32 protein-coding genes and 1 tRNA gene are annotated in these 47,029 nt (G+C 61.1%); 9 read left to right on the plus strand and 24 right to left on the minus strand.

What is annotated here, in order from left to right:
• Window positions 1-210: 210 nt before the first annotated feature.
• The gene (cimA, locus tag VFV96_18885; protein ID HEU5072473.1) at window positions 211-1,773 is read left to right on the plus strand and encodes a citramalate synthase; all 1,563 of its coding nucleotides are present in this window, start codon (window positions 211-213) and stop codon (window positions 1,771-1,773) included.
• A gap of 84 nt (window positions 1,774-1,857) precedes the next feature.
• On the plus strand, window positions 1,858-5,121 hold the full coding sequence (locus VFV96_18890) for a valine--tRNA ligase (GenBank protein ID HEU5072474.1): 3,264 nt from the start codon (window positions 1,858-1,860) through the stop codon (window positions 5,119-5,121).
• Window positions 5,122-5,153: 32 nt separating this feature from the next.
• Here VFV96_18890 and VFV96_18895 read toward each other — a convergent pair whose 3' ends face one another.
• A complete protein-coding gene (locus VFV96_18895; protein HEU5072475.1) occupies window positions 5,154-6,464 on the minus strand; it encodes an SUMF1/EgtB/PvdO family nonheme iron enzyme in 1,311 nt (436 codons plus the stop codon).
• A 286-nt stretch (window positions 6,465-6,750) separates the two neighbouring features.
• Here VFV96_18895 and VFV96_18900 point away from each other — a divergent pair, with 286 nt between their 5' ends.
• Window positions 6,751-7,569 (plus strand): inositol monophosphatase family protein, encoded by an 819-nt coding sequence (locus tag VFV96_18900; GenBank protein ID HEU5072476.1) that lies wholly within the window; start codon window positions 6,751-6,753, stop codon window positions 7,567-7,569.
• On the opposite strand, the gene VFV96_18905 is transcribed toward VFV96_18900, so the two are convergent.
• Genes VFV96_18905 through VFV96_18920 form a run of 4 tightly spaced genes read right to left on the minus strand, consistent with a single transcriptional unit; the run spans window position 7,566 to window position 12,453 of the window.
• The gene (locus tag VFV96_18905) at window positions 7,566-8,267 is read right to left on the minus strand and encodes a non-canonical purine NTP pyrophosphatase (protein HEU5072477.1); all 702 of its coding nucleotides are present in this window, start codon (window positions 8,265-8,267) and stop codon (window positions 7,566-7,568) included. The genes VFV96_18900 and VFV96_18905 overlap by 4 nt on opposite strands.
• 51 nt (window positions 8,268-8,318) lie before the next feature.
• Window positions 8,319-9,176, minus strand: a complete 858-nt coding sequence (locus tag VFV96_18910) for an Ig-like domain-containing protein (GenBank protein ID HEU5072478.1) — start codon at window positions 9,174-9,176, stop codon at window positions 8,319-8,321.
• 19 nt (window positions 9,177-9,195) lie between these two features.
• Window positions 9,196-11,637 carry a c-type cytochrome domain-containing protein gene (locus VFV96_18915; protein HEU5072479.1) on the minus strand — a complete coding sequence of 814 codons (2,442 nt, stop codon included), beginning with the start codon at window positions 11,635-11,637 and terminating at the stop codon, window positions 9,196-9,198.
• 18 nt (window positions 11,638-11,655) lie between these two features.
• Window positions 11,656-12,453 (minus strand): cytochrome c3 family protein, encoded by a 798-nt coding sequence (locus VFV96_18920; GenBank protein ID HEU5072480.1) that lies wholly within the window; start codon window positions 12,451-12,453, stop codon window positions 11,656-11,658.
• A 364-nt stretch (window positions 12,454-12,817) separates the two neighbouring features.
• Here VFV96_18920 and VFV96_18925 point away from each other — a divergent pair, with 364 nt between their 5' ends.
• Both VFV96_18925 and VFV96_18930 read left to right on the plus strand, forming a co-directional pair.
• Complete coding sequence (locus tag VFV96_18925) at window positions 12,818-13,345, plus strand: RNA polymerase sigma factor (protein ID HEU5072481.1); 528 nt, start codon at window positions 12,818-12,820, stop codon at window positions 13,343-13,345.
• Window positions 13,342-14,100: a hypothetical protein gene (locus VFV96_18930; GenBank protein ID HEU5072482.1), complete on the plus strand. Its 759-nt coding sequence runs from the start codon at window positions 13,342-13,344 to the stop codon at window positions 14,098-14,100. Before VFV96_18925 ends, VFV96_18930 begins: the two co-directional genes overlap by 4 nt.
• 17 nt (window positions 14,101-14,117) lie before the next feature.
• On the opposite strand, the gene VFV96_18935 is transcribed toward VFV96_18930, so the two are convergent.
• Window positions 14,118-15,002 (minus strand): type II secretion system protein, encoded by an 885-nt coding sequence (locus VFV96_18935; GenBank protein ID HEU5072483.1) that lies wholly within the window; start codon window positions 15,000-15,002, stop codon window positions 14,118-14,120.
• Between the two features lie 190 nt (window positions 15,003-15,192).
• Here VFV96_18935 and VFV96_18940 point away from each other — a divergent pair.
• Window positions 15,193-15,268 (plus strand) — tRNA-Ala (locus VFV96_18940).
• 155 nt (window positions 15,269-15,423) lie between these two features.
• On the opposite strand, the gene VFV96_18945 is transcribed toward VFV96_18940, so the two are convergent.
• The 7 genes from VFV96_18945 to VFV96_18975 form a co-directional block, all read right to left on the minus strand.
• Entirely contained in the window at window positions 15,424-17,847 is a 2,424-nt protein-coding gene (locus tag VFV96_18945) for a glycosyl hydrolase 115 family protein (GenBank protein HEU5072484.1), read from the minus strand.
• A gap of 538 nt (window positions 17,848-18,385) precedes the next feature.
• Window positions 18,386-20,842, minus strand: coding sequence for a beta-L-arabinofuranosidase domain-containing protein (locus VFV96_18950; protein ID HEU5072485.1), 2,457 nt, complete (start codon window positions 20,840-20,842; stop codon window positions 18,386-18,388).
• Window positions 20,843-20,878: 36 nt separating this feature from the next.
• Entirely contained in the window at window positions 20,879-23,701 is a 2,823-nt protein-coding gene (locus tag VFV96_18955; GenBank protein HEU5072486.1) for a beta-L-arabinofuranosidase domain-containing protein, read from the minus strand.
• A gap of 297 nt (window positions 23,702-23,998) precedes the next feature.
• Complete coding sequence (locus tag VFV96_18960; protein HEU5072487.1) at window positions 23,999-26,551, minus strand: hypothetical protein; 2,553 nt, start codon at window positions 26,549-26,551, stop codon at window positions 23,999-24,001.
• Between the two features lie 349 nt (window positions 26,552-26,900).
• Window positions 26,901-28,412 carry a peptide MFS transporter gene (locus VFV96_18965; protein HEU5072488.1) on the minus strand — a complete coding sequence of 504 codons (1,512 nt, stop codon included), beginning with the start codon at window positions 28,410-28,412 and terminating at the stop codon, window positions 26,901-26,903.
• Between the two features lie 109 nt (window positions 28,413-28,521).
• Window positions 28,522-31,083 (minus strand): DPP IV N-terminal domain-containing protein, encoded by a 2,562-nt coding sequence (locus VFV96_18970; protein ID HEU5072489.1) that lies wholly within the window; start codon window positions 31,081-31,083, stop codon window positions 28,522-28,524.
• A gap of 230 nt (window positions 31,084-31,313) precedes the next feature.
• Window positions 31,314-32,201: an AraC family transcriptional regulator gene (locus VFV96_18975; protein ID HEU5072490.1), complete on the minus strand. Its 888-nt coding sequence runs from the start codon at window positions 32,199-32,201 to the stop codon at window positions 31,314-31,316.
• A 267-nt stretch (window positions 32,202-32,468) separates the two neighbouring features.
• On the opposite strand from VFV96_18975, the gene VFV96_18980 reads away from it, so the two are divergent.
• The 3 genes from VFV96_18980 (at window position 32,469) to VFV96_18990 (ending at window position 36,964) form a co-directional block, all read left to right on the plus strand.
• Entirely contained in the window at window positions 32,469-33,836 is a 1,368-nt protein-coding gene (locus tag VFV96_18980) for an aminopeptidase P family protein (protein HEU5072491.1), read from the plus strand.
• A gap of 42 nt (window positions 33,837-33,878) precedes the next feature.
• Window positions 33,879-34,667: a hypothetical protein gene (locus tag VFV96_18985; GenBank protein ID HEU5072492.1), complete on the plus strand. Its 789-nt coding sequence runs from the start codon at window positions 33,879-33,881 to the stop codon at window positions 34,665-34,667.
• A gap of 245 nt (window positions 34,668-34,912) precedes the next feature.
• A complete protein-coding gene (locus VFV96_18990) occupies window positions 34,913-36,964 on the plus strand; it encodes an FAD-dependent oxidoreductase (protein ID HEU5072493.1) in 2,052 nt (683 codons plus the stop codon).
• Between the two features lie 45 nt (window positions 36,965-37,009).
• Here the strand turns inward: VFV96_18990 and VFV96_18995 are convergent, their stop codons facing one another.
• The 11 genes from VFV96_18995 to VFV96_19045 all read right to left on the minus strand — a co-directional run.
• Window positions 37,010-37,963: a DedA family protein/thiosulfate sulfurtransferase GlpE gene (locus VFV96_18995; protein ID HEU5072494.1), complete on the minus strand. Its 954-nt coding sequence runs from the start codon at window positions 37,961-37,963 to the stop codon at window positions 37,010-37,012.
• A gap of 18 nt (window positions 37,964-37,981) precedes the next feature.
• Complete coding sequence (locus VFV96_19000; protein HEU5072495.1) at window positions 37,982-38,440, minus strand: DoxX family protein; 459 nt, start codon at window positions 38,438-38,440, stop codon at window positions 37,982-37,984.
• A gap of 8 nt (window positions 38,441-38,448) precedes the next feature.
• The gene (locus tag VFV96_19005) at window positions 38,449-40,320 is read right to left on the minus strand and encodes an amidohydrolase (protein ID HEU5072496.1); all 1,872 of its coding nucleotides are present in this window, start codon (window positions 40,318-40,320) and stop codon (window positions 38,449-38,451) included.
• The gene (locus tag VFV96_19010; protein HEU5072497.1) at window positions 40,304-40,864 is read right to left on the minus strand and encodes an antibiotic biosynthesis monooxygenase; all 561 of its coding nucleotides are present in this window, start codon (window positions 40,862-40,864) and stop codon (window positions 40,304-40,306) included. The genes VFV96_19005 and VFV96_19010 overlap by 17 nt, the downstream gene beginning before the upstream one ends.
• 6 nt (window positions 40,865-40,870) lie before the next feature.
• A complete protein-coding gene (locus VFV96_19015) occupies window positions 40,871-42,268 on the minus strand; it encodes an alginate export family protein (protein HEU5072498.1) in 1,398 nt (465 codons plus the stop codon).
• Window positions 42,269-42,273: 5 nt separating this feature from the next.
• Window positions 42,274-43,023, minus strand: a complete 750-nt coding sequence (locus tag VFV96_19020; protein HEU5072499.1) for a M17 family peptidase N-terminal domain-containing protein — start codon at window positions 43,021-43,023, stop codon at window positions 42,274-42,276.
• Complete coding sequence (locus VFV96_19025; GenBank protein HEU5072500.1) at window positions 43,023-43,697, minus strand: hydrolase; 675 nt, start codon at window positions 43,695-43,697, stop codon at window positions 43,023-43,025. The genes VFV96_19020 and VFV96_19025 overlap by 1 nt, the downstream gene beginning before the upstream one ends.
• Before the next feature lie 30 nt (window positions 43,698-43,727).
• Window positions 43,728-44,423 (minus strand): pirin family protein, encoded by a 696-nt coding sequence (locus tag VFV96_19030; protein ID HEU5072501.1) that lies wholly within the window; start codon window positions 44,421-44,423, stop codon window positions 43,728-43,730.
• Between the two features lie 18 nt (window positions 44,424-44,441).
• A complete protein-coding gene (locus tag VFV96_19035) occupies window positions 44,442-45,266 on the minus strand; it encodes an alpha/beta hydrolase (protein HEU5072502.1) in 825 nt (274 codons plus the stop codon).
• A 118-nt stretch (window positions 45,267-45,384) separates the two neighbouring features.
• The gene (locus tag VFV96_19040) at window positions 45,385-46,026 is read right to left on the minus strand and encodes a response regulator transcription factor (GenBank protein ID HEU5072503.1); all 642 of its coding nucleotides are present in this window, start codon (window positions 46,024-46,026) and stop codon (window positions 45,385-45,387) included.
• Window positions 46,027-46,069: 43 nt separating this feature from the next.
• Window positions 46,070-47,029, minus strand: a 960-nt coding sequence (locus VFV96_19045; protein ID HEU5072504.1) for a sensor histidine kinase, incomplete at its 5' end; no start/stop codon positions are given.

Here is a 47,029-nt window from a genome sequence, read left to right on the forward strand (position 1 = left end):
GTTCCACGACAGAATGACGATGGCGACGCGGGGCAAGGAGTTGTCCATGGCTCAAGGGCCGCGCCGGGCGGGTGCGTCGAATGCAGTCATGCGTTGTGCCGCGCATCGTAGGGCGTCACCCCGGCGCGGGCAAGTTGAAGCGACCTGATTTGCCCTTTGCGTCAGGGGCGTTTTTTCGGTTTAATCCGGCTCCGCTTTGGCGGCATAACGATGAAACCCCAAGTCGAAATCTATGATACGACCCTGCGCGACGGTTCGCAGGGCGAAGGCGTCAATTTCTCGGTCGCGGACAAGCTCCGCATCGCCGAGAAACTCGACCAATTCGGGGTTCATTATATTGAAGGCGGCTGGCCAGGCTCCAATCCCAAGGACATCGAGTTCTTCGCACAGGCCAAGAAGCGGAAGTTCAAGCACGCGAAGCTCGCGGCGTTTGGTTCCACCCGGAAGAAGGGCGTCGCGGTCGAGCACGACGATCAAGTGCGTCTGCTCATCGAGGCGGGCACGCCCGTTGTGACGATTTACGGCAAGACTTCCATGCTGCACGTGAAGGAGGTCCTGCGCTGCACGCCCGAGGAAAACCTCGCGATGATCGCGGACACGGTGAAGTATCTGAAGGACCACGGAAAATTTGTCGTTTACGACTGCGAACATGCGTTCGACGGCTACAAGCTCGATCCCCAATACGCCCTCGCCACGTGGCACGCCGCGGAAAAGGCGGGCGCGGATTTCGTCGTGCTCTGCGACACGAACGGCGGCTGTCTGCCGGGCGAGGTGGCGGCCATCACCAAGTTCGCCGTCGGCCAGTTGAATTGCCGGGTCGGCATCCATACGCACGATGACATCGGCATGGGCGTCGCCAACGCGATTGCCGCGCTCGAAGCCGGCGCGTGTCACGTGCAAGGCACCGTGAACGGCTACGGCGAGCGCACGGGCAATTGCAACCTCACCAGCGTCATTCCGTGCGTGGCGTTGAAGATGAAGAAGACCTGCGTGCCCGCCAAGTCGCTGCCGAAGTTGAAGGAGCTTTCCATGTTCGTGGACGAGGTCGCGAACATCCGGCACAACCCGCGTCTGCCGTGGGTCGGCTCCGCCGCGTTCGCGCACAAGGGCGGCACCCACGTCAACGCCGTCCAGAAGCTCGCAGCCAGCTATGAGCACATCAACCCCGAGCTGGTCGGCAATGCGCGCAACATTTTGATCAGCGACCTCGCCGGGCGCAGCAACATCGTGATGAAGGCGCAGGATCTCGGCTTCAAACTCCGCAACGACACGCCAGAGTTGAAGCAAATCCTGAATGCCATCAAAGAGCGCGAGCACGCCGGTTACGAATACGAAGCCGCCGAGGCTTCGATGGCCCTGCTCATCCGCGGCATCCTGGAGCACAATCCCGATCTGCTGTTCACCATCGAGACCTATCACGTTTCGATGCGCCGCGACAAAAAGGAATCCATCTGCGAAGCCACGGTGCGCGTCCGCGTCGGCGACAAGATCGCCCACACGGTCGCCGAAGGTGACGGCCCGGTGAACGCCCTCGATGCCGCGTTGCGCCGCGCACTGGTCAGCTTCTTTCCGAAGTTGAAAGCGATCGAACTCACCGACTACAAGGTCCGCATCATCAACGCCGGCACCGGCACGGCGGCGAAGACCCGCGTGTTGATCACGTCCACTGACGGCAAGCGCGAATGGGGCACCGTCGGTGTCAGCGAAAACATCATCGAAGCCTCGTTGGAGGCGCTCGTGGACTCGTTGGAGTTCGCGTTGTTGAAGAAATGAATTCACCGCGGAAGCGCAGAGACGCGGAGGAACCGGAATTAATTCTTTCCTCTCCGCGCTTCCGCGTCTCCGCGGTTTAAAAATATGTCTGAAATTCCGAAAGCCTACGAACCTCAGTCTGTTGAGGACAAATGGTATGACTTCTGGGTGGAGCAAGGCTGCTTCACCGCCGACCCGTCGCGCGTCAGCGACAAGCGCCCGGCGTATTCCATCGTCATCCCGCCGCCGAACGTCACCGGCATGCTCCACATGGGGCATGTGCTCAACAACACCATCCAGGACATCCTTAGCCGCAAGGCACGCATGGACGGCAAGGAAGTCCTCTGGCTCCCCGGCACCGACCACGCCGGCATCGCCACCCAGGTGCAGGTCGAGAAGGCGTTGAAGAAGGAAGAGCACAAGACCAAATACGATCTTGGCCGCGAGGAATTCCTCAAGCGCGTCTGGAAGTGGAAGGAAGAAAAAGGCGGCATCATCATCAACCAGCTCAAGAAACTTGGCGCGAGCTGCGATTGGTCCCGCGAACGCTTCACGATGGACCCGGAGTATTCGCGCTGCGTCCAAAAGGTGTTCGTCGAGCTTTACAAGAAGGGCCTCATCTATCGCGGCAAACGCATGGTGAACTGGTGCCCGGCAACGCAAACGGCGCTCTCCGACGAGGAAGTGGAGATGAAACCGCAGAAGGGTTTCATGTATCACTTCTGCGTTGAAGTGGTGGAAAAGGGCGAAGCAATCACAAAGAACGCGCGGCCCCTCACCCCTTCCCTCTCCCCATCGGATGGGGAGAGGGTGGCCGATAGGCCGGGTGAGGGGAAACCCGGCGGCCCGCAAGTGGACTCCGAAGGCCGCGTTTGGCTCACCATTGCCACCACGCGTCCCGAGACGATTCCCGCCGACACCGCCGTGGCGGTGAATCCGAAGGACCCGCGTTACACGCATCTCATTGGCAAGCACGTGTATCGTGCGTTGCCGCTCGATGTGCCGAAGGAACAGCGCATCATCCCGATCATCGCGGATGAACACGTGGACTTCGAGTTCGGCACCGGCGTGCTCAAGGTGACGCCGGCACACGACAAGGCCGACTTCGAGATCGGCCAGCGTCACAAACTGCCCATCATCGAATCGCTGACCCCGGATGGAAAAATGACTGCCGTGGCCGGCGCTGACTTGGCGGGGCTGGACCGTTTTGTCGCGCGGAAGAAGGCGGCGGAAATCCTGGAAGGCGCGGGCGCACTCGACAAAGCCGAGCCTTACGAGAACAACGTGGGCTTCAGCCAGCGCGCGGATGTGCCCATCGAACCGCGCTTGAGCGAACAATGGTTTTTGAAGTATCCGTCCGTGGAGCAAGCGAGGGCGTGTGTGGAACAGGATGAAGATGGGAGCGCACGCGTCTCGCGTGCCGATTCCGGCGTCTCGCCGGAATCCTCGTCCATCGATTTGAAGTTGGAGGAACAAGCATCGGGCGCGACGCCCGATGCGGCACGCGGGACGCGTGCGCTCCCCAAAATGCGGTTCCATCCGCAGCGCTGGGCGAAAACCTACGACCACTGGCTGACGAACATCCAGGACTGGTGCATCAGCCGCCAGCTCTGGTGGGGGCATCAGATCCCGGTGTGGAGTCGGCGTTATTCAAAGCAAGAAATCGCAGACGATCCAAAGCTGGGACATTTGATGCGCTCCGTTGATGATGTCTCTTCCAAACTCGATGCGATTCGCAAAAAGTTTGGAACACAACTTGGAACAGACAAAAAGTCTGATTCACGTCGTTTGATCGAAGACACATTGGCTGAAAGCGCTGACGCGATTTATTGGTGGCACAATCTTTCAGAGGATGAAAATTGGATTGAAGTTGAAGCCGTTACTTATTCCGAAACAGCGGCAAAATATTTGGAAGGTCGCGGCTTCACCCAAGATCCCGACGTGCTCGACACATGGTTCAGTTCCTGGCTCTGGCCGTTTGCCACGATGGGCTGGCCGGAGAACACCGAGACGTTGAAGAAGTTTTATCCGACCACGGACCTCGTCACCGGGCCGGACATCATCTTCTTCTGGGTCGCCCGCATGATCATGGCGGGCTACGAATACATGGGCGACCTGCCGTTCAAGAACGTCTATTTCACCGGCATCATCCGCGACAAGCAGGGCCGCAAGATGTCGAAGACGCTTGGCAACTCTCCCGACCCGCTAGAACTCATCGCGAAATATGGCGCCGACGCCCTCCGCTTCGGCACGATGCGCAGCGCGCCGCTGGGCCAGGACGTGCTCTTCGACGAGAAGGACGTCGAGCTCGGCCGCAACTTCTGCAATAAGCTCTGGAACGCCTGCCGCTTCCGCCAGATGCAATCAAGTGCGGAGTGCGGAACGCGGAGTGCGGAATTTGAAGGCGAGATCAATCCGTCGCTGCTCACCTCGGACGACAAGTGGATTCTCCTCCGCCTTGACCAGGCCATCCGCGAAGTCAGCGAGGCGTTGACCACCTACAACTTCGCCACCGCCGTGCAGGCGCTCTACCGTTTCTTCTGGAGCGAGTATTGCGACTGGTATGTCGAAGCGTCTAAAGCTGCCTTCGGGAAACCCACCCCTACCCCCTCCCAGGAGGGGAACTCCGAACTCACGTCCGAACGTCAGCTCCCCTCCTCCGGAGGGGCTGGGGGTGGGTCCGCGCTCGCCGCCAACAAGCTCGCCGTGATCGACTTCGTCCTCGGCAACACGCTGCGGCTGTTCCATCCGTTCCTGCCGTTCATCACGGAGGAACTCTGGCATGGCATGGGATTCAGCAAGGACCTGCCGGAAAATCAGGGCGGCAAGACCATCATGTTCGCACCGTGGCCCAAGCCGCTCAGCGCCGAGGAGAAGGAACACTTCGGCCTCGACGACGCGGCGGACAAGGTCGCCACCGCCAAATACGAGCTGGTCGGACTCGGCCGCAACCTGCGTCGCGAATTGAAGCTCGACCCGGCCAAGAAGCTGAAGTTCATGCTCAAACCGGCCGGCGAACTCGCCTCCGCCGAAGTGGAAGTGCTCAAGATCCTCCTGAACGCCGAAGCCGTCGAAGTCGTGGCGAAGGATTGGGCGCCGCCGAAAGGCACGCCGAGCGCCGCGAATCTGTTGGGCGAAATCTTCCTGCCGCTCGCCGGCCTGGTGGACTTCGCTGCCGAGCGCGTCCGTCTCGGGAAGGAACTGGAGAAGGTGCGCGCTGAAATCACGAAGGTTGAGGACAAACTCAACAACCCGAACTTCGCCCAAAAGGTTCCGGCGAAGGTGCTCGATGAGCACAAGCAACGGCTTGCCGACTGGCAGGCCAAGCACAACCAGATTGAAAAGTCGCTGGCGGATTTGCCGGAGTGAATGAACTGCGGGCCCGTCGCCTGCGGCCCGGTTCAAGGCACCTGCCAGGTTCGATAGAACGACTTGGCCACACCCGGGGCTGGTCGATTCGTGAATTCCACGGTGCTGGTAACCGGCACATTCGTCCACACCGGCGTCCACGTCGCCAAATCGGCGGACGCGGCCACGATGTTGGTTCTGCCCGGGGTCAGATTGGTGATGGTGAAGCGAAACGCACCGTCGCCGAGCCATGCCGGGTCCACGAGTTGTGCCGCTGCCAGCGGTGCAGGAAGCGGAACGGGAGCGGTGATAACGCAACGGAACCCCAGATCATACGCCGCCCCGTCCGCGCCGGAATAGGGGAAGTAAGTCCGATTGGCGCAACGCGCGAAGGAGGCATCCGTCTGCCAGGAGCCGCCGCGCAACACGCGGTTCGTGGCGCCTCCCGCCGGACCGCGCGGATCGGGCGCAACGGCGCCGGGGTTGTCATACCAAGAGCCATCGTAGGCGTCCCAACACCATTCCCAGACGTTGCCGGCCAGGTCGAAAAGCCCGTAGGCATTGGCGGCAAACGCTCCCACTGGACTGGTGTAAGGCGCGTCGCCCGTGCCGTAAACCGGGTCAAACCCGTTCGTCCCGCTCGTGTCGTAACTGTAAAACGTGCTGGCAAAATAATTCGCATCGGCCGGCGAAATGGTGTTTCCCCACGGGAAACGCAATCCGGCCGCACCGCCGCGCGCCGCCTTTTCCCATTCGGCCTCGGTCGGCAGCCGGTAACCGCTGGCCTTCCAGTCCACGCAATCGTTGGCGAGGTCGATTTGCCCCGTGCGATAAGGCGCGTCGAACGAGGCATTCGTAAAGTAGGCGCAGCCGCGTCCCTCCATTTCCGAACGCGCGTTGCACCATTTCACGGCGTCATACCAGTCGAGCGTCTGCACCGGATGATTGGCGGCGCGACCGCTCCCCGCATGATCGAAGCTGTAACCATGCGCGATGGCCCAGAGATAAACGTCGTCCCACAAGTTTCGGGTCACTTCATAACGCTCCATGTAGAATGCCGCTACGCTCACGTCATGAACGGGCCGCTCGCCGCCGAATCCTTCGGCAAAGGTGTCGCCCATCGCAAAGCGGCCCGCAGGGATCAACGCCATGTTCGTGCCGGGCACCTGCACGGCGCGATAGAACCGCGGACCATCGGCGGGCGGATTCGTGTCCGTCACCGACGCCACCGCATCAAGCTGGCAAAAACCGAGGTTGAACCAGCGGACGGTCACGGCAAGATTGTCGCTCCACTGCACCTGGCAGGCAGTCCCGGGCGGCGCGGTGACGGTCAATACGGGAGTTGGATCCAAGTGCAGACTCAACTGAATTTGGGCGAACCCGACTGTGGGGAGCGCAACCACGCAACAACCTGCGGCCCGGATAAAGCGGAATGGAAACAGCTTGTTCATGACCCTCTGATTGCGGTCATCCTGATGGGCCCAACCGAGCCGGTCAAACTCCGTTTGACAATGATTCCCCCCGACCGGAAAGCTGCCCCACGACGTGGCCAGTTGCTGGTTCCAAACGCCCGGCCCCATCGCGACATCCCACGGCACCGCCCGAACATTGCTCGCCTCGGAAGGAGAATTCCGCCAGACTACGCCGCACATGAACAAGGCTGAGCAAAATGCCGCCCTGCGCTGCGCCGTTGCCGCCGCTCGCGCAGCCGGCGCGCTGATGCGCCGCAACCTGACGGCGACGAAGACGGTCAACCTCCGCGCCACCCACGACATCAAGCTCGAGCTGGACGTGCGCTGCCAGAGGCTGATCGAACGCCGGCTGTCCCGGGATTTTCCCGCCATTGCAGTGCTCGGCGAGGAAGGTGAATCGGGCCTGGCCGACGCGCCGGCACGCTGGGTGATTGATCCCATAGACGGCACCGTGAATTTCGCCTACGGCATTCCCCACGCGTGCGTCTGCATTGCCCTCCAGGTGCGCAGCCGTTCCCGAACGGCGCAGATGGACGGCGGCTACGAAACCATCGTCGGCGTGGTTTACGATCCGTTCATGGATGAACTCTGGAGCGCGACGGCCGGCGACGTGGCGCGCTTGAACGGCAAACCCATCCGCGTCAGCACACGCGCCCGGCTGAGCGACGCCATTAGCGCGATGGGCTACGGCAAAAATGAAAAGACGATGGCCATTGCCCTGAAATTGTTCCGCAACCTGTCACGCCGCTCCCGCAAGGTGCGCAACATGGGTGCGGCCGGGCTGGCGCTGGCCTACGTGGCGACCGGACGATTCGACGCCTACATCGAGCGGGGCATCAGCATTTGGGACATTGCGGCCGGCGGCTTCATTGTGGAACGGGCGGGCGGTGAATTCTGGCGCGAGCGCCTGCGCGATGGCAGCGGTTACCGGATGATTGCCAGCAACGGCAGGTTGCGGAGGCAGATTGAATCACTGCACGAAACCCGCCGCGCCTAGGAACGCGGCCGCTGGAAGTGCTGTCTCAGTTTGGCCAGGGCCTGGCCGCGATGGCTGAGGCGGTTTTTCTCCGCGCGCGGCAGCAGCGCAAAGGACTTTTCGAGACCGACGGGATAAAACAACGGATCGTAGCCGAAGCCGTCCCCGCCGCGCGGTTCAAAGCCAATTACGCCTTCACAAACCCCCTCGAACACATGGGTGCTCAGTTCAAATTCGTCGGCCAGACAAACCGGTGAGGCGCTGTCCACCGTGCCGGCCAGCACCGGCGTGAGCGCAAGCACACAGCGAAACCGGGCGGTGCGCCGCGGCCCGGGCACGTCCCCCAGCAGCCGCAACAACTTGGCGTTGTTTTCCGAATCCTTGGAGTTTCCCGGCGCCCCGGTGTCGAGCGCCGCAAAGCGGGCCGAATGCACGCCGGGAGCGCCGTTCAATGCATCCACCTCCAAACCGGAATCGTCGGCCAGCACATGCCAGGCGGCCGCCGCCTCCCTGCCCATCGTCTCACGATTGATGGACAGCCAGCGCGCGATCTCGATGGCCTTCTTGCGCGCGTTGCCCTCGAACGTGGCCGCGTCTTCGACCACGTGGGGTGAGCCAACATAATCGGCCAGTGTGGAATACTGGAAGGCGTTGCCAAGAATGGCACGAATCTCTCCGATCTTGTGCGTGTTGCGGGTGGCGATGACCAGTTGCTTCATCGGGGGCAACATGCCAGCGCCGCCGCGACTTGGCGAGGCCAAGTCGCGCCGTCAAGGCCAGTCCTGGCGGACGCGGTAGAACCGTCGCTCATCCGTCCCCACGACGTTGGTGAAGGAGATGACCGGTGCGGCATTGGCATTGGTCGCAAACGCCGACCACGAGAGCAGGTTCGTGGAAAACTCCGCAATGTAAGCCTGCCCCGCGGTCGCATTGACGTCGAAGTGAAAGCTCCCGGCGGCAGCACCGGGATTCACGATCGTTGCGCTCGTCAGCACCTGAATGGTCACGGGCGCGGACGTCGTTGCCAGTCCCAGGTCATCCACGGCCTGCGCGGTAAATGTATAATTGCCGGCACCGAGGTTGCTGGCCGTGGTTTGATACGGGGCCGCCGCGACATCTGCAAGCGAGGTGGTCCCGCTGAAGAATTGCACGCTGGCCACACTGCCATCCGCGTCGCTGGCCGAAGCCTGCAACAGCACGTTGGCCGGCGCGAGGAACTTTGCCCCGGGCGCGGGGTTGGTAATGCTGACGAGCGGCGCCGTATTGGCACCGTTGGTGATGGTCAGCGTGCCGGTCATGCCGAGAAAGCAATGCGGCACGCAAAAATAGGGATACACACCCGTGTTCAGGTTCGTGAAGGTGAATTTGAACGTCCCCCCACCGGCAATGTTGCCGCTGCTCCACAAACCATCCGGCGAACAACTGCTGCCGCTGGTGGACGTGTGCGTGATGCCGCTGACATTCGTCCAGATCACCGTGTCTCCTTTCGCGATGGCCAGCGTGGCGGGAACGAAAGTCAGGCTGCCGGTCATTTGCACGACATGTGTGGCAGCCAGAAGCGCCGGGGCAACAAGGAACAGCCCTGTAACGGTCAGACAACGAAGGGACAGATGAATCACTTTTTTCATGGTTTGATGGGTTTCAGTTTCACGGAACAGGAATGGTCGCACTCGCAAACAAGGCGTGCGCGCGGTAGTCGTTCAGCCCGCCAAAGCTGGGCTCGTGGTATTGAAAAAATCCGTAGCCCAAGGTGGTGGTCACCCCATCCTTGAAGCGGTGCACCAGCGAAACCTGAACGGCATGCCGGTCATAAACGATGCCCGCCGGAAGGCCGCTCGCGGCGTTGTTTTGGCCGTAGTCCGATTGGGTGAACGCGTAACTTCCCCGCAAATCCGTCGCCGGGCTGAGCGCAAAGGTGGCGCTGGTCAGGACGCTGTAAACGTTGCCCTGCCACGGCGCCAGATAGCCCGCGCCGTTGCTGGCCGTGCGCGTGAGCGAATCCGAAAAGGAAAAGGTGCCGGAAAAGAAAAGCCGGCGAAACGGTGTCAACACGGCATTCAGGCTGTAAACCCGCGATTCAAAATTGGCGGCGTCGATGGCCCCGCCGGGCGAGGAACCAGGCACCGGACCGGTGGCGCTGTTGAAGTCGGATTGCACCCACTTGAAGGTGAATGCGGTCCGCAACCACGCGTTCGCCCGCCACGTGACCCGCGCGTCCACCTGATTGTCCACAATGTCGCGCCAAAGAATGAAACCCGGATAGAGATGACCGCTCGGGTTGAAGGGTTCCACGTGCGTGTAGTCAGTGCGCCGGTCACGCCGGCGGTAATCCGCGCCGAAGGAAACGCTGGACCACGGTGACGTGTTGAAGCCGGTGCGATATTCGGACGTTTGAATGTCCGCATCCGTGTCGAGGGCGAACGCTTCCGAACCGTCAGGACGCTCATCAAACCGCGCCAGGCTCTCCTGCCGCAACCGCAGCTCGCCGGAGAGGATGGTGAACGGGATTACCGTGTAACGCAGCAGCACATTTTCGCGTGCGCTGGCCGTGTCCAAATCCCCCGTCACCGCCGAGGGATCCGAGAACAGGATGGGGATGCTTGGATCACCGATGCGCAAGTCCTCCTGCCCAACGGTTTTTTGTCGCACCCACTCCCCCTGCCCGCCCATCGACAGGCTCAATCCCGCCCATGGTCCGGCGAGTCCGGCCACACTCGTGGCGTGCGTTTCCCGCATCATCATGAGGCGGTCCGCCTGCCATTGCAGACCGCCGGTGAACTGGCCATTGCCGGCGAGCGTGCTTTGATCCAGCGTGCCGTCGCCCTCAAGACGCGCATACAAATAGCCGCCCGAAACGGACAGCCAGTCAGCCAGTTGTTTGTTCACCCGGAAGGTGTTCGCCCCGCTGACGTGATGATACGTCTCCCGCACGACCACGAGCGTGTCCGGGCCCGGGCCAAACGTGTCCGCCGCCGCATTCTGCCGTCGAGTGGAAAGATCATAAAATTCCACCACCCCATGGTCCGCCAGTTCCCAGCCGCGCAATTCGTGGCTGGCATCCAGTTTGAGAAGATGCGCGTGTTCGTCGAGGTGCTCGAAAGCGGGGTAAACGGACTTCGCATCCGTGTTGGGATCAAACGGCGGCAATGTGCCCGCCGGTCCCCATTGCAATGTCGATTTATCGCCCTCACGAAACTGATACTCGTAGCCCAAAACCAGCCGCGGATAATGAGGCAGTGTCAAGCCGGCCTCAAACCACGCCCGGCCGACATCCAGATGCAGATCACGGTGGAGCGCAAAGGCGTTGGTCGGCAGTGTCGGGGCAAAGCCGCCCGTGTCGTTGTAAAATTCGCGCCACGATTCAAAGCCAGCATGAACGAAGCCGACGTCGTTCTTTACCAAACGGAGCGCCAGGCGGTAATTCTCGTCCCCGGCCAGCGCCCGGCCTTCAACACTTGCGGCCGTGTCGGGGCTGACCTGCTCATGCAACTCAAAATGCTCCAGCCCGCCGGCCCACCCGTCATTGATGCCTTCGATCTCTCGAAACTGGCTCCGGTTGCCATGCACCGAAATCCAGCGCAGCGTTGGCGTGATTGAAAGCGACAGCTTGGACGGCGCGTTCGTGGACCAATGCGCGCCTTGATCAATCCAGGCCCGCAGCAGCCGGATTTGCGCAACCGTCAGCGGCTTGTCCCTGTCGCCCGGTGGCATCTGCGTGTCCGGATCCAGCCCGGCGACGTAATGAATCAACCGGCTCCGCGCACTGTCGCCCGGCACAATGTCGTTTGTGTTGTCATCACCGCCCTTCAACGCGGACTCCCGGTTGTCGAGGCGAAACCGGCTCTTCGCCTTGTTGGGGCCGTGACAACGAAAGCATGACTGCTCGAAAATCGGCCGGACGTCCCGGTCATAATCCACCGTCACGCCGGCGGGCGGCGGCAGCTTGGCCACATCCACTTCGGCAGCCATCAGCCGGACGCCGGTGTGGGCGGCCAGAAAACTCAACACCAGCCGTGGCCAGCATTGGCCGAAGCCAGCCGCCAGCCGCTTCACCCCGCCTCCGTTCAACAGGTTGTGGTTAGTTGGCATGTTCGATCTGGTGTCGCTTCAGTATTGCAATCGAGGATCGACGTTGGAGCCATGCACCGCGGTATGGCAGCCTGCCGTCCAGCAGGTCGCCCGGCTCAAAAATGCCGTGTGATCCACGGCACCAATCATGACCACGCCCGTGCCGCCGGCGACGCCCTGATTCTGCGCATGACAGCGCAGACAGAGGTTGGCGTCGGCCTGGACCAGCAGCTTGCGATTTACAGAACCGTGGGGATTGTGGCACGTGGTGCAGCCCTCCCGCATGGCCTCGTGTTCGAAGACGAAGGGCCGCGTTTGTTCGCGATGGCAGGCGGCGCACGTTTCATTCTCGCGTGCCATGGCAAGCCCGCCGGACGATTTGAATATGTCCATCCCGTGCGGGTCATGACACTGCACGCAGTTCATCTGCCCGCTGGCGACCGGATGATGATGCGCCAGGCTGAACTCGCCCCGCGTTTCCAAATGGCAGGCAAAGCAGGCCGACGGATCCCGCCCCGGATTGATGATGAACTTGCCCCGCCCGCCGCCCGCCGCGACGTGAAGGCTGCCCGGACCGTGACACGATTCGCAGCCGGAAACGCGTCCGCCCGGCGCATCGGCAAAATGCGCGCGGGCGTGCGGACTGGCTGGAAAACGGCGCACATATTGCGCGTGGCAGTCGGCGCAGGCACGGCTGCCGACATACGTGGCTCCGGGAATGGTCGGCAAAAGTTCCACGGTCGCCGGCACCGAGGAGCAGGAGTTCAACAGCGCCGACAGCACGAGTGCCACCAACGTCGCCGTCAAAGCGGCCGCCAGACCGGTTGCGCCTGCCATCAAGCAGTTTTTCATCACGCGACTCGTGTATTTTTTTGTGTGCTGAGAATGGCCAGCCCGGCCGCCCGGGATTGCTCCCGGATCGCCATGCGCGGGTGCCAGCTTTCTTCGGTCCATGGCCAGACGGGCACCCGGTGTCGGGTGGCCCGGCGGCCCGGCGGGCGCACGGATGCCACCTGAATTCGCCCGCTTTTTTGCCGGCACGACGGGATCCATCTCGGCTTCACGTTCCTTACGAGGGGCCAGTGGGAAGTTTGTTCCCGAGAATTCCGCTCGAATTCACGGGCGGCCCCGCGCAGAGTGAGGCACGCAACCATCCGTCCCCGGGAACATTTTGGCGGCTTGTTGCTCCTACACATGCGACATGGCGGCGGAGCTTGAATTTGAAGCCCTGGTGGCCCGGTTTTACGAGCCACTCTACCGGTTCGCGTTCAGCCTGTGCCGCGACGAGGCCGACGCATGCGATTTGACGCAACAGACCTTCTACGTGTGGGCCAGCAAGGGGCACCAATTACGCGACCGGGGCAAGGTCAAGACCTGGTTGTTTACCACGCTGCACCGGCTGTTTCTGGAGACGCGCCGCCGTGCCACGCTGCATCCGCACGAAGAACTGGATGCCGCCGACGAATCACTTGCCGCACCGGCCCCCGAACTCGCCAATCAACTCGACGCCCCGCAGGTCTTGCAGGCACTGGCCCGCGTGGATGCCGTTTACCAAGCGCCGGTGGCACTGTTTTATCTGGAAGATTACGCCTACAAGGAAATCGCCGCCATTCTCGACGTGCCCATGGGAACCGTAAAATCGCGCATCGCCCGGGGAATCGCGCAATTGCAAAAGCTCCTGAACGATGACCCCACCCCAACGCATTCAAACGGAGGGCTGAACCCATGACTCGCGACGACGCCAAGCGCATTCTCGCCAGCCACCGGCCCTGGGCCGAGGAGCCGGCCGACTCGGAAACGAACGCGGCCCTCGAACTCGTCCGCCAGGATGCGGACCTGTCCCGCTGGTTTGCGCGGCATTGTGCCCGTCAGGATCAAATTCGCGAAAGCCTGCTGCGCGTGAAGCCGCCCGCCGCCCTCCTGGAGCAGATTCTTTCCGAGCGCCCGGCGCCTGCCCCAGCAGGACGAAAAATGCCAGCCTTGATCACCGCGGCGTTTTTGCTCCTCATGCTGGGCGGCGCCGGCTTCTGGCTCACGCAGCGCACCGGAACGAACGATGAATTGAGCTACACGAATTACCGCAGCCGGATGGTGCGGAAGGCGCTGCGGATTTACGGCATGGATCTGGAGACAAACAGCCCGACGGTGATCCGCGCCTACCTGGCCGAGCACGGTGCGCGGGCCGATTATCAACTGCCGCCACGGCTCGCGGCCGCGGCCAGCGCCGGGTGTGGCGTGCTCAAATGGCAGGGCCATCCGGTGACAATGGTTTGTTTCAAATCCGGCCGGCCACTGAAACCCACCGAAAAGGCGGATCTGTTTCTCTTCGTCATCAACCGGCAGGCGGCATCGGACATTCCAGCCAGTGGCGAACCACAATGGCAGCAGGTGAACAAATTGATGACCGCGAGCTGGAGTGCCGGCGACAATGTTTACCTGCTGGCCGCGCCGGGTGATGAAGCTTTTCTCGCGCAGTTTCTCTGAGTGCTGACGGAATAAACTCAATACCCGCTGCGGGGCACTGAATCGCTGTCCACGCTCATGTGATCCGTGATCCACTTGAAGTCGGCTGACTGGGTGCGGGAGACGTAGAACGGCAGCGCCGCCCCATCCGGTTTGGCCGGGGCCTTGGTGCTGTCCACCACCCAGCGGCGCAACTGGCTGTGACCGTCGGCAAAGGAGAACGAGGCCGCCCCGTCGTGATACGAGGCCGGCAGATCCACCCATTCCTGGTAGGAGGCACGGTTCAAAAAATAGCCGTCGTTGATGCTGTCCGGATGTTCGTCCAGAAAGACGAAGATTTCCGCCGGATGCGGAATGGAGGTGATCCGGAAAAACTGCACATAGCCCGGATTGTTGACGTTGGAGCCCATGCGCGACAATTCCCCGGCATCCCCCACCATGGCATTCATTGAGTAACTGCGGATGCGCGCTGTCCAGCCCGCCTGCCTTTGGATCGCGCTCAGCACGTGATCGGACGGACATCGGTAAATGTTCACTGACCGGTTGCCGTAAGGTCCCAAGCTGGCCTCGGTGATGGTGGCCGTGTTGGTGTTGTCCGGGTCCAGCTCCCACGTCATGATGTTGTTGACCCAGTTCAAATTGGTCCGCTGGGCCACGGTGGACCGCGAAGCGTCACCGCCGAGGTTATACGGCAGGCGGCCCTCGTGATCATCCGCGTAAAGCGTCCAAGCCAGCCCAAGCTGGCGGGTGTTGCTGAGACAGCCGACGGCTTGGGCGCGGTTTTTGGCGCGGTTGAGGGCCGGCAACAACAGGGCCGACAAAATGCCGATCATCGCGATGACGACCAACAATTCCACCAAAGTGAAGGCGGGCCCACCGGAAAGGAAACGTCTCGCACCGCCGCGCTGAAGGACTGGTTTCATCTGTGGCGAAACTCAACTCAGGTTATGTCATTGGGCTCTCCAATAGATTGGATAAAATCCGCCCAAAGTCAAAATGGAGTTTTGCCCGGCCACGGGGGAGCCGCCCGGCCGCCAAAGATTTGCCGCGGCCGCGGGAGAATGGCTTTGACAATGGGCGCGACCTCCCTAGATTGATGCCGCCTTTACGGATGGGGTCGTAGCTCAGTTGGTAGAGCACCACAATGGCATTGTGGGGGTCAGGAGTTCGAATCTCCTCGGCTCCACCATCTTTGAAATCAGGCACTTCCCTTCAGGAGACGTCGCGCAACGCGATGGGCTCCAAAAATCCGACCGCGCCAGTTCGTTCCGACGTCCCAAAAGAATCTCTTTGGGGCATTTTCACGGCGGAACGGAAGCCGTATTTCGCCCGCTCACGAAGCGCTCAAGGCAAGACCAATCGGTCAATCACCACGCCCGGATCCACGGCACGAATTTTCAAGGTGTGCCGGCCGGCCACCAGCGCAGGCAACGGCACCTTCGCACGCACGTAATTGTCCTGCACCGCTTCGCTGCGCACGCGCCCGTTTTCGTTTTCGGCACCGCTGGACCCCGGCACCTCAATCATCGCCGGCGCGGCGCCATCCACAGACACGGCCACCCGCAGCTTCATGCCGGGGCACAGACGAAAGGTGGGCAGAAAGTCCACCCAAGCTTCGGCGTCGCCCGTTTTGCCGTCGAAATCAAATTCAAGGGCCGGCGCGGCGGCGTCATCCTCCGGCCAGGACGCGGCCAGGTTCGCGGGCTGCAACGCCATGGCCCTTCCCGATGGACCAAGACCTTCGACGGCGGACCAGCGGGCCGGACCCGTCGCGATTTGACGGTCAGCGGTGGCCGCATCACGCCAGTGCATGCCGGCAGCCGGCGAGTTTCCCTTGGCCACGGCATTGGTCGGCGAAGCGGATTTTTCACCCCAGGGCCAGCGCACCTGGCTGTTCCACGCCATCAGGTTTTTCCCGGTGACGAGGCCGGGCATGATGTAATTCCACTTTCCGCCGGCCAGGTTCGTGTTGTAGTTCCGAACCTGCCGTTCCAGGTCGCCGCGCAGCCGGTTGATTTGTTCCGCGTTGGCCGAAACATTTTCGCCGCGCTGGACATGCCGGTCGGCCAGGAAAATCTGCCCCGTCTCGCCAAGCACCTGGACGGAAAAACCAACCAGTTCGGTGAAAGCATCACGCGCCTCGTGGGGCATGGCATCCGCCAGCACCCGTTCGCGGTCGAGCATTTTTTGATAATCGTCCGCCAGTTGCTTCGCCTCCTCCGGGGTGAGCGACAGCGCCCACTCTCGTTCCATCAGCTCCGGTTTGCGGATGGTGCCCAGCCGGTAAAATTCCATCAACAATTCGGCCATCGGCGCCGCGAATTTTTCCCCGAAATTCGCGACGGCAAAGCCGGTCAGAAACCGGCGTTGCATTCCGAGTGGAAGGCCGTCCGGATGCCACGCCAGGCGCGAGAAATAGTCGATGCCGATTTCCATCGGCTTGAGGTCGCCCACATTGATCACCCAAATGGTGCGGGCGTCGTTTTCCCAAGCCTTGTGCAACTCCTCCCACATGAGAGCAGGCGCCGTGGTGTTGATCCATGTGTAGGAATGTGGACCGCCATAGTAGGACAGGTGCCAGTAAACCCCCGCCCCACCCAATCGCCTCCGCTCGGCGGACGAGCTGAGGCGGCGGAGGTAGCCAAAATTGTCGTCCCCCCACACGAGTGTGACATCATCGGGCACCGGCAAACCCGCATCATAAATCGGCAGCACTTCCTTGTAGGGGACGAAGCACTGGGCCACGGGCCCCCATTTCCGGGTCACATACCGGTCCAACAATTCGCGTTGGTCACGAAAAACCTCGCTCATCAGTTTGATTCGGCCCGGCAGGTCGTTCGGCGGCCGCTCCATGCCAGCATCGTGAATGCCCCGAATTCCGATGGTCCAGACGGCCTCTTCGCTGCCGCGGGCCTTCACGTTGTCCTCCCAGTAGGAATGAATGGCATCGCGATTGAGACTGTAATTCCAAAGGCCGCGCGCCTTTTCATTCCAATGAACGTTGTTGCAGAGCATTGGCTCGCAATGGGACGAGCCGGCCACAATTCCGAACTGGTCCGCCAGCGCAACGTTTTCGGGAACGGAACCGAACTCGGTGCTGCAGGCGTGCATGGCCGGCCACAGATAATTCAGCCGCAGGCGCAACATCAGTTCAAAGACTCGTGCGTAGGTCTTCGGACCAATGTTTTTGAATTCCGGATCAAAGGTCTTTGACGCCCACGGAAACAGGCCCCAGTCCTCGTCATTGATGAAGAAGCCACGATATTTGACATCCGGCGCATCCATTTGCGGCGTCGGAACGCGGATCGCCAGGGCCTCGCGGTGCCGCGGCGGAACGTCCGCCCACCAATACCAGGGTGAAACGCCGATCACTTCAGAAAGGTGCATCAATCCGTAGGCGGTGCCGCGCCGGTCGCTGCCAACAATCACCAGGGCGCGCGCCACGCCCGGAAACGGCTGCTCCACCATTTCCATGCGCGTGGCTTCCCACCGGCCGCGAAGGGTGTCGAGGTCTTTCAGCTTCCCGTCGGCAACCAGCGTTTGGATCAACGGACTTTGGCCCAACGTTCCGGCGATGACCAATTGCGGCGCCGCGGCCGGGGTGTTGGTTACGACGGGACGTTGCCCGGACACGCGCTGGACATCATCCGCCAACAGGTTGGCCGCCAAATGCACGACCGGCTCGTCCTGATCTGCCACCACCAATGCCGCCCGGACCTTGCCGGCCACCAACGTGATGCCATCAGCGCCATCCAAAGGCTTGTCCAATATTTCGCAATTCAGAGCCGCCGCCGCCAGAAGCGGAAGTCCGGCGATGATTCCAAACGCCAGCGCGCGTCGCTCCACCAGCAATCGCGAGGCGGGGCGAAATGCATTTGCATTTCTCAACGTTGGGTCACGCATGGTGGTCGTGTCTATGCGGTTGGCCACATCAGTTCACAACCACGCTGAAATTTCAAGCCCGGTGCTGGTTTCGCGTTCGCCCGGGCCAAACAACCGCGACGACGATTGGGCCGCACCAAAAGAAGGGAAGGGCCGGATGACTCCGGCCCTTCCGGCGTGACTTGCCCACCCCTTCCCCGACTATTGCGATTGAACGCGGAAGAATTGGTTGCCGATTGGATTGGTGATCAGCAATGGCGAGGTCGCAACGTTTGTCGTCCACGGCCCGAGAATGTTCGTGGTCTTCAGCACGGTGGATGCGCTACCGCTTCAAGGGATGGAATTGGATTTCCCCTCCGGCAAGTCAGCCAGCGGGGAGCAAGTCCAGGGACGTTCGGCATCCAGTGCACCGCAACCCAACCCGTCAACGGTCGCTGTCCGCCCGAATCATCCGCACGCCGAAGACGGCGGCAATTTCGCTTCCGTTCGTGGATTGGAATCGGATCGTAACCTTCGACTTGTCCTTCACCACGTCGGCCGGGATCGCGTATTTGACGTCGAAGAAACGCGGGGTGCCGTCCTTGGCGACGACCTGCTCGCCAATTTTTTGTCCATCCGCCAGAATGTCGAACGTGCGTTTGCGCCACTCGTCGCTGTAATAGGTCACCACCACGGCCATCGGATGCGCCGGATCCACCGGCACATCGAAGGAAAACCAGTTGCGTCCGCGCCGCGCCGCGCGGCCCATGATGCGGTCCGGCTCCGACTCCTCCCCTTGTTGATTAAAGTCGCGCTCGGACTGCATCTCGCCCGGCTGCACAAAGGCCACCGTGGCCAGTTCCAGCTTGTGTTGCCGCTCGCGTTCCGCCGCAATCTCGGCCGCCCGTTTCTCCCATTCCGGAGGCGTGAACAAATCCCAATACACCGCGTAGGTGCGCTCGTGCAGCCGGTAGAATGGAATCAAATCCACGTCGCGCTCCCGCCCAACGCCGGCGGTCCGGAAATCGCCGGGCTTGCCCGGGATGGGCTTGATCCAGTCGGACAGATTCGGGTCGCCCGTGACCAGCACGGGCACCACCGACAGGTCATCCCGCCGCGCGCCGCGCCAGTTTTGCGGCCCCAAATCGCCCGCCAGCACCAGCGGACCCCACATCAGCGCGACCCGGCGCGGATTGTCCGGCACCGGCTCGGCGTGCAGGTGCTTGGGCAGCTTGAGCGTGACCACATCGCCATCGCGCCAGCGCCGCGTCAGTTCCACGTAATGATCCGGCGCCGGCAGCGCATCTACATCCTGACCATTGATGGCCACCTTGAACCCGTCGCCTGCCCAGCCTGGCCGCCGCAACGCCAGCGTGAAGTGTTTCGCCGATTTCAGGTGCAACTTCACCGAGACGCTTTCGCCTTCGGGAAAATCCGTCTGCACTTCCAGCTGCGCCTTCATCGCCTGCCAGTCCGCGGTCGAAGGCGTGTAGAAATTGACCCAGAGTTTGTCCCGGCATTCGTAATAGATGCCGTCACCGTGCAACGCGTGACTTTCCATGCCGGTGCCGACGCAGCAGGTGAAGCTTTCAAACATGTCCTGATACTCATGCGTCACGCCGCGCCCCACGGGAACCATGTAGCAGGTCTGTCCGTTCGCCGGGTCAATCGAGGCGAGAATGTGATTGAACAACGCGCGCTCCTCGAAATCCGCGTATTTGACGTCCGGCTCCAGCGCGAACAGGGTCCGCGTCATTTTGAGCATGTTATAAACGTTGCAGGTTTCGGCGGTGCGGCCATCCACGCGGTCGTTCAGCTTGTCCGGTTCGCCGAAATACTCGTCCTTGCCATGGCCGCCCGTCGCGAAGCTGTGATGATCAACCACCTGATCCCAGAAGTATTTCGCCGCCGCACCGTTCGTGGCGTTGCCCGTGTAAATGTAATACACCAAATCGCCGAGCAGCTTCGGCACCTGCGTGTTGCCATGTTTGCCCGCAAGGATGTCCCGGTGCTGCGCGAGCGGATCGACAATCGCGTGGTGCTCAAAATACTGGAATGCCTTCCGCCAGCGCGGATCGCCGGTGTCCGCGTATAGGTCGGCCATGATCTCGTTCATGCCGCCGAATTCGGTGTTGAGCATCTTTTGAATCTGCGCCTCGCTGAGCTGCGACAGGATGCCGTCGGCCCACCCGGCGAACTTGACTTCCACATCGAGCGCGGTGCGGTTGCCCGTCAGGCGATACGCGTCGCGCAAACCGGCGTAGAGCTTGTGCTCCACATACCACGGCGACCACATCCCGTTCAGGTCGAAGCCGCCGGATTGAATCACGCCTTTGGCCAGATCCTCGAAGCGCTGTTTGCCGTCCACCAGCGTCACCTTGCCGTCCTTCCGAACGTCGGCGAGCAGGCCGCCAATATAGCCGTCTCCCTGGGCGTCTTGAATCTCCTTCAACTCGCGCACCATGTAATCGGCGCGCTCTTTGAACCGCGCGTCGCCAGTGGCCGCATACATGTAGCTCACTGCGGACAGATAATGACCCGCGATGTGTCCGGTCAGCTGCCGGCCGGCACCATCCCAGCCGCCGTAACCCGCTTTCGCCTTGGGCTTCAATCCCGCCCGCTCGCGCAGATGATACAGCATCCGGTCGGGCTCCAGCTCCAGCAGGTATTTCGCGTCCAGCTCCTGCGCGTGTTTCAGCGGTCCGCCCGTCAAACGCACGGCCGAAAGCGGCAATGGACAGGCGCGGTAAGGAACGGCGTTGGTGATGACCTGGCTCGGCAGCGGTTTCAGGCCGCAGTTCGCCGGGTCACCCCCGGAGGTTGAACGACAGCCCGACAGAACGAGCAGCGGCGCCGCGGTCAGCGCGGCAATAAATCCAGCAGCAAAGCATTTTGATGACATGGTCGGTGCAGAATGATTCGTCGTCCCAAGTTTATCCTACTTGCCGTTCAGCATCCAGACCATGGATTCTGGCCCGTTCGCGTTCCGGCGATTGCGCCGCCGCGGTTGCGGCTCGCTGTTCCCCGTGCTGGATGACGCGTCGGAAACGGTGGCTCCCGGCGCGTAATTCACCTTGGGCTCGTCCGCCGCATCCGTCGCCACCTGGCCGAGGCGGTTCAGCCGTGCGAAGTTCGGAATCGCGGTCATCGGCTTGCCGTTGGCCCATTTTCCTTCCAGCACCATTACGCCGTCAAGCAGGTTGCCACGCCATTCGACCTTGAGCGGGTCGGCGCTCAACGGCTGGGAAAGGTCCGATTGGTCGGCGCGTTCGACGCTGTAGATCAGCGGACCGTAACGCAGCGCCACGCGGCCCTCATCCGCATTGACGTGCTGGTCCGCCGTGATGCGCTGCGGCCGCAGCGGCAGTTCCAGTTCGATGCGGTCGCCGGCCTTCCATTCGCGCGTCACCACCGCATAGCCCTTTTCCATTTTCGGAGTGTAGGATTTTCCGTTCACCGCAAATGACGTGTAGCCGCTGACCGCCGGGGTTTCGGTGTAGAGTTCGCTCGTGCTGCGATCCGGAATGCGCACATAAACCGAGAATTTGCGCGACTGCTTGGGGTTCACGGTGATGGCGATCTTGCCGCTCCAGGGATAATCCGTGTCCTGCACCATCTCGACATCCGTGCCGGCGACGCGCTCGACGTTGATGCGGCTGCCAATGAAGAGATTCACATAGATGCCGTCATCGCTCTTCACATAGGTCCACGTGGGAATCATCAGCAAGGTCCGCGGAATGTTGCCCACGCAACAGGGGCAGACGTGCCACGGCGTCCGGCGACCATCAACGAGCGGATTGGTGTAGTTGAAATTCTTCCCGTCCAGATCCGTCGCGCCGAGCAGCGCGTTATACATCGTTTCCTCGTAAAGGTCGGCATACTTCGCGTCGTGATAGGCGAGGTTCAGTTTGTATTGGAAGAAAATCAGGCCGCAGCTTGAGCACGATTCGCAGTAGGCATGATTCGGCAGCGAGTAATTCGGGCCAAAGCCTTCCGAGGTTTCGCCGCTGCCGATGCCGCCGGTGACGTAATATTTCTTGTTCACGATGTTGTCCCAAAGCGACATCACGGCGCTTTCGTAGTCGATGTCACCCGTTTCCGCGGCAATGTCCGCCATGCCGGAGTAGAAATAGGCCGCGCGCACCGCATGACCGACGGCTTCGTATTGTTTGATGGGCGGCAGATGGCTCTGGTCGTATTCCGAGCCGCCGCGCCGCGAATCGAGCAGGAACCGCGCGAGCTTGATGTAATTGTCGCCGCGGCCGTGGCCTTCGACGTCATTCACGAACCGGCCGAACCGCACCAGCGCCTGCTCCATTTCCTGATGGCCGTCAAACCACGCCTTCTTGCCCGGACCGATGTTGGCCACCCAGCAATCCGCCAGCTTCTTGGCCGCATTGTAGAGGCGCAAGTCCGTGCCGTCGGTGAGCGTGTAATGATTGATGGCCGATTCGATGAAATAGCCCGCGACGTAGCCTTCGTGGTCGCCGCGGTGTTCCGGCGACCAGCGTTCCGGCCAGCGCTGGCGGTCGGCCAGCGTGTAGGCCGTCTGCAAATAACCGTCCGGTTCCTGCGCCCCGAGGATGATCGGAATCCAATCCTCCAGCGTCCGTTTCATCTTCGCCTGTGCCTTAAGGATGTCCGGATCGCCCTGCGGATCCACCATCAACGCAATGCACATGGACTCGACGGTTTGATGCACCCAGGCGTTGGCAAAGACGTAACCCTTGTGGTGTCCGTGCGGTTCGCCGCGCAGCGCCTTGCCCGCCTCGATGAAATTGTCAATGCCGCCCTGCCCTTCCGTGAGGTTCGTTGCGTTGATCTGGTCAATGCAGTGCGGAATCCAGTTCACAATCAGCGCCTTCGCCCGCGCCTGCCAGAGCGGGCTGTTGATGCTGTAATGCTTGGTGTAAACGACATTGAGCCGCTCCTTGGGTGGCGGCGGTTCGGCGCGCAGCTTCAACGTCGCACTGCCGCTCAAGTCCCCGTCCAGCGCGGTCAGCTTCAGCACGTAATCGCCCGGCTCCGAAACGGTGGCCGTGGTTTCCAGCGCGCCGGCGTCCGCAAAGTTCACTGCGCCCGGCCCGGACGTCTTCGACCACGTTGTCTTGATGTTTTCGCCCTTGAGCGATTTGACCGCGCCGGAGAGGTAGGTCTTGCCGCCGATGATCACGACGCGATCAATGCCCGCGTTCACCGACGGCGGAAAGCCCGGCGAATCGCCCGCGTCATAGACCTTCCACTCGAGAATGCCCGTCGAGAGCCGCCCGTCTGAAACGATTTCCAGCCGCAGTTTGGTCGTGTGCACCGGATCAAAGGTGGTCGTGTTGAACTGATTTCGCGCCACGCCCAGGCCGGCGGCGTTCGGCACCGGGACGAACTCGCTGCCGTTCCAATACAACAGCCGGCACGCCTTGGGCGCGCCCACACCCTGCCCGTCAATCCACCAGTAAACCTCCATCCGGTTGGCGGAAATCGGCCGGTCCCAGTCGTATTGCACCCAGACCGTGTCAGTGTGAGGCCAGTTGCCGTAGGCTTCGTGTGGCGCGGCGAACGACCGCCGGGGCGTGTCTCCATCATTGAGCGCATTGAGCGTGGTGTCGCCGGAGCAATAGGAACTCGACGGAGTCGCCACCAGGGCCAGATTGACCGGCTTTCCGTTCTCCGCGCCCCGCGCCGTCAACGCGAACAGCGACAGACACGACACGAACAGAGCGAACGGCGAACACCGGAACAGCCGGGCAAAACAAAGATGACTCATAAGCGTTGTATGGTGTATGCGGAAACCCGCCAAAAATACAGAAGATTAACCGCCAGCCCATATTCGAAATGCACCCGGGGCTGTCAGCAATCATCACGGAAAGAGGGAAAGCCTCACGCGAAGAACGCGAAGGACGCAACGTGCAGAAGCCGGAAAGCTTCTATGGACTGCGGCGAGAAGCAAAACGCCGCGCCGCTGTGAACACCACGCCCGCGGCAAAAAATCCCGCAACGCCATCTTCCCATCTTGAACCTTTGCGTCCTTCGCGATCGCGGCGTGAGGCTTCTTCCCGGCATTTCATTGATACCATTTCGTGGCAATATTCGCCGGGCCTGTCACGCCAGCCGTGCCAGTTCCGGTGATTTTCAAACGGTAATCAAATTTGTTCGTGCGGCTGGATTCGCCGTTGTAGAGGAAGTCGGTATTGCAAATGACCGCAATCATGACGTTGTTCTTTATGGCCTTGCCCGCGGGCGGCGTCAGGCTGCAGGCACCGCCGGACACGGGCTGGCTGTAGATGACCGAATTGTCCGTGGCGCGATAGACAAGCTGGCAGCTCATGTTCGTGCCCAACGGAGTGAAATTCACCGTCACATTGCCGGTTGCATTCGACGTCGTGAGCGGAATCTGGTTCGCGCCCGACCAGCCGGGGAGCGTGCGCCACTCCGGCGTGAGCGTGCCGGCGTTGTTGGTCGTGACCACGTAGCACCGCGCCGTCCACGCCGGACAGTCAATCCAATAAGGCGACCATTCCTGGTCAATCGTCAGGCCCCAATTGTTGTTGAGCAGCGTCTTGTAGGCATTCGACCATTTGCCGAAATCGCAAAACACCTGGCGGGCGCGGAATTCCTTGATGAGCCGGCGCGTTTGATATTCGCCCAGGCCTTCGGGAGCCCTCGCGAGCCCTTCGAGCACACGATTCGTGCAGTAACGCCAGATCCACGCCACGCTGCCTTCCGACACGATCTCGCCCATGAAATGCGGGAACGCCTCGCCGTATTGATTTCCGCCGAGCAGATTGCGCCACGTGCAAATCTGCACGTTGTTCGAGAACCGGTTGACGCCTTCGGCACACGGACCCCCAAAGCTGTCGTCCTGCAGCCAGCCGCTGTAGCATTCAACCGGCATGAACGGCGCGATCATCTGCCCCGCGCTCAGGAACCCCATGCTGCTGTAGTTGGAAGTTTTGCGGGCTGCGGCCTCGCCTTGCAGCCACGTGTTCCCGCCTTCCTGGAACCAGCACGCCTGTTTGCAACCGGGCATGTCGGCGAGCACGGAGTGAATCATCTCGTGCGTGCAGGCTTCCTGTTGCGCAACCTTGTCGCCGTAAGGACAGGCCGGGTCGAAGGAATAAACCGGGTAATATGAGAGGAGCCCCATCGGCCAGTCTTCGCCGTTGTAATTGATGTTCCCCTGCCAGCCGCCGAGGTCGTTGCTCTGTCCGCCAACGCACGTGCCCGAGCCGAGCAGATAAATCGCGCTGTGGTAGCCGCGCTTGGCGCGCTTGTCCGGCGGCCAGCCCATCACGTCGCGGAAGTAGGCGAAATCCGCGTTGAGCTTTTGCAGCATCGGAATCCACGCGTTCGACGTGACGAGCGAATTCTTCCCGTCGCCGAACCGGAAGCAGAACCAGTTGTTCGGCAGCGTGATCGTGGTCGTGACGCCGGAGCAGTCATCGAGCACGTTCGTGGGCGGCGGAATCGCGGCGAACTCGTTGGTGAAGTTGTAATTCAGATCGGGATTGTATTTGGGCCACACGTAGGGCGCAGCCGGATCTCCCGCCACGACGGTGACGCTCAAATTCGCCGCATGTGTGCTCAAGCTTCCCTGGCCCCAGACCGTGACTGGATACGTGCCCGGGGAAACCGTCGCGGAGGCAATCAGCGTGAGCAGGCTCGTCCCGCCCTTGAGCGTCGCGGGATGGAATTCGCAGGCAAGACCGTTCGGCAGATTGCTCGCGCTCAATGAAACCGTCTGCGGATGATTGCCCGAGGCGCCAACCGTCACGGTCACCGTGTTGGCGAGCCCTTGCGTCACGACCAGGCTGCTTTGCTCCAGCTGAAGTAGAAAATCATTCCGCGAATGCAGGCGGAAAAATGCCGCATCGCCGGAAACCGAAACTGTTACAAAATTGGTTCCGCCCAACAGCGTCGGCGCCGGCAGTCCGTCCGTGCTCCACGCCGCTCCCGCCTGGGTTGCGCGTTCGAGGACGTATTCCGCCGTGGGATCCTGCCAGCTCAGCTCTAGCTGGTTCCCCGGACGCGCCGCCGCGTGAAGCAGTGCCGGCTCCAGCGCAGCGCCATCGCCGAACACCTTCCATTCCAAGATGCCGGTCGAGGCCGCGCCCGAGGAGGTGAACTTCAAGCGCAGCCGGTCGGTCCGGATGGAATCGAACGTCGTGACGTTGTATTGGTCGAGCGCCAGGCCAAGGCCGACCGCGTGTGGCACCGGCACATAACTGTTGCCATTCCAATATTCCAGCCAGCTTGCCGACGGAATGTGAATGCCGACTTCATCCGTGCTCGTGTTGTCCCGCCACCAATACACCGCAATCTTGTCGGTGTTGATCCCAAGCGGCCAGTCGAGGTCCGACCATTGATATTCGACCCAGTTCGTGCCGGTGGTCGGCCAGTTGCCGTAGGCGCCGTGGCTGTGGTCAAAAGAATTGGCCGGCTCAAAGCCGTCCTGGATCGCCAGCAGATTTTCCCACGGGGAAACGTAGGACGTGGAAGCGGTTGCGCTCAACGCAATGTTGTTCGTGCTGGCGTGGGTGCTGGCCAGCCCGGCAAGGAGCGCCAAACCACAGCTCCCCCGGACCAGCGGTTTGAAAATCAGATTCTGGACGGTCATGCCATCGAATGGTGTCGGCGTTTTTCCCGGAAAAATGCAGCTGTTATCGGGCTGTTCAATCGGCTGATGAAAACAGACTTCGTTCCCGCCCCACTTCCACGGGCAACGGCACCCCCCCCTGTCCGCCTGCAGGCCGGCTGCGTTGTCACCGGCGCCGTCGGACAAGCTCTGCACACACTCACCGTTGAATCGCCAGCCGACGGCGGCGGGCACAACGGTTTCATCGCAGTGTTTTTCGGGGTGGGCAGTATTCACGCAGTGTGCGGCTGCCGCGCCAATTCCCCAATAGGATGACTCCACGCCCGCATACTCAATTTGCACCCGGCGGCCGGCCTGGGCCGCGGCTGATTTATTTGACGCCGCTCATCAGCCGCTTGATGGGACGCGAGAAGACGATCAGCAAAACGCCGGCGGTCGCCGGCAGAATGACGATGTTCAAATACAATGTCGGCCAACGTTGGAGGGCGTCCGCCTTGAACTCGCCGGCGAGCAGCCCCGCCAGCAAATTGCCCAGCGACGTGGCGAGGAACCAGATGCCCATCATCTGCCCGGCCAGTTTTCGCGGTGCCAGCTTCGTCACGGAACTCAAGCCCACCGGGCTCAGGCACAATTCGCCGAAGGTGTGCAAGAGATACGTCGTGATCAGCCAGGTCGGCCATGCTTGATGACCGGAGGCGACGACTTTGGCGGCACCGGCCATCACGAGGAACCCCGCCGCCAGCAGCACGAGGCCCAGGCCGAATTTCACCGGGATGGAGGGATCCAGATTCCGCCGCGCCAGCCAGACCCACAGCCACGCGAACACCGGCGCGAATGTGATGATGAAGACCGGCCCCAGTGCCTGAAACCACGCTGCGGGCACTTCGTAATTCAGCCAGCCAATCGTGCGCACCGTGCAGCGTTCGGCAAACAGGTTGAATGACGAGCCTGCCTGTTCAAACCCGGCCCAAAACAGGGCCGACGCGAGAAAAAGAACCAAAATCATCGCCACGCGTTCCTTTTCAATCTTGTCCAGGCCGCAGCCCAGAAACGCGAAGCCAAAGAAAGCGACGGCAATGACGAGAATGACGTAGGCCATGCCCTGCGCCAGCGCCACGGGATTTAACGGAAGCCAGCCGCACAAGCCGAGCAGCAACACAATCAGGGCGGCCAGCAGACCGCCGAACAAAATGAACTGTTCGGAAACGTGCAGCGGATTCTCGTTGCCCCGGCGCCTTCCCGCCTCGCCCAGCAGGTGCCGCGAGAAGTGAAATTGAATAAGCCCCAGCACCATCCCCACCCCGGCCGCGGCGAAGCCCCAGTGCCATCCCCGTTCCTTGGCGAGCCAGCCGCAAATCATCGGACCAATGGCCGCGCCCAAATTGACGCCCATATAGAAAATGGTGAAGCCGGCGTCCCGGCGCGCGCCGCCTTCGGGATACAAATCCCCCACCAGACCGCTCATGTTTGGTTTCAGCGTGCCGCTGCCGACCACGACAAAAATCAATCCGAGGTAGAACGTCTGCGTCCAGGGCAGCGCCAGCGTGAAGTGCCCTAGCGCAATGATGATGCCACCATACCAGACCGCCCGTTGTGCGCCCCACAGGCGGTCCGCCAGCCAGCCGCCCGGGAGCGACATCAGATACACCGCTGCCGTGTAGAGCCCGTAGATGGCCGTCGCGGTCTTGTCGTCCAGGCCCATGCCGCCCCGCACGGCATCCACCATGAACAGCACCAGCAATGCCCGCATGCCATAGTAACTGAACCGTTCCCACATTTCCGTGAAGAACAGCGTGTATAGCCCGCGGGGATGTTTTTGGCCCGGCGCAAAGGATGTCGCGCGCGGCAAACCGGGGTCGGCCATCAGTTCGGTTTCAATCATGCGTTCTGAGTTGGGCGGGAGTTTTGCCGCCACGGCGTCGCCGCAGACTTTCCCCAAAGGCCTCGCGTCACAAGGTCTTTTTCAGGCGGCCATCGTCAGACGCCGCGAATCATGATTTCTTCAAAAAGGCCCGGACAAAAAAGTCCACCAGCCGTCGCGATCCGTAGGGCGTGCCCGCCACGCCGTGGCCGGTGTTGGGCATGTAGAGCAAATCAAAATCCTTGTCCGCCTTGATCAGTGCGTTGACGACCTGCATCGTGCTGGCAGGATCCACGTTGTTGTCCATTTCGCCCACCATGAGCAGCAGCTTGCCCTGCAATTTATGGGCATCGGTCACGTTCGAGTTGCGCGCGTAGCTTTCATCCACCGGCCAGCCCATCCATTGTTCGTTCCACCAAATCTTGTCCATCCGGTTGTCGTGGCAGCCGGAATCAGCCACGCACGCCTGGTAGAAATCACCGTGATCCAGCATCCCGCGCAACGCGCTCTGGCCGCCCGCCGACGTGCCGTAAATCCCGACGCGGCTCAGGTCCATGCAGGGATGTTGCGCCGCGGCGGCCTTGATCCAAAGGATGCGGTCGGGAAAGCCCGCGTCCGCCAGGTTTTTCCAGCAGACGTCATGGAACTTCTTGGACCGGTTCGAGGTGCCCATGCCGTCAGCCTGCACGACGATGAACCCGCGCTCGGTCAGCCGGTGATTGCGGTAGTTTAACCGGAATTCCTTCGGCACAAATGAATCCTGTGGTCCGGCGTAAATGTCCTCCAGGACCGGATACTTTTTGGCGGAATCGAAATCCGCCGGCCAGAAAATCACGCCGTAAATGTCCGTCACGCCGTCGCGGCCCTTGGCCACGAAGCGTTCCGGCGTGCGCCAGCCGCCGGCCCGCAGTTCGCTGTCATCCGCCGTCTCCAGGTGGCAGACGAGCTTGCCGTCATCGGTCCGCCGCAGGTCATTCACCGGTGGCAGATCCACCCGCGACCAGGTGTCTATCAGGAACCGCTGGTCGGGAGAAAAGGCGACCGAATGCGTGCCGTCGCCCTCGGTCAACACGACAAGCCCCGTGCCGTCAAAATTGATGCGGCAATATTGCAGGTAATACGGATCCTGCCCCGCGATCAAACCGCCGGCCTCAAACCAAATCTGGCGCTTCGCCTCGTCCACGCGGTCCACCTTCCGCACCACCCAGTCGCCCTTGGTGATCTGATTTTTTACGCGGCCCGCCTTTGCGTCATAGAGATACAGGTGATTCCAGCCATCGCGTTCGGACATCCAGATGATCTCGTGCGTGTCATCGAGGTAGTCGGCGTAATACTTCGCCGAGTAGCAGATGAACGTCGCGCTGTGCTCGTCAACAATGGGACGCACGGCCCCGGTCTTGGCGTCAACGCCCAGGATGCGCAGCACCTGATGCCCGCGCTGGTTGAAGAGGAAGGTGAACTCGCTTGAATCCGACGCCCAACGCACGTCGCTGATGGACCAGGGATTCGCGAAAAGCGCGTCATCCACAGGAATTTCCTTCTTCGCTTCCACATCGAACAGGTGCGGCTTCGCATAGGGCACGTCATCGCCGGGCTTGAGGTAGGGATACGAAACCAGCCGGGGCTGAAGCTGGTCCTTGGGCGAGGATTGCACCATGTAGATGCGGTGCTGCGTGCCGGGTTTGAAGCGCATGGCGACAAAGTGGCGGGAGTCGGGCGACCAATGAATCTCCGGCGTCGGCTGCTCCGGCTCGCGGGTGTCGTATTCCATGTCGATGGCCCGGTCCGCCTCGATGTTGCGCGCGTAACTGTCGTCCGGATTTGCGTCATAGGTCAGTTGCTGCTCCTGGCCGCTCGCCGTGTCGCGCAGAAACAAATTATGTCCCTGCACGGACACCTCCCACTTTTGATCAGGCGAACGGACCCCCTCGGGCCGGCGCTCGGCCCGGCCGTCGCGACGGTTCGGCCGCGGGCGTTCCGGCGCCGCCCCACCAATCTCCGCCACGCCCGGTTCCTCGGCCGCATCGAACACCGCGATGATGTCGTCATTGGCCGCCGTCACGAGCCAGACATGGCCCACGTAGGTGTGCTGGTCGCGGGTGTCGCCAGGTTGCAAACGGCCGTAAGGCTGGCGATTGCCGTCGGTGTCGAGCCAGAACAGGTTCACGGCATCCGGCAGCCGGTTGACGAAGCGGATGGACGTTTCCGTGGTGCTCGCCCGGGAAGGATGCGGCCGGCGGCTGAACGGCAGACGATTCGCGCCGTCGCCGTCGCCGGTGGCCGGGGTTACCGCGTAACTTTCAAGGTCCAGTTCCCAGGACTCGGCGCCGCGCAACGTGACCTTTTTCGCATCGGGCGAAAACCGCAGCGCCTCGAACGGCAGTTGGGCAGCCTCGAACGGTTTGCCCGTGGCCTTGCTCAGAGCCGCGGCCAGCCGCGCGTGGTCGAAGGCTGCCGTGCGCGTGCCCGCCGCCGCATCCACCAGCACGAATTCCTTCCGGCCCCCGGCGAGGTCCACCCGATACCAGAACCGGTTCGTTGCGCCCGCGGCATCCGCGAACCAGTGCGGGATGACTTTGTCGCGGTAAACATGCGGCGCGCCATTGGTCGGCGCACCGTTCGTCGCGGGCGCAGCCGCCGCCCAACACACCACCCCCACCACCAGCCAGCCAAGGTTAAGCACAGATTTCATGATGCAACAAAGGACACAGTTTTTGGAACGGGAAAGCAATGGCCCGCCAGGGGAAGCCGCCACGTTGGCCCGCGGGAAAGCACGGCACAACGCAACTCATGATTGCCAGGGCACACATCCACGAACGTTCCGGGTCATTGCGCGCGGAGCGTAGCCACAAAGAGCTGCGGTTCCCATGCTCGAAACACACAGCGGGCTATCCGGCATCATCATTTGCCCGGGCGGGCGTTTCACGTCTTGCTGAACTTCTTGCGGCGATATTCGGAGGGCCGCCAGCCAATCCACTTCGTGAAGGCGTTCGAGAACACGAACGGATTCTGGTAGCCCACTTCCTGGGAAACGGACTCGATGGTCTGATCCGTGGACGCCAGCAGCTCGGCCGCGCGCCGCATGCGCAGGTAGGTGACCTGGTGCATCGGGCTGCGGCCCAGCTGGCGCCGGCACAGCCGCCGGAGATGCTCGTTGCTGTAACCGGCCTCGCGCGCCAGCCGCGTCAACGACCACGAATCCGCCAGGCTCGCGGCCACGCGTTCCCACAACAGGCGCAGCTGATCGGGCTGGTCGGACGGTTGCGCAAACCGCAGCACATACGCGTGGATCAAGTCGGTCCACTCCTGAATCAACGTGGGTTGCGCGGGACCGTTGCATTCATACATCAGTCCCAGGATGGCCGAGCGCAGCGGCAACGGATCATAACGGGCCAGGACCGGCGTGGTGGCGTCTGCGATGGGACGTTGCGCGGTCGGACGTTGATAGCACACCCAGCAAAATTCCCAGCGCGCTTTGGGCACGGCCTCGAAGGCGTTCAATGTATGCGCCGGCAGCAAACAGGCGTAGCCTTCACGGCACACGCGCCAATGTCCGTCAATCAGCACCCGCCCTTTGCCGCCGATGCACGCCAGAAAGTAGGTCGTGGTCTGCTTTGTGCGGATGATCCGGGTGGGCCCCTGCGTCTCCTCAATGCCCAGATGAACCATCCGGTATTGATTCAGGGCCTGGCAGACGGGAAAGCCTTCGATCCAGGGGCGCGATTCAATGTTGGCCGCCTGCACGCCGCGCATGCGGGTGTGCGGGCTGTGAACCGTGACATCGACCAGCTCGGTTTGGGCATGAATCACGCCGCTGAAATTAAAGAAGCCGCGACTGTTCTGGCGATAAGAATGTGCCGCCCGCTTGGCCGCGGCACCTCCCGCCGCACAGCCACATCACGCCGGTGGTGATATGTGATAGGTGGGGGTGCATTCCATTCATGGGCGGAACCACGAATCGCCATTAGCCTTTAATCATGTTTGTGTGTCGGCATCGCCCGTGGTTCAACGGCAACCCACCTCCTCCGCGGCACGGTCCCGCCAAGGTTTAAATCATCCGGGACGCGAATCATTTTCATGCGTTACGATCCGATCACGCCGCAATTGTTCGTGGAAAACCGCCAGCGCCTCGCGGCCCTGCTGCCGCCCAACGCGCTGGCCATCGTCAATGCCAATGACATTTGCCCCACCAATGCGGACGGCACCCAGAACACCATCGTCAATTCGGACCTGTTCTACCTGACCGGGGTCGAGCAGGAGCAGACCATCCTGCTGCTCTACCCCGAGGCCGACGATGAACGGCATCGCGAACTGCTGTTCCTGCGCGAGCCGACGCCGGAAAGCGAAACATGGGAGGGCCACAAACTGAGCAAGGACGAGGCCCGCAAGCTTACCGGGCTGGAGAACATCCACTGGCTGTCGGAATTCCCGCGCCTGCTGCACCGGCTGATGTGCGAATGCGACCACGTCTTCCTGAACAGCAACGAGCACAAGCGCGCCGTCATCGAGGTGGAAAGCCGGGACGCGCGGTTTGTGGCGGAGCTGAAGCGCCGGTATCCGCTCCACAACTTCCGCCGGCTCGCGCCATTGCTGCACCGGCTGCGCGCCGTGAAGTCCGAAACGGAAATTGCCCTGATCCGCCGGGCGTGCGCGTTGAGTGATCAAGGCTTCCGCCGCGTGCTGGCCTTCACCCAGCCCGGTGTTTTTGAGTATCAGGTCGAGGCCGAGTTTGCCCACGAGTTTACCAGCCAGGGCGGCCGCATGGCGTATCAACCCATCATCGGCAGCGGGCTCAACGCGTGCTGCCTGCATTATCTGGCCAACGACCAGGTGTGCCGCGACGGCGACCTGCTGCTGCTCGATGTCGGCGCGAGCTACGCCAACTACAATTCCGATCTCACGCGCACCATCCCGGTCAACGGCCGGTTCACCCCGCGCCAAAAGGCGGTTTACAATGCCGTGCTCCGCGTCCTGCGTCAGTGCATCGCCGGCCTTGTGCCCGGCCGGAAACTCAAGGACTGGCAGCAGGAGGCCGAACAGCTGACCGAACGCGAACTCGTCCACCTCAGCCTGCTGACCCCGGCGCAAATCAAGCGGCAAAAGCCGGACGCGCCGGCCTTCAAAAAATATCTCATGCACGGCGTCGGGCACCCGATTGGCCTCGACGTCCACGACGTGGGCCACACCACCAAGCCCATCGAAGCCGGCTGGGTGATGACCGTCGAACCCGGCATTTACATCCGCGAGGAAGGCTTTGCGGTGCGGCTGGAGAACGACGTGCTCGTCACCCGGGACGGGCCCGTGGACCTCATGGCCCACATCCCCATCGAGGCGGATGAGGTCGAGGCCCTCATGAATGCCGGGAAAGCCTCCCGCAGCGGCGGCAATGGCCGGCCCCATGCGTCCCCGCGAGCCAAACGCCCGCTTGCCCTGGCGCCGGGATGAACGGCGCGCTGCCGCCCGGGTCAAATCCCCTGCTTGTTTGCCATGAAGTTATCATTCACCGCCTCTCTTGCCGCAGGGTTCGTTCTCGCTGTGATTCAGGCCACGGCGATCAGCGCCCCCACCAACGCGCCCGCCGTCAAGCAGCTCAATCCGCCCGAACAGGGATTTTTCGCCAAGGAACTGGACTTCCACGGCATCCCGATCAAGGCCCACGCCGTCGTGTCGGACGCCGCCCTGTTCGCCGCCCGCGACCGGTTGACCCGGCTGCTCGAACACCTGCCGGACATCACGGCCAAGCTCGCCGCCGCCCGCGTTGAACTGCACATCATCGGCAAGGACCAAGTCACCACCGACCTGCCCGAATGGCGGCAGGACAAGGGCAAGCCACTGCCGGAATACAACGGCCTGACGCGCGACCAGCGCACGCGCGGCATGGGCGGCCGGCTCGTTTCCTGTGGCGAGGAAAACCTGTTGAAGCTTGAAAAGGACAAATACCACGGCCGCGACATCTGCCTGCATGAATTCGCCCACGCGGTGCGCAATTACGGCATGAGCCGTTCCCTGCGCGCGCGGTTCAACGAACAGTTTCACGCATCGCTTGCCAAGGGCCGCTGGGTGAAAAGCTACGCCGGCAGCAATCCCGATGAATACTTTGCCGAACTCACGATGTGGTATTTCGGCACGCACGGCGACCTGAACATGAACCCGCCGAAGCCGGCTGACGGCGCCGAAGGCTTGAAACAATACGATCCCGAAGCCTATGCCCTGTTCGATGATTTCTATCAGGGCCGCCTCACCGACGCGCAAGCTTCCGCCTCGCCGAAGTCTTAAGTTCAGTCACCTGCTTCGGCCGCAAGAAGACCGCCCTGCCACTTCCCAACGGCGTGAGGGTGGATACTCGCACAAGAGCCTGCTCACCGTTCTGAGGCACTTCGTGCCGCGGCCAATGACGAAGAGCATTGGTCGCAACCGCCGAAATGCGCTACGCTGGGCACACGGAATGGGCGCACCTCGCCTCAACCGCCGGATGCGGACCGGTTGAGACAGCGTTGCTGCGCGCCGCTTCCGGCCACGACATGAACGACGACAAGAGCATCAAATTAGACATTGCGGTCCTGGGCGGCGGCTTTGGCGGCGTGTATTGCGCGCGGGCCATCGGCAAGGCACTTGGACGTCGCTCGCGGTTCAAGGCCGGCATCATCGCGGATGAGAATTACATGGTCTTCCAGCCCATGCTGCCGGAAGTGGCCAGCTCGTCGATCTCGCCGCGGCATGTTGTCAATCCGCTGCGGCTGCTCTGCCGGAACGTGGATGTTCTGCGCGGCCGGGTGGAAGCCATTGACTGGAACCGCCGCAGCCTGACGCTGAATGCCGGACCGTTCACGGGCAATTTGCGCATCACTTACGACCACCTCGTCCTCGCGCTCGGGGCCGTGACGGATTTGAGCCGCATCCCCGGCATGCCGGAGCACGCGTTCCTGCTCAAGAACGTCGGCGACGCCATGCATTTGCGCACAACCATCCTCGGGCGCATTGAAGAGGCCAACCTGGAACCGCGGCCGGAACTCAAACGGCGCCTGACGACGTTCGTCGTGGTCGGCGGCGGATATTCCGGAGTGGAAACCGCGGGTCACATCTTGGACCTGTTCCGTGCCATTCACGGGTATTACCCCAACGTGTCGCTGGCGGACCTGACGGTTTATCTGGTCCACAGCGGCGACCATCTGCTGCCGACGCTGAGCCGCCGGCTGGGCGAATACAGCGCACGCCAGTTGAAACGGCTCGGACTCAAGTTGGTTCTCAATCAGCGGGTCAAATCCGTCACGGCCAACCGTGTTTATCTGGCCGACGGCACGAGCATCGAAACGAACACCGTCATTTCCACCGTCGGGAACGCGCCGCATCCGCTTGTCAAGGAGCTGGGCGCCGCCGCCGGCCTCGCGATGGAAAAAGGCAACGTCGTGACGGAAGCGACCGGCAGGGTCAAGGGCCAGACGCAACTCTGGGCGGTCGGCGATTGCGCCGCCTTCCCGACGGTGACAGGCGGCTTCTGTCCGGGCACGGCGCAATTCGCCTATCGGCAGGGCTTGCTGGTCGGGCGGAACGTGGTGCGACAACTCCACGGACGTGCGCTGCAATCGTTCACGTTCAAGGGGCTCGGTGAAATGGCCAGCATCGGTCATCACCTCGCCGTCGCGGAAATCTGCGGCGTGCAATTCTCCGGCTTCTTCGCCTGGTGGCTTTGGCGCACGGTGTATCTGCTCAAGCTGCCCCGCCTTGACCGCAAACTGCGTGTCGTGCTGGACTGGACACTGGACCTGTTTTTCCCGCGGGACCTCAATCATCTCAGCCCGCGCTTTACCAAGCCGGTGAAGGAAATTTATCTGGAAACGGGCGACGTGCTGTTCCACGAAGGTGAACCGGCCTTTTCCTTCTACCTGGTGAAAAGTGGCGCGCTCGAACTGCGCGAGCCCGGGGAAGCCCCGCAACGCATCGCCGCCGGCGGCTACTTCGGCGAACAGGCGTTGCTCGCGGACGGCCTCTGGCACTGCGACGCCTGCGCGGTGGAACCCACCACGCTTGTCTCCATTCCGGCGGGGATCTTCCACCAGCTCGTGCGCGGGGTCGGCTCCCTCGGCCAGTTCTTCCAAAAGTCGGCCACCAAGTATCAATCACGCGAAATCGTCGAAGCCATCAGCCGCAAAATTCCGCCCGCCGTGGCCACACGCCCGATTGCCGCGCTGATGGAACGCAAGCTCTACACCCTCGCCCCGGACACGACGGTGCAGGATGCGCTCGTCATCATGCGGGATCATCCGCGCAGTTCCTACCCGGTGGTGAACGGAAGCGGGCAACTGCACGGCGTCGTTCCGCGGGAAGAATTTTACGAGCTCTTGAAGCGTGAACCCACCCGGCCCGCAACCCGGCTCACGGAGCTGCCGCTGGCCCAATTGCCCACCGTGCCGGCGCAAACCCGCGTCAGCGAAGTCATGAAATGTTTTCTGCGCACGGGATCGAACAAGGTTCTCGTGGTGAATGACGCCAACCGGTTGCAGGGAATCGCCACCCTGATGGACCTCCTCGCCGCCAGCGATCATCCGCCGGATGAAGCTGGCGGCGGTTCGTAACGGGCGGCGGCATCCAATGCCCGGGCGCGCCGCACTGGCTTCCGGTCACCGGACGCGAGGAGCCTCCGCGAGCACAGCCACCGGGTGATTGCCCGCCCGCCATGCCTGAATTCCGCCCAGCAGGGGCCGCACGCGGGTAATTCCCTTCCGGCGTAGCAACAGGGCAACCCGAGCGCTGGTAACCTCGTTTGGGCATGAGCAATAAAGAATCACGTCACGGTCGCGGGGAATCTCGTGGTGACGATGGTCCACCTCATCCACGCTCAAGCGCATCGCTCCGAGAATGACAGAACGGTCGCTTTCAAATTCCAAGGTTGAACGCAAATCCAGGATGACCAAATCTTCGCCCGCAGACTGCTTTTCCCTCAATTCAGGAACGGTGATCCGCGCGATTCGCAATTCACGCAGGAGGCGTTGGCGATGCCAGTATTTGAAGCCGATATACAAGGCGGCCAGGCCGAGAATCAACGCCAAAGCGCTGCCGCCAATATGGGAAATGGCGGAGTTAATCTGTTCAATTTGGTTGCTGAAAAGAAAACCCAGACCGAAAAAGCAAATCCCATAAAGCAGCGAGCCGGCTCCATCAGCAACAAGAAAGGAGCTTAAGCGCATTCCAGACATCCCAGCCAGCGGTGGAGCCACGGTGCTAAAACCCGGCACAAATTTGGCCACCACGATTCCCTTGGCGCCGTATTTTGAAAACACATTCTGCGTCCGCCTGATGCAAGAATCCGGCTCCAGAGACATGCGGCACAAAAAGCCCAGCACGTGGTTGCCGCGATAACGCCCCAGAAAAAACCAAATTCCGTCGGCCAGCAGGCACGCGACGAGCGTCATCATCATCCCCCCAAGCAGGTTGAATTTCCCGGCGGCGGCAAGCGCCCCAGCGGCGAGCATCAAGAGTGGTGCCGGGAAAGGAATTCCCACCTGTTCCAGAAAAACGGCTCCAAAGACGATCCATAACCCGTAGTTTACCAACAACTGATCGGCTTGTGTCATAATCTAGTCGCCCAAAAATCAGCGCTTTGAGGTGTGCTCGCCAAATAACTTTGCATCCAACGAGAATTTTCCACCTCCCATGAATGCAATGGATACGATGACGAGCGTGTAAAGAATAGCCAGCTGGGGATCGCGGGCCGCCAGCAGATTTTGCAGGATGGCTCCGCCCAAGGCTCCCGCCAAAAGCAGCGCGTTGATCCGCGTAAACAGTCCGGCAACGATGAACAGCGAACAGACGAGTTGGATGATCGTCGCCACCCAGGCGGATGCCACCGGAGCGGGGGCGTGCATTCCCACCACATCTTCCACCAACGGCCAGGGTGTGCCATGGCGGGCATAAGCAATGCCGCCTTCGAGTTTATGTAAGCCGTGGATGTAAAAAACCATTACTCCGGTAGAAACGCGGAGAATGAAATGTCCCCAAGTGACGGCAGTGCTGTTTTGATCGGCATCTAGCGATTTCTTAAATGGATTCATGGCATGCCTTAAAATGCAAAGCAATCGCAGCCAAACCCGAAGAAGTCGGCGTAGCGATTGCGTGATGCCTCCGCAGCGTTGAAGAGCTGCTGCAAGGCGTGACCACAGCCGTGTTCATGGCAGGTGGCGTTGTGCTGATGCTGCGGCAGCGGCACACCGGCGCGGGCGGCTTTGCGAACATCCAACGGCGCGCCGTAGCCGCCGAAGACTTTGACGGGCGACCACTCGGGCAGCACGGGAATCGGCGGCGGTGCGTGCGGCGTGAATTCTTCCGTGGCATGGACCACTTTGCCGTCAACAATGGTAAGCACCGACTCAATGCTTTTGATCTGTTCTTCCGGAACTGCAAAGTAATCTTCAGTGAGCACGACAAGATCGGCCAATTGACCCGCAGCGATGGCGCCTTTCTTGCCAGCCTCGCTCGAAAACCAACTGCTGCCCTGCGTGTAAAGACGCAGCGCTTCCTCGCGGCTGAGACAATTCTTGTCGGGATACATCGAAACACCGCCAACAGTTTTGCCCGTCGTCAGCCAGTAGAGCGACACCCACGGATTATAGCTCGCGACACGTGTGGCGTCCGTGCCCGCGCCAACCGGCACGCCCAGTTCCAGCATCTTGCGCACCGGCGGCGTGCGCTCGGCGGCTGGCCGACCGTAACGCTCCATGAAGTATTCGCCCTGATAGGCCATGCGATGCTGGACGGCAATGCCGCCGCCCAGCGCCTTGACGCGCTCCAGATTGCGATCCGAAATCGTTTCGCAATGGTCAAAAAACCAGTTCAAGCCCTTGAACGGCACATCGCGATTCACCTCCTCGAACACATTCAGGAAGCGCGTGATGCTTTCGTCGTAGGTCGCGTGCAGGCGGAACGGCCATTTGTTTGCGGCGAGCAAGGCGACGACTTCCTTTAATTCGCCTTCGAGTGAACTGGCCAGATCGGGACGCGGCTCGAGAAAATCCTCAAAATCCGCCGCGCTGAAGACCAGCATCTCGCCGGCTCCGTTGCAGCGGAAGAAATCGTCGCCCTTGCCAGGTCCGGTCATTTTGATCCAGCGGGCGAAATCTTCCTTCTCCTGTTTCGGTTTTTGCGTGAACAGATTGTAGGCGATACGGAGAGTCATCTCGCCGCGCTCGTGGAGCTGGTTGATGATGGCATAGTCCTCCGGATAATTTTGAAATCCACCACCCGCGTCAATGATGCTCGTCAGGCCGAGGCGATTTAACTCGCGCATGAAATGGCGCGTGGAATTCAACTGATGTTCCGGCGGCAGCTTCGGACCTTTGGCAAGCGTGGCGTAAAGGATTGTGGCGTTCGGCCGTGCGATGAGCATGCCGGTGGGATTGCCGGCGTGGTCGCGCTGAATTTCGCCGCCGGGCGGATTGGGCGTGTCCTTGGTGTAACCACAGGCGCGCAAGGCCGCCTGGTTCAGCAACGCGCGGCAATACAGATGCAAAATGAACACGGGCGTTTCCGGTGCGGCGGCGTTGATCTCGTCCAGCGTCGGCATCCGGCGCTCGGCGAATTGAAATTCACTCCAGCCGCCCACGACGCGCACCCATTGGCCGGGCGGCGTGCGTTGCGCCTGTTCCTTGAGCATCCGCAGCGCATCGGCCAGCGACGGCACGCCGTCCCAGCGCAATTCCATGTTGTAATTCAATCCGCCACGGATGACGTGCAGATGTGAATCGTTGAGTCCGGGAATCACGCGCCGGCCTTTGAGATCAATGACCTTGGTGTCCGGCCCGCGTTCGTATTCCTCGGCGTCGTCCACGCCGACGATGCGGCCATCCTTGACGGCGATATTGGTCGCCTCGGGATATTTCGGGTCGAGCGTGGTGATGCGTCCGTTGTGCAGGATGAGGTCAGCGATTGTTTTCATGTTTGAGGTTTGGTTTTGGTTGCAGCCAGCCATGCAGCGCGCGCGTAATCAGCGGCATGACCACCCAGGTTAAAAGTGCGACTACGCACGCGTTGAAAATCGCGTTGTTCAGAATAAAATTCAGCGAGCGAACCGCCGGGCCGATGGTCAGGCTCAATCCCATCACGACCGGCAGCACGCCGGCATAAGTGGCGATGGCCATTTTCCAGCGTGTTGGCGGATTGTGCGGATTGCGGAACCACGCTTCGAGACCGGTCAATTCGCGATATTCCGGCGTGCCTTCCGTCAACGGTTTGATGCGCTCCTCCCAAGCCTTGAACATGGGCGAGGCATAAAAATCGTCGCGTTGCTGGGCGTTGGCAAAGGTCCGTAGAATTCCAAACTCAGGCGATGGCGATCCCGGCGGCGGGACCAGCATGCTGGCACCATGCACGCCGGTGTGCGCGAAAGAGGTTTTGAAAAACTCCTGAAGCGCCACTTGAAACTCGGTTTCGCAGCCCGGCTTGATCCGCCGGGTGATGGCAACATGAATGGGTTCGTTCATGACTTGTTAAAAAATATAGGTAAGCGTCGTGGAGACATAATTTACGTCCTTGCCGCCGGCCTCATGAACATAGCTGCCGGTAAAAAAGTGGACGTAAGAGGCTCCGAAAGTGAGGTGTCGTTGAATTCGCCACTGCAAATTCAAATCCACCGCCGTCGCGACATAGGCGGAGGCATTGCTATTTGCCGGTATCTCAATGTATCCGGGGACGGCGTAAACGGCGTCATTTCGCGAGTAGCGCCAAAACCAATTCACCCCGCCGTCCACCGTCACATTGCGCAACGGGTTCACCGTAAGGTTCGGGTGGACGCCAATGATGTTTTGCGGACGAATCAAGCTGGCATCGTTAAAATATCCGGATTTGAAATAGAGCGCATCGAAAGTTTGCAACTGCCCGTCACCGGAGTTGTGGTCGCCGCTGGTCACGCCGACTTTCAATCCCAGCCTCGGCTGCCACGTCGCATCCCAAGTATAGCCGAGGTTCTGGCCGGCGGTCCAAGCCAGGATGGAGTCATCGCCAAAACTTCCCACCTGCAAAACTTGTTCGGCGTCCCAGTCCCAGTGACGCCATTTCCCGAATTCACGCGTGCCGAAAGAGTGCCTGGTTTCGTGGCCAGTTACCGAAGCATAGGTCGCGGTCTGGTTGTCGATGCCCAGATAATAAAGATCAAATCCCTGCTGGTGCTGGGTGTTTAACCAATGGGTGACATACAATCCCCAGAAAGTTGTGTTGGGATTACTTCCGGAGATTCCTCCGCTGTCCTCGACCGGCCGGGTGAGAAAGGCCGTCGCTTCCCACAGCGGCCGGGTATAGATCATCTCAAATCCGTCAAACCGGCTGGGAATGTTGGGTGCCGCACGGGTGGCGACAAGTCGGCCCGCCCCGAAGCTCATGCCGAAACGTCCGCCGCGCACCGTCAACTTTTCATCGTCGGTCAAATAGGGAATGACGTCGAGAAAGGCAAATTGCAAATCCAGCGGATCATCTTGCACATCGGGAGCCGGTGGATTTTCGCCCTCCATGAGGCCAGAAATTCCTTCCGCAAAGATGCGGACGCGCTCGCCAAGATGCACGTCGGACAGGAGGGTGACCCGTTGCAGCCAATAGGAATTTGCCCCCCTTCCCCCAATTCCAAAATGGGGGTCGTAATTCCCCTCGAATCGCTCACGCACCTCGCCGCCCAGCGTCAGATGCCAATCAGGCGCATTGGTTCGCAGGGGAATGTATTTAATTTGATCAAGCCAGTCGGTGCGATTGGTTGGATTGTCCAGGTAGGAATAATTTTCATTAAAACGCAGAACTTTGTAGGCCGGCGGCACGAACTGGCTTTCGGGCGGCATGGTTTGGGACAGCGCAGTGAACGGCACCACAAGCACAGCCGGTATGAGCCACTCACTGCGCATGAGCTTTACTTGGTTGCGGAGACGTAGGGAGCGGTGTCGCGCCTGGCGAGTTCACTGTCCACGCCCGCAATGCCTTCGCCGACCTGTTTCACGGCGCTGTCGAAATAGCTTGGCCCCGCTTCGATCACGAGACTTTCGATGCTGAACTTGGATTCGAGCCCCTGCGCTTGCAGGCGCTTTTCCGTGTCATAGGCGAACAGGAATTGCTCTGCGAAGGTGCGGTCGCCTAGCCCGACTTCAATCACAGTATTGCCTTCGTCGCGAATGACTGGCGCCCAGGCAACATGCCTGGCCTTGAGCCGAACCGCTTCTCGCGCGGCGATCCGGCCGACCACACGCAATGAATCCAGCGACAAATCTTTCTCATCACCCAACCCGATGACCATGAAACGCTTCGCGGGGATGGAACCCTTCGTTGGTGTAAACAGAATCGTTTCGCCCAGTTCGCCGACGAACTCACCCCGGTTGCGCAACGCCGAAAGCAGACCACCGAGGTGGGCGTCGGTGTCTTTTGCCGCGCCTTGATAGGTGTCACCGGACGGCTTGTGTTTAAACAGGCAGATCATTTGCAAATCCGCCGCCTCCATGTAAGGGCCAACCATTTTCACCGAGAGCGTGATGCCCAGCGGTTTGGTGGCGAACACATTTTCCTTGGGCGCGCTGGTGGAATCGGCCCGCGCCGTCGCGACCAGCCACAGCGCAGCCAATGGGATAATCAAAAATCGCGTCTTCATAAAACTTGAATGCAGTTTCATCAGTGAGCTTTTTTCGGAACGATCTGCGGCTTTTGCGCGGATTGCGGCGCGTGATGGACCATCGTGTAGGCGTATTCCACGCCCACGCCGTAAGCGCCAGCCTGCTGTTTGAGCAGGCCCATCAGGTTGTTGTAATGCTCGCGGTTCTTCCAATCGCGCTGCCATTCGAGCAAGGCGGCAATCGTCGTCAACCGCACCGCGCCCGCCTGCACCATGCGCGACAAAGCGGCTTCCTGCGCGGCCGGCGAAGTTGCGCCGCAGCAATCTTCCACCACGTAAATGTTGTAGCCGGCGCCGAGCATCTCAATCGTCGGCCAGGTGATGCATACTTCCGTCCACAGGCCGGTCATGAGGATGTTCTTGCGACCCGTGGCTTCGATGGCTTTGCGGAAACCGGCGTCGTCCCAGGAATTCATCGAAGTGCGTTCCACGACCGGTTGGCCGGGAAAAACGTCGAGTAACTGCGGCCAGATATAACCGCTGAATGATTCCGTCTCGACGGCCGTGAGCACGGTGGGCACGTTGAACTCCTTCGCGACTTTGGCGAGAAGGGTGACGTTGTTGATCATGGTGGCGCGGTCGGCGCTGGCCATGCCGAACGTCATTTGCGGCTGCTGGTCAATGAAGACGACGGCGCTGTCTTCGGGGGTGTAGAGTTTGTGGTATTGGTTCATAGTTTTTTGTTGGTTGATGTTTGTTTGGATTCAGTTGAGGTCGAAAAACAGAAAATGAGCGCCGGAAGTGGATCGCAGTTGAATGGCTTTTTCGCAGTCAAGCGAAGCCCCGTCGCCGGGAGAAAGCCTGGTTCCATTCAAGTCGAGATCACCTTCAATCAATTGCACCCAGCCGTGGCGTTGCTCCCCCAATACCTGATTGATTGTTCCATTGGCCGCGAGCTTGCCAATGTAGAGTTTAACATCCTGATTGATTGAAATGGATTTGTCCCGGCCATCGGGCGAACAGGCCAGCGTCAGTGAATTCACCGGCGCGTCGGCGAAAGATTGTTGCGCGTAGCTTGGCGGGAAACCTTTACGCGCCGGCATCAGCCAGATTTGGAGAAAATGAACCGGCTCGCTGGGTGAATTGTTGAATTCGCTGTGGGCTATGCCGGTGCCGGCCGAGATGCGCTGCACGTCACCCGCCTTCATTACGGCCGTGTGCCCCATGCTGTCCTGATGCTTGAGCGCACCGCTGATGACGTAGCTGATAATTTCAAAATCCTGATGCGGATGTGTGCCAAATCCCTGACCGCCCGCCACGCGGTCTTCATTGATGACCCGCAAATCACGGAAACCCATGTGTTGCGGATCGTAATAGTTCGCGAAGGAAAACGTGTGATAGCTGTCGAGCCAGCCGTGATCGGCATGGCCGCGAGCTTTGGATGGACGGATTTTGATCATGGTGGTGGAAACTTCAGTTCAGGACTTGATGAAGGCCAGCAAGTCGGCATTGAGCTTGTCTTTGTGGGTGCGGGGAATTCCATGAGGTGCCCCGGCATAGACGAGCAATTTACCTTGCTTGAGCAGTCTGGCCGCCGCCCGGCCGGTTAGGTCCAACGGCACGATTTGGTCATCGTCGCCATGCACCACCAGTGTTGGCACATCGGTCTTTTTCAGGTCGTCAGTAAAATCCGTTTCGGAGAAGGCTTTGATGCAGTCGTAGGTATTTTTGTGCCCGGCCATCATACCTTGCATCCAAAACGTATCAATCGTGCCTTGTGATACTTTTGCTCCGGGACGGTTGAAGCCGTAAAATGGGCCGGCGGCGAGATCTTTGTAAAGCTGGGCGCGGTTGGCAACCGATCCCGCCCGAATGCCGTCGAACACTTCGATTGGCAGACCGTTGGGATTCGTCGGCGTCTTCAGCATCTGCGGCGGAACTGCCGCGACCAGCACGGCCTTCGCCACGCGCTGGCTGCCGTGACGCCCGATATAGCGGACCACCTCGCCGCCGCCAGTGGAGTGGCCCACCAACGTCGCGTTCTTCAGATCGAGCGTATCCATCAACAGCGCCAGATCATCGGCGTAGGTATCCATGTCATTACCCTGCCACGGCTGGCTGGAGCGACCGTGACCGCGCCGGTCGTGGGCAATACAGCGGTAGCCCTGCGCGGCCAGAAACAACATCTGGTCTTCCCAGGCATCCGAATTCAATGGCCAGCCGTGACTGAAAACCACGGGCTGACCGGTGCCCCAGTCTTTGAAGTAAATCTGCGTTCCGTCCGTCGTGGTGATCGTATTCACGCCTCAACCATACCCGCATGCTTGCATTTGCAAATTGAACATTGGAAGGAGCGGGTTCTCCTACTTTAGAAGGAGTGCGGCAAAAGCAGAAAAAGAAAAAGCTGACCGCGGAGGCCGCTTACATCCGCAGCAACCCCCGGCGGTTCGCCACGGCAATGGCTTCGGTGCGGCTCAAGACATTGAGTTTTTTGAATATGGATTGAACGTGGCTTTTGACCGTGACTTCGGAGATGGATAACGCCACGCCGACGAGCTTGTTGGGCTTGCCTTCCGCCAAAAGCCGCAACACTTCCAGTTCGCGCGGCGACAGTTCTTCGCCAGGCAATCGCTCGGCCAGCTTGGCCGCCACGGCCGGCGGCAGGAAGGTGCGGCCGGCGTGAACGGCCCGGATGCACTGAAACAATTCTTCGCGATGCACGTCCTTTAACAGATACGATTTCGCGCCCGCCCGCATGCCGCGGTAAATGTCCTCATCACCGTCATAGGTGGTCAGCACAATGATCCGCGCGTTGGCATCAATGGCGCGGATTTCGTAAATGGCGGTAACACCATCCAGCTCCGGCATGCGCAAGTCCATCAGCGTGACGTCGGGCCGGTGCTGGCGCCACAGGGCCACCACTTCGCGGCCGTTGCCAGCCTCCGCGACGATATGCATGTCGTCCTGCTGGTTGATGATGGAAACCAGCCCGTTGCGCACGACCGTATGGTCTTCGGCAATGAGCACGCGGATGGCGGGCGGCCGGACCGGTGCTGCGCCCATCTGCGCGGTGCGGCGACGGAAAGCGGTGTCCACTTTCAGCTTCTCAGACCTGGTCATTTTCATGGTTTCTGTCGGCCGCGTCGGCCGGTTTTAATTCCACCAAAATTTCCGTGCCCTGCCCGGGCATGGACCGGAGCACGAAACGGCCCGCCAGCTGTTCCGCGCGTTCCCGCATGCCGACAAGGCCAAAGCCATCATGCTCGGCCTGCGGGTTGAACCCGCGCCCGTCATCCACAAGCTGCAATCGGACCGTATCCGCCGCAAACGTCAGCGTCGCGCCAAAACGGCGGGCCTGCGCGTATTTGATCGTGTTGGTCAGCGATTCCTGGGCAATGCGCAACAACCCCTCCTCCCACTCCGGCGGCAGGGACCGGCCCGCCCCTTGCACGACGAGCTCGGCTTGCAGATCCGTGCCGCTGGTCATCCGTTTCAACAGATCATCCAGGGCGGTTGAAAGCGTTCCGTCGAGCAGGGAACGCGAACGCATGGCACGGACGGAACGGCGGGCCTCGCCCAGGCTTGCCCGCGCCAGGGCCTCGGCGCGTTCAAGATGTGCCGTAACTGCGGGGCCATCCGCGCCCGTCATGGCCCCCTTCGCGGCTTCAAGCTGCATGATCACCCCCGTGAATCCCTGCGCCAGCGTGTCGTGAATATCCCGCGCCATGCGATTGCGTTCGGCCGCAACGGCAGCTTCGCGGCTTTGGCGGGACAGGCGCAGCAACCGCACCGCCAGCATCGCCTGATGCGTCAAAGCCCGGGTCAGTGCGATTTCTTCGGACAGGAATTCCCGCCTTTCCGCAAAGCGAATGCTGATGAGGCCGGCCACTTTACCGGCAAGCATGGTAGGAACCGCGAGGGTGCAAACGATGCCTGCCGTGCGCAGCCGTTTCATGATGGTTTCGGCGGTGGGATTGGCCGCGGTCGCAAATGACCAGTCATGCCAGCACGCCTCTGGTGCCTCCGCAAAGCGCACCCGAAACTGGCTTGGTTGAATGTCGCCGAT

Source organism: Verrucomicrobiia bacterium (genome assembly GCA_035765895.1).
Classification (GTDB): domain Bacteria; phylum Verrucomicrobiota; class Verrucomicrobiia; order Limisphaerales; family DSYF01; genus DSYF01.

Coding starts and splice junctions, on each gene's coding strand:
- VFV96_19030 (HEU5072501.1), bottom strand. CDS start 44,423: ATGATCAAAATCCGTCCATCCAAAGCTCGCGGCCATGCCGATCACGGC.
- VFV96_18920 (HEU5072480.1), bottom strand. CDS start 12,453: ATGGCAGGCGCAACCGGTCTGGCGGCCGCTTTGACGGCGACGTTGGTG.
- VFV96_18900 (HEU5072476.1), top strand. CDS start 6,751: ATGAACAAGGCTGAGCAAAATGCCGCCCTGCGCTGCGCCGTTGCCGCC.
- VFV96_19005 (HEU5072496.1), bottom strand. CDS start 40,320: ATGAAAACAATCGCTGACCTCATCCTGCACAACGGACGCATCACCACG.
- VFV96_19025 (HEU5072500.1), bottom strand. CDS start 43,697: ATGAACCAATACCACAAACTCTACACCCCCGAAGACAGCGCCGTCGTC.
- VFV96_18925 (HEU5072481.1), top strand. CDS start 12,818: ATGGCGGCGGAGCTTGAATTTGAAGCCCTGGTGGCCCGGTTTTACGAG.
- VFV96_18970 (HEU5072489.1), bottom strand. CDS start 31,083: ATGAAATCTGTGCTTAACCTTGGCTGGCTGGTGGTGGGGGTGGTGTGT.
- VFV96_18890 (HEU5072474.1), top strand. CDS start 1,858: ATGTCTGAAATTCCGAAAGCCTACGAACCTCAGTCTGTTGAGGACAAA.
- VFV96_18955 (HEU5072486.1), bottom strand. CDS start 23,701: ATGAGTCATCTTTGTTTTGCCCGGCTGTTCCGGTGTTCGCCGTTCGCT.
- VFV96_19010 (HEU5072497.1), bottom strand. CDS start 40,864: ATGAACGAACCCATTCATGTTGCCATCACCCGGCGGATCAAGCCGGGC.
- VFV96_18935 (HEU5072483.1), bottom strand. CDS start 15,002: ATGAAACCAGTCCTTCAGCGCGGCGGTGCGAGACGTTTCCTTTCCGGT.
- VFV96_18915 (HEU5072479.1), bottom strand. CDS start 11,637: ATGCCAACTAACCACAACCTGTTGAACGGAGGCGGGGTGAAGCGGCTG.
- cimA (HEU5072473.1), top strand. CDS start 211: ATGAAACCCCAAGTCGAAATCTATGATACGACCCTGCGCGACGGTTCG.
- VFV96_18990 (HEU5072493.1), top strand. CDS start 34,913: ATGAACGACGACAAGAGCATCAAATTAGACATTGCGGTCCTGGGCGGC.
- VFV96_19000 (HEU5072495.1), bottom strand. CDS start 38,440: ATGAATCCATTTAAGAAATCGCTAGATGCCGATCAAAACAGCACTGCC.
- VFV96_19020 (HEU5072499.1), bottom strand. CDS start 43,023: ATGAAACTGCATTCAAGTTTTATGAAGACGCGATTTTTGATTATCCCA.
- VFV96_18965 (HEU5072488.1), bottom strand. CDS start 28,412: ATGATTGAAACCGAACTGATGGCCGACCCCGGTTTGCCGCGCGCGACA.
- VFV96_18910 (HEU5072478.1), bottom strand. CDS start 9,176: ATGAAAAAAGTGATTCATCTGTCCCTTCGTTGTCTGACCGTTACAGGG.
- VFV96_19015 (HEU5072498.1), bottom strand. CDS start 42,268: ATGCGCAGTGAGTGGCTCATACCGGCTGTGCTTGTGGTGCCGTTCACT.
- VFV96_18995 (HEU5072494.1), bottom strand. CDS start 37,963: ATGACACAAGCCGATCAGTTGTTGGTAAACTACGGGTTATGGATCGTC.
- VFV96_18905 (HEU5072477.1), bottom strand. CDS start 8,267: ATGAAGCAACTGGTCATCGCCACCCGCAACACGCACAAGATCGGAGAG.
- VFV96_19040 (HEU5072503.1), bottom strand. CDS start 46,026: ATGGGCGCAGCACCGGTCCGGCCGCCCGCCATCCGCGTGCTCATTGCC.
- VFV96_18980 (HEU5072491.1), top strand. CDS start 32,469: ATGCGTTACGATCCGATCACGCCGCAATTGTTCGTGGAAAACCGCCAG.
- VFV96_18960 (HEU5072487.1), bottom strand. CDS start 26,551: ATGACCGTCCAGAATCTGATTTTCAAACCGCTGGTCCGGGGGAGCTGT.
- VFV96_18950 (HEU5072485.1), bottom strand. CDS start 20,842: ATGTCATCAAAATGCTTTGCTGCTGGATTTATTGCCGCGCTGACCGCG.
- VFV96_18930 (HEU5072482.1), top strand. CDS start 13,342: ATGACTCGCGACGACGCCAAGCGCATTCTCGCCAGCCACCGGCCCTGG.
- VFV96_18985 (HEU5072492.1), top strand. CDS start 33,879: ATGAAGTTATCATTCACCGCCTCTCTTGCCGCAGGGTTCGTTCTCGCT.